This window comes from Vibrio plantisponsor, assembly GCF_013041605.1.
Taxonomy (GTDB): Bacteria; Pseudomonadota; Gammaproteobacteria; order Enterobacterales; family Vibrionaceae; genus Vibrio; species Vibrio plantisponsor.
Map to the genome: position 1 here is coordinate 1 of NZ_JABEQC010000018.1, position 57,671 is coordinate 57,671.

The 57,671-nt window shown below is 44.6% G+C and carries 52 protein-coding genes, 2 tRNA genes and 1 rRNA gene (1 of these 55 running past the window's edge); 44 read left to right on the top strand and 11 right to left on the bottom strand.

The window, feature by feature from the left end; genetic code table 11:
• Positions 1-87: 87 nt before the first annotated feature.
• The 3 genes from rrf to HKI82_RS18735 all read left to right on the top strand — a co-directional run bounded on the left by rrf (position 88) and on the right by HKI82_RS18735 (position 423).
• Positions 88-203, top strand: a 5S ribosomal RNA gene (gene rrf / locus HKI82_RS18725).
• A gap of 30 nt (positions 204-233) precedes the next feature.
• A tRNA-Asp gene (locus HKI82_RS18730) sits at positions 234-310 on the top strand.
• Positions 311-346: 36 nt separating this feature from the next.
• A tRNA-Trp gene (locus HKI82_RS18735) sits at positions 347-423 on the top strand.
• 315 nt (positions 424-738) lie between these two features.
• Here HKI82_RS18735 and HKI82_RS18740 read toward each other — a convergent pair.
• Complete coding sequence (locus HKI82_RS18740) at positions 739-3,441, bottom strand: glycoside hydrolase family 2 protein (RefSeq protein ID WP_171138852.1); 2,703 nt, start codon at positions 3,439-3,441, stop codon at positions 739-741.
• 353 nt (positions 3,442-3,794) lie between these two features.
• Here HKI82_RS18740 and HKI82_RS18745 point away from each other — a divergent pair, with 353 nt between their 5' ends.
• The 3 genes from HKI82_RS18745 to nfsA all read left to right on the top strand — a co-directional run bounded on the left by HKI82_RS18745 (position 3,795) and on the right by nfsA (position 5,904).
• Entirely contained in the window at positions 3,795-4,715 is a 921-nt protein-coding gene (locus tag HKI82_RS18745; protein ID WP_171138853.1) for a dienelactone hydrolase family protein, read from the top strand.
• A 122-nt stretch (positions 4,716-4,837) separates the two neighbouring features.
• Complete coding sequence (locus HKI82_RS18750) at positions 4,838-5,170, top strand: DUF1904 domain-containing protein (RefSeq protein WP_171138854.1); 333 nt, start codon at positions 4,838-4,840, stop codon at positions 5,168-5,170.
• An 11-nt stretch (positions 5,171-5,181) separates the two neighbouring features.
• Positions 5,182-5,904: an oxygen-insensitive NADPH nitroreductase gene (nfsA, locus tag HKI82_RS18755; RefSeq protein ID WP_102942935.1), complete on the top strand. Its 723-nt coding sequence runs from the start codon at positions 5,182-5,184 to the stop codon at positions 5,902-5,904.
• Positions 5,905-5,973: 69 nt separating this feature from the next.
• On the opposite strand, the gene HKI82_RS18760 is transcribed toward nfsA, so the two are convergent.
• The 3 genes from HKI82_RS18760 to rdgC form a co-directional block, all read right to left on the bottom strand.
• Positions 5,974-6,228: a YfhL family 4Fe-4S dicluster ferredoxin gene (locus HKI82_RS18760; protein WP_102942934.1), complete on the bottom strand. Its 255-nt coding sequence runs from the start codon at positions 6,226-6,228 to the stop codon at positions 5,974-5,976.
• 2 nt (positions 6,229-6,230) lie between these two features.
• Entirely contained in the window at positions 6,231-7,631 is a 1,401-nt protein-coding gene (trhP, locus tag HKI82_RS18765) for a prephenate-dependent tRNA uridine(34) hydroxylase TrhP (RefSeq protein ID WP_102942933.1), read from the bottom strand.
• Positions 7,632-8,045: 414 nt separating this feature from the next.
• Complete coding sequence (gene rdgC / locus HKI82_RS18770) at positions 8,046-8,960, bottom strand: recombination-associated protein RdgC (protein ID WP_102942932.1); 915 nt, start codon at positions 8,958-8,960, stop codon at positions 8,046-8,048.
• Between the two features lie 215 nt (positions 8,961-9,175).
• Between rdgC and phoB the strand changes: the two genes are divergently transcribed.
• The 3 genes from phoB (at position 9,176) to HKI82_RS18785 (ending at position 12,183) form a co-directional block, all read left to right on the top strand.
• Entirely contained in the window at positions 9,176-9,865 is a 690-nt protein-coding gene (gene phoB, locus HKI82_RS18775; RefSeq protein ID WP_042489603.1) for a phosphate regulon transcriptional regulator PhoB, read from the top strand.
• A 66-nt stretch (positions 9,866-9,931) separates the two neighbouring features.
• The gene (gene phoR, locus HKI82_RS18780; RefSeq protein WP_171138855.1) at positions 9,932-11,230 is read left to right on the top strand and encodes a phosphate regulon sensor histidine kinase PhoR; all 1,299 of its coding nucleotides are present in this window, start codon (positions 9,932-9,934) and stop codon (positions 11,228-11,230) included.
• 35 nt (positions 11,231-11,265) lie between these two features.
• Positions 11,266-12,183 carry a PstS family phosphate ABC transporter substrate-binding protein gene (locus HKI82_RS18785; protein ID WP_240956756.1) on the top strand — a complete coding sequence of 306 codons (918 nt, stop codon included), beginning with the start codon at positions 11,266-11,268 and terminating at the stop codon, positions 12,181-12,183.
• Positions 12,184-12,234: 51 nt separating this feature from the next.
• Here the strand turns inward: HKI82_RS18785 and ppx are convergent, their stop codons facing one another.
• Positions 12,235-13,734, bottom strand: coding sequence for an exopolyphosphatase (gene ppx / locus HKI82_RS18790; protein WP_171138857.1), 1,500 nt, complete (start codon positions 13,732-13,734; stop codon positions 12,235-12,237).
• 10 nt (positions 13,735-13,744) lie between these two features.
• Complete coding sequence (gene ppk1, locus HKI82_RS18795; protein WP_102942928.1) at positions 13,745-15,835, bottom strand: polyphosphate kinase 1; 2,091 nt, start codon at positions 15,833-15,835, stop codon at positions 13,745-13,747.
• 216 nt (positions 15,836-16,051) lie between these two features.
• On the opposite strand from ppk1, the gene HKI82_RS18800 reads away from it, so the two are divergent.
• Genes HKI82_RS18800 through phoU form a run of 4 tightly spaced genes read left to right on the top strand, consistent with a single transcriptional unit; the run spans position 16,052 to position 21,525 of the window.
• Positions 16,052-18,280 (top strand): ABC transporter permease subunit, encoded by a 2,229-nt coding sequence (locus HKI82_RS18800; protein ID WP_171138858.1) that lies wholly within the window; start codon positions 16,052-16,054, stop codon positions 18,278-18,280.
• A gap of 16 nt (positions 18,281-18,296) precedes the next feature.
• Positions 18,297-19,955 carry a phosphate ABC transporter permease PstA gene (pstA, locus tag HKI82_RS18805; protein WP_171138859.1) on the top strand — a complete coding sequence of 553 codons (1,659 nt, stop codon included), beginning with the start codon at positions 18,297-18,299 and terminating at the stop codon, positions 19,953-19,955.
• A 2-nt stretch (positions 19,956-19,957) separates the two neighbouring features.
• Positions 19,958-20,776, top strand: coding sequence for a phosphate ABC transporter ATP-binding protein PstB (gene pstB, locus HKI82_RS18810; protein WP_102942925.1), 819 nt, complete (start codon positions 19,958-19,960; stop codon positions 20,774-20,776).
• Between the two features lie 50 nt (positions 20,777-20,826).
• A complete protein-coding gene (gene phoU / locus HKI82_RS18815; protein WP_102942924.1) occupies positions 20,827-21,525 on the top strand; it encodes a phosphate signaling complex protein PhoU in 699 nt (232 codons plus the stop codon).
• Between the two features lie 22 nt (positions 21,526-21,547).
• Here phoU and HKI82_RS18820 read toward each other — a convergent pair whose 3' ends face one another.
• Positions 21,548-22,297, bottom strand: a complete 750-nt coding sequence (locus HKI82_RS18820; RefSeq protein WP_171138860.1) for a copper homeostasis protein CutC — start codon at positions 22,295-22,297, stop codon at positions 21,548-21,550.
• Between HKI82_RS18820 and HKI82_RS18825 the strand changes: the two genes are divergently transcribed.
• Entirely contained in the window at positions 22,296-22,460 is a 165-nt protein-coding gene (locus HKI82_RS18825; protein ID WP_171138861.1) for a hypothetical protein, read from the top strand. The genes HKI82_RS18820 and HKI82_RS18825 overlap by 2 nt on opposite strands.
• Positions 22,461-22,582: 122 nt before the next feature.
• Here HKI82_RS18825 and HKI82_RS18830 read toward each other — a convergent pair whose 3' ends face one another.
• Positions 22,583-23,194 (bottom strand): peroxiredoxin C, encoded by a 612-nt coding sequence (locus tag HKI82_RS18830; protein WP_042489622.1) that lies wholly within the window; start codon positions 23,192-23,194, stop codon positions 22,583-22,585.
• Between the two features lie 198 nt (positions 23,195-23,392).
• Here HKI82_RS18830 and HKI82_RS18835 point away from each other — a divergent pair, with 198 nt between their 5' ends.
• From HKI82_RS18835 to aceA, 3 genes are all read left to right on the top strand, one after another.
• Positions 23,393-24,298: a hydrogen peroxide-inducible genes activator gene (locus HKI82_RS18835; protein WP_102942923.1), complete on the top strand. Its 906-nt coding sequence runs from the start codon at positions 23,393-23,395 to the stop codon at positions 24,296-24,298.
• A 671-nt stretch (positions 24,299-24,969) separates the two neighbouring features.
• Positions 24,970-26,607: a malate synthase A gene (gene aceB, locus HKI82_RS18840; protein WP_102942922.1), complete on the top strand. Its 1,638-nt coding sequence runs from the start codon at positions 24,970-24,972 to the stop codon at positions 26,605-26,607.
• A gap of 111 nt (positions 26,608-26,718) precedes the next feature.
• On the top strand, positions 26,719-28,023 hold the full coding sequence (gene aceA / locus HKI82_RS18845) for an isocitrate lyase (protein WP_171138862.1): 1,305 nt from the start codon (positions 26,719-26,721) through the stop codon (positions 28,021-28,023).
• Positions 28,024-28,135: 112 nt separating this feature from the next.
• On the opposite strand, the gene HKI82_RS18850 is transcribed toward aceA, so the two are convergent.
• Positions 28,136-28,585, bottom strand: coding sequence for a CBS domain-containing protein (locus tag HKI82_RS18850; RefSeq protein WP_102942920.1), 450 nt, complete (start codon positions 28,583-28,585; stop codon positions 28,136-28,138).
• Between the two features lie 253 nt (positions 28,586-28,838).
• On the opposite strand from HKI82_RS18850, the gene queA reads away from it, so the two are divergent.
• The 5 genes from queA to secF all read left to right on the top strand — a co-directional run bounded on the left by queA (position 28,839) and on the right by secF (position 34,483).
• Complete coding sequence (gene queA / locus HKI82_RS18855; RefSeq protein WP_042489643.1) at positions 28,839-29,891, top strand: tRNA preQ1(34) S-adenosylmethionine ribosyltransferase-isomerase QueA; 1,053 nt, start codon at positions 28,839-28,841, stop codon at positions 29,889-29,891.
• A gap of 144 nt (positions 29,892-30,035) precedes the next feature.
• On the top strand, positions 30,036-31,175 hold the full coding sequence (gene tgt, locus HKI82_RS18860) for a tRNA guanosine(34) transglycosylase Tgt (protein ID WP_171138863.1): 1,140 nt from the start codon (positions 30,036-30,038) through the stop codon (positions 31,173-31,175).
• Positions 31,176-31,314: 139 nt separating this feature from the next.
• Positions 31,315-31,647 (top strand): preprotein translocase subunit YajC, encoded by a 333-nt coding sequence (gene yajC, locus HKI82_RS18865; protein ID WP_042489647.1) that lies wholly within the window; start codon positions 31,315-31,317, stop codon positions 31,645-31,647.
• 20 nt (positions 31,648-31,667) lie between these two features.
• Positions 31,668-33,521: a protein translocase subunit SecD gene (gene secD / locus HKI82_RS18870; RefSeq protein ID WP_171138864.1), complete on the top strand. Its 1,854-nt coding sequence runs from the start codon at positions 31,668-31,670 to the stop codon at positions 33,519-33,521.
• 14 nt (positions 33,522-33,535) lie between these two features.
• Positions 33,536-34,483, top strand: a complete 948-nt coding sequence (gene secF, locus HKI82_RS18875) for a protein translocase subunit SecF (RefSeq protein WP_102942917.1) — start codon at positions 33,536-33,538, stop codon at positions 34,481-34,483.
• Between the two features lie 121 nt (positions 34,484-34,604).
• Here secF and suhB read toward each other — a convergent pair whose 3' ends face one another.
• Positions 34,605-35,408 (bottom strand): inositol-1-monophosphatase, encoded by an 804-nt coding sequence (suhB, locus tag HKI82_RS18880; protein ID WP_171138865.1) that lies wholly within the window; start codon positions 35,406-35,408, stop codon positions 34,605-34,607.
• A gap of 180 nt (positions 35,409-35,588) precedes the next feature.
• Between suhB and trmJ the strand changes: the two genes are divergently transcribed.
• From trmJ to HKI82_RS18980, 20 genes are all read left to right on the top strand, one after another.
• On the top strand, positions 35,589-36,320 hold the full coding sequence (gene trmJ / locus HKI82_RS18885) for a tRNA (cytosine(32)/uridine(32)-2'-O)-methyltransferase TrmJ (protein WP_171138866.1): 732 nt from the start codon (positions 35,589-35,591) through the stop codon (positions 36,318-36,320).
• A 113-nt stretch (positions 36,321-36,433) separates the two neighbouring features.
• Complete coding sequence (gene iscR / locus HKI82_RS18890) at positions 36,434-36,955, top strand: Fe-S cluster assembly transcriptional regulator IscR (RefSeq protein WP_171138867.1); 522 nt, start codon at positions 36,434-36,436, stop codon at positions 36,953-36,955.
• Positions 36,956-36,981: 26 nt separating this feature from the next.
• Positions 36,982-38,196 carry an IscS subfamily cysteine desulfurase gene (locus HKI82_RS18895; protein ID WP_171138868.1) on the top strand — a complete coding sequence of 405 codons (1,215 nt, stop codon included), beginning with the start codon at positions 36,982-36,984 and terminating at the stop codon, positions 38,194-38,196.
• 36 nt (positions 38,197-38,232) lie between these two features.
• Positions 38,233-38,616, top strand: a complete 384-nt coding sequence (iscU, locus tag HKI82_RS18900; RefSeq protein WP_102942912.1) for a Fe-S cluster assembly scaffold IscU — start codon at positions 38,233-38,235, stop codon at positions 38,614-38,616.
• A 67-nt stretch (positions 38,617-38,683) separates the two neighbouring features.
• Entirely contained in the window at positions 38,684-39,007 is a 324-nt protein-coding gene (gene iscA, locus HKI82_RS18905) for an iron-sulfur cluster assembly protein IscA (RefSeq protein WP_102942911.1), read from the top strand.
• Positions 39,008-39,071: 64 nt separating this feature from the next.
• Entirely contained in the window at positions 39,072-39,587 is a 516-nt protein-coding gene (hscB, locus tag HKI82_RS18910; RefSeq protein ID WP_171138869.1) for a co-chaperone HscB, read from the top strand.
• A 21-nt stretch (positions 39,588-39,608) separates the two neighbouring features.
• A complete protein-coding gene (gene hscA / locus HKI82_RS18915; protein ID WP_171138870.1) occupies positions 39,609-41,462 on the top strand; it encodes a Fe-S protein assembly chaperone HscA in 1,854 nt (617 codons plus the stop codon).
• Between the two features lie 14 nt (positions 41,463-41,476).
• A complete protein-coding gene (gene fdx / locus HKI82_RS18920) occupies positions 41,477-41,815 on the top strand; it encodes an ISC system 2Fe-2S type ferredoxin (RefSeq protein WP_102942908.1) in 339 nt (112 codons plus the stop codon).
• Positions 41,816-41,866: 51 nt separating this feature from the next.
• Positions 41,867-42,061: a Fe-S cluster assembly protein IscX gene (gene iscX / locus HKI82_RS18925; protein WP_102942907.1), complete on the top strand. Its 195-nt coding sequence runs from the start codon at positions 41,867-41,869 to the stop codon at positions 42,059-42,061.
• Positions 42,062-42,224: 163 nt separating this feature from the next.
• Positions 42,225-43,517 carry an aminopeptidase PepB gene (pepB, locus tag HKI82_RS18930; RefSeq protein WP_171138871.1) on the top strand — a complete coding sequence of 431 codons (1,293 nt, stop codon included), beginning with the start codon at positions 42,225-42,227 and terminating at the stop codon, positions 43,515-43,517.
• Positions 43,518-43,590: 73 nt separating this feature from the next.
• Positions 43,591-44,031: a nucleoside-diphosphate kinase gene (ndk, locus tag HKI82_RS18935; protein WP_042489669.1), complete on the top strand. Its 441-nt coding sequence runs from the start codon at positions 43,591-43,593 to the stop codon at positions 44,029-44,031.
• A gap of 250 nt (positions 44,032-44,281) precedes the next feature.
• The gene (gene rlmN, locus HKI82_RS18940; protein WP_102942905.1) at positions 44,282-45,403 is read left to right on the top strand and encodes a dual-specificity RNA methyltransferase RlmN; all 1,122 of its coding nucleotides are present in this window, start codon (positions 44,282-44,284) and stop codon (positions 45,401-45,403) included.
• Positions 45,404-45,720: 317 nt separating this feature from the next.
• Positions 45,721-46,713: a cytoskeleton protein RodZ gene (gene rodZ, locus HKI82_RS18945; RefSeq protein WP_171138872.1), complete on the top strand. Its 993-nt coding sequence runs from the start codon at positions 45,721-45,723 to the stop codon at positions 46,711-46,713.
• An 8-nt stretch (positions 46,714-46,721) separates the two neighbouring features.
• Positions 46,722-47,846 (top strand): flavodoxin-dependent (E)-4-hydroxy-3-methylbut-2-enyl-diphosphate synthase, encoded by a 1,125-nt coding sequence (gene ispG, locus HKI82_RS18950; protein WP_102942903.1) that lies wholly within the window; start codon positions 46,722-46,724, stop codon positions 47,844-47,846.
• Positions 47,847-47,871: 25 nt separating this feature from the next.
• A complete protein-coding gene (hisS, locus tag HKI82_RS18955; protein ID WP_102942939.1) occupies positions 47,872-49,140 on the top strand; it encodes a histidine--tRNA ligase in 1,269 nt (422 codons plus the stop codon).
• A 64-nt stretch (positions 49,141-49,204) separates the two neighbouring features.
• Positions 49,205-49,819: a YfgM family protein gene (locus HKI82_RS18960; RefSeq protein WP_102986525.1), complete on the top strand. Its 615-nt coding sequence runs from the start codon at positions 49,205-49,207 to the stop codon at positions 49,817-49,819.
• 12 nt (positions 49,820-49,831) lie between these two features.
• A complete protein-coding gene (bamB, locus tag HKI82_RS18965) occupies positions 49,832-50,992 on the top strand; it encodes an outer membrane protein assembly factor BamB (protein ID WP_171138873.1) in 1,161 nt (386 codons plus the stop codon).
• A 311-nt stretch (positions 50,993-51,303) separates the two neighbouring features.
• Positions 51,304-52,788 (top strand): ribosome biogenesis GTPase Der, encoded by a 1,485-nt coding sequence (gene der, locus HKI82_RS18970; RefSeq protein WP_102942900.1) that lies wholly within the window; start codon positions 51,304-51,306, stop codon positions 52,786-52,788.
• A 103-nt stretch (positions 52,789-52,891) separates the two neighbouring features.
• Positions 52,892-53,764 carry an alanine--tRNA ligase gene (locus HKI82_RS18975; protein ID WP_102942899.1) on the top strand — a complete coding sequence of 291 codons (873 nt, stop codon included), beginning with the start codon at positions 52,892-52,894 and terminating at the stop codon, positions 53,762-53,764.
• 257 nt (positions 53,765-54,021) lie between these two features.
• Complete coding sequence (locus HKI82_RS18980; protein ID WP_102942898.1) at positions 54,022-54,243, top strand: zinc ribbon domain-containing protein; 222 nt, start codon at positions 54,022-54,024, stop codon at positions 54,241-54,243.
• Between the two features lie 112 nt (positions 54,244-54,355).
• Here HKI82_RS18980 and xseA read toward each other — a convergent pair whose 3' ends face one another.
• Positions 54,356-55,687 (bottom strand): exodeoxyribonuclease VII large subunit, encoded by a 1,332-nt coding sequence (gene xseA, locus HKI82_RS18985; protein WP_102942897.1) that lies wholly within the window; start codon positions 55,685-55,687, stop codon positions 54,356-54,358.
• A 230-nt stretch (positions 55,688-55,917) separates the two neighbouring features.
• On the opposite strand from xseA, the gene guaB reads away from it, so the two are divergent.
• Positions 55,918-57,381: an IMP dehydrogenase gene (gene guaB, locus HKI82_RS18990; protein WP_102942896.1), complete on the top strand. Its 1,464-nt coding sequence runs from the start codon at positions 55,918-55,920 to the stop codon at positions 57,379-57,381.
• Positions 57,382-57,554: 173 nt separating this feature from the next.
• On the top strand, positions 57,555-57,671 hold the beginning of the coding sequence (gene guaA / locus HKI82_RS18995) for a glutamine-hydrolyzing GMP synthase (protein ID WP_102942895.1). 1,437 nt of this gene lie beyond the right edge of the window; 117 of the gene's 1,554 nt are visible here — the first part of the coding sequence; the start codon lies at positions 57,555-57,557; its stop codon lies beyond the right edge, outside the window.

Below are 57,671 nucleotides of genomic sequence, written 5' to 3' on the forward strand. Positions count from 1 at the left end.
CACCCAAGGGGTTTTGTGGGCTCAAATAAGAACATAAACTTGATTGTGTATAAGAACTGAAAACAGCTTTCCGAATTAAAGAATTTGCTTGGCGACCATAGCGATTTGGACCCACCTGATTCCATGCCGAACTCAGAAGTGAAACGAATTAGCGCCGATGGTAGTGTGGGGTCTCCCCATGTGAGAGTAGGACATCGCCAGGCTTTTATTTAGCACCAAGCGCTAACCAATGCGGAGCGGTAGTTCAGTTGGTTAGAATACCGGCCTGTCACGCCGGGGGTCGCGGGTTCGAGTCCCGTCCGCTCCGCCACTTATTCTGAGAGTCGTCTCACTAAAAACGAACTGCAGGGGTGTAGCTCCAATTGGCAGAGCAGCGGATTCCAAATCCGCGTGTTGGGAGTTCGAATCTCTCCACCCCTGCCATTATTAGAAGCCTCAGTCGAAAGACTGGGGCTTTTTTACATCAGTCGTTTACATAGTTGCTGTAATGCTCAATTGGCAGAGCAGCGGATTCCGCCAACACCAAAAATCAGCGCGTGCTGGGAGTTCGAATCTCTCCACCCCTGCCATTATTAGAAGCCTCAGTCGAAAGACTGGGGCTTTTTTACATCTGTCGTCTGGCTAGTTGCTGCAATGCTCAATTGGCAGAGCAGCGGATTCCGCCAATGCCAAAAACAAAGGCCACATAGCTTATTGCTGTGTGGCCTTGTTATTTTATCAGCGCTAATCAACTAACACTTATTCAGCGGTTTCTCCGCATTCTGATTGTTGAGCTTCAACGCCTTTTAGACGCAAAGTCATGTCCTCTAATGCTGTTATTTTTTGCTGCTTAGCTAGAGCAAATTGAGAAGCTTTTTCACGCAGTTCTTTTTCGTCAACAAGCCATTCTCGCTGCTCTTTTGCCAGTAGTTGATGAGTGCTTGGTTTTGAATGCAGAACCAGTTCATCAGGAATCAATGAATGTACGCCTTCTATGCTAGGTTTGGCTTGTATACGTATTTCTCCTGCTTGTAACGAGGTGCGGATCATTGCAGGTGCTGTTCCCCATTCGACTAATCTTGGATTCGAACTCATGCGCTCTGCCGAAATCAATTCCGCTTCACCCAGTACCGTGAAAGTAATACTGTTTCTTGCTAAGCGTTTGATGTTGCCGCTCTCGTCAGTCACTTCGGCGACTATCGTGACTAACTGGGAACCATCTGCGACGATAGGAGTGCTTTCATCCAATAAGCGTAGGCGAATACGTGTCGGGCGTCTTGCCGGATACTTAACTTCACGACAAACCACCTCGCCGTCAACCAATCCTTCGGCAACAAGGCAAGCCTCCTCAAACAAGTCTGCTCGGTGTTTATCTTTTACCGTCATAAAGTCATAAGCGTTTTTAAATACGGCGGGTTTAAATGGTAAGCCTGTGGTGGTGTTTTTGACTGACATTGTTCCCACTTCAACACCACAGAAAGTTAATCTAACTTGGTCTGCATTACTGCACACGATGACGTCTGAAGGAGAAATAGGCGTCATTTCATGCAGAATGGCAATGTGATAGCCGCTTTCAGCAATAGGGTGTTCCACAAGAGGGGTACGTTGGCTGCAGAACAGTTCATAAGCGTATTTGGGCTGACGGAATGCATCCATGATACCGCCCCAGAACTGTTCCGGATGATAACCTCGTTGATGGTCAAAGCCATGCCATAGAGTACCGCCTACATGCTGTCTTGGCGTTTGATAAAGGGTGTTAATACTGGTCGCATATTGATGGCTGCCATCTCCAGAACCGAGAGCATAGTGCATGGCTTGGATAATTTGAGCTTGTTCTCCCCAACTGCGATGTACGCGGCTGCTTGAATTATGAGAGTTCCAGTCATCCACATTGTCTCCCCATTCACGGGTAAAGCTGGCCTTGCCTTTGAATAGGTCAAACTTAATATCGCCTGCTGAGAGTTTGTTACTTCTCATTTGATTCGGATGGGCATAAACCATATCGGAAAACTGTTGGGCTTCAAGGTAGCTATCTAGAGGCACGATAGCGCCATACGGTTGCTCTTCATGGACGATTTGATAGATATCTTTGAGGAAACTCTCCGGTTGGTGAGTTTCATTAAGAGCAGGTTCGAAAGCCATAACCGATGGATGATTACGATCTCGACGGATCTTCTGTCTGATATTCGATTTTGCTTTTGACACAAACTGCGGTGCATCATTCCAGAATTGCCAACCGATGGAAGGAATAAGAAGCAGCATGCCAAGTTCATCAGCCGCATCCATGAAAGCTGGAGACTGAGGATAGTGCGCTGTTCTGATGACTCGCATGCCTGCATCTCTGAGCTTTTTCACATCATACCAATGTAAGCTGTTGCTCAGAGCTGTACCAACATATGCGTGATACTGGTGACGGTTAACACCAATAAGTTTATCTTCAAATGCTTGTCCGTTGATATATAGGCCATCTTCGCCACGCAATTCGATAGTTCGAATACCAATTCTGATACGGACTTCATCCACTTTTTCTCCCGCCGGATTGAAGAGCGAACACTCTAACCAGTAAAGATGCGGAGAGTCAGGGTGCCAGAGCTGTGGATTCTCAACCGTAATCGACTGTTCTACATGTAGGTTCTGATGGCTTGTTAGCACAATATCTGTGTTGGCGGTTGTAATTTCGCTTCCTTGAGAATCAACTAAGCGGGTGTGCAGAGTCAGGGGGCAATCTTGTACATCTGTATTTGCTAAATGGGATTTGATATTTACAGTGGCGCTTTGTGGCGAAACCTTTTCGAAGTGCACAAATATGCCACCGCCAGCAACTTCATCGACTTGATTGGCATGGGTAAAGTAGGTTTGCGCTGTGGTATACAGCCAAACATGTCGGTACATACCACCGACATAGGTAAAATCGAGCTCGGACTGATTTTTACCCGCAGGGAAACTGGAATCATCGCTATTGTCGGCCATTACGCAGATCAGGTTGCTTGAGCCAACGTTCACATATTCGGTGATATCTAAAACCATACCGAGAAAACCTTCGTAATTTTCTCTTACTTTCTGCCCATTGATCCAAATCTGAGATTTGCCCTGAATCGCTTCGAAGTTGATGAAAATACGTTTGTTAGAGAAACATTCGGACAGGTCAAAGTGTTTGCGATACCAGACTTCTCCCTGATAGTTAATACTTCCGCTGGCATCCTCTGGGAGCAACTCTACACAATGAGGAGCATTGATGATTTCCCACTGGCTGTCATCTAAAGACAGTTCCCCCCCTTGAGGATGTGAGCTTTTAAAGAATCGCCAACCAGTACCAAAATTAAACAAATCTCTCGGAGATGATTCAGTGTGAAAGAAACCAGCCGTAGAGAATTGTTGATGGCTGGCACTCATCGTAGGTTTATTGGTTAATGAGCGATGCGATTGGCAAGGTTTGTATTCTGAGGAGCAGAGTTTGGTCATTGATGAAGCCCTAGAGAACGAAAGAGAACAACGCTTATCCACTAAATTACTTTGAAGCGAGGTAAATAGTTCTTAACGGAGCGCTGAAGAAAAAGAAACGGTATTTTATTAATCTTTGACCAATGGACTTAAGGTGCACTGGATGTTATTTCGATGCATTTCATAAAAATAGAGGCTCTTTAATTTTGCTATAGCAGCCAGAGAAAATGGCGAGTTGGAAGAGGTCGTCTGAAATGCGATATCGCGTTTTTAATTGTTACAAATTTGATAAATTTTGTTCTCTTAAGTCGCAGAGCATGGTCTAAGATTTGTTAAGTAAAGACGAATGATTCGTAATGAACTAAGGACATTTCATGACAGAACGTATTGATACCCTAGCAAGCCAAAACCAACAAACAAGGGAAATACCGCAAGAAGCATTTGACTGGTACGACGAATATGCTCATGGTCTGATCGACCGTAGAGAGTTTATGAGACGACTCTCTGGGCTCGCAGTATTGGGTTTTAGCATGACAGTACTCACTTCTGCATTACTACCTAACTACGCTTTGGCAGAACAGGTATCTTTTAACGATGCAAAGATCAAAGCCACTTACGTGGAATTTGATTCTCCAAAAGGACATGGCAAAGGGCGAGGCTATTTGGTTATGCCTCGTGAGCTGACAGGAACTGCGCCAGTAGTTTTGGTTGTGCATGAAAACCGAGGTTTGAATCCTTACATTGAAGATGTTGCAAGACGTCTGGCGATGAATGGTTATATCGCATTTGCGCCTGATGCGTTATTCCCTCTCGGTGGTTATCCGGGCAATGACGACGATGGTCGAGCGATGCAAAGCAGTATGGATAAAGCCAAGATTGAAGAAGACTTTATTGCTGCCGCAATGTTTATTAAATCCCATGCCAATAGCTCTGGCAAATTGGGTGCTGTCGGATTCTGTTTTGGTGGCTATGTGGTGAATATGCTTGCTGCCACGATGCCAGACGCTCTGGATGCCGGAGTGCCTTTTTACGGGACGCCTGCAGCTGAAAGCATTCGTTCCAATGTCAAAGGGCCGTTGTTATTGCAGTTTGCAGAACTTGACCAGCGAGTGAATGCTACATGGCCTGATTATGAAAAAGTGCTGATGGCAAACAAAGTTCCATATACTGCGCACGTATATAAAGGCGTTAATCACGGCTTCCATAACGACTCTACGGGCCGTTATAACGAAGAAGCAGCGGAGTTGGCTTGGGAACGCACTTTGACCTTTTTCGATGAACATTTAAACGCATAGTAAATGAAACCAAGCGGCTCTTGTATTGAATGTTAAGACCTGAACTTTGATGCAAGAGCCATTACTTGTTGTCGCTCCCAATTTTTGAAGCTGTTATGATGTTCAAAAAGAAGGAGTAAGTTATGCCACATTTTCGTTTCCGCGCTGTAGAACCTCAAACGGTGCAAAACTTGTCAAAACCTCTCACGGATTCACTTCAGTCTTTGATGAATTCTCCTCGTGAAGATTTCACTTTCGAATATATCTACACCACTTTCTATGCAGAAGGTGAGGTAGCTGCTGCATACCCATTCGTGGAAGTACTGTGGTTTGATCGTGGGCAGGAAGTACAAGATAAGGTGGCAGCGATTGTGACCGAACAAGTGAAAGGCATTGTTGGTCAGGATTCAAATGTTGCAGTCATCTTCACCGCTCTAAGTCCTGCTGGCTACTACGATAATGCTCAGCATTATTAAGGGGTAAGTTGATGAATTCCGTTATTGATACGATTTTAAACCATCGCTCGATACGTGCTTTTAAAGATACTCCGATTACTCAACAACAGTTAGACACCATCATTAAGTCTGGTATTGCGGCTTCCAGCTCAAGCTTGCTTCAAGTGGTTTCGATTATTCGCGTAACCGATAAAGAGAAGCGCCAGAAGCTGGCAGAGCTATCTGGTAACCAACATTACGTTGCTCAGGCTGCTGAATTTCTGGTGTTCTGTATCGACTATCAACGTCACTATGAGATGAACCCAAATGTGAAACCTGAGTTTATGGAGTTAACGCTGATAGGGGCGGTAGACTCGGGTATCATGGCGCAGAACTGCTTGTTGGCTGCCGAATCAATGGGGCTGGGCGGTGTCTACATCGGTGGTCTACGTAATTCACCAAAACAAGTGGATGAGCTACTGGGATTACCGAAATACAGCGCAGTGCTGTTTGGTATGTGTCTGGGCCACCCAGACCAAGATCCTCAGCTGAAACCGCGTTTAGGGGCGGATGTGATTGTTCACGAGAACACTTACCAGCCTTTGAACAAAGATGCGGTTGCTGAGTACGATCAGACGATGATTGAATACTATCAAAGTCGTTCGAGCAATGTGAAACAGCAAGGTTGGTCGGATCAAATCACTGCTAAGCTGAGTCAGGAATCGAGACCGTATATGCTTGGTTATCTGAATGACAAAGGTCTAGCTCAGAAATAATTGAGATTAGAACGCAACAAAAAGCCCAGTCACTTGACTGGGCTTCGTTTTAAAGTGTTTAGAGAGCGATTACGCTAATCCCTGAATAATCACAAACTTCTCAAGCAACTCTTCTTCCGTCTCTACATGCTCCGGATCCGTCACAATACAGTTGGTGATCGGGCATACAGATTGACATGTCGGATTCTCGTAGTGTCCTTTACACTCTGTACAGAGGTTTGGATTGATCTCATAGATGTTGTCACCCATAGAGATGGCTCCGTTAGGACACTCAGGTTCACACATGTCACAGTTAGTGCATTTCTTTGTGATCAATAACGCCATGGTTACTTGCCTACTGGGTTACGAGTATCTTGTCCAGCATTCAGGTTACGCATCAGTAGCGCGTAGTTAAGATCCATGTCTTGAGGCACTGGGATATAAACAAAGTGACCGTTGCCTTTTGCGTCATCAACCGCTTCAGCTTTACGGTTTTCCATTGCTTCAAGAGTGAATACAACGTTACCTTTTGGTGTCATCAGTTCTAGGCTGTCACCAAGCATGAATTTGTTCTTAACTTCTACTTCAGCCATATCGCCACGGCGCTTACCGGTAAACTCACCAACGAACTGTTGAGCATCAGACACTGAGTAGCCGTAGTCGTAGTTTTGGTATGCATCGTGAGTGTGACGACGTAGGAAGCCTTCTGTGTAGCCACGGTGAGCTAGGCTTTCCAGAGTATTCATCAAGCTCTCATCAAATGGTTTACCTGCAACAGCGTCATCGATCGCTTTACGGTATACCTGAGCAGTACGAGCACAGTAGTAGAAAGACTTAGTACGACCTTCGATCTTCAATGAGTGAACGCCCATCTTAGTCAAACGCTCTACGTGTTGAACTGCACGCAGGTCTTTCGAGTTCATGATGTAAGTGCCGTGCTCATCTTCGTAAGCCGCCATTTTTTCTTCTGGACGGTGAGCTTCAGACAGAAGTACAACTTCATCAGAAGGTTTGCCCAAACCGAGAGTGTTGTCAGGACGCTCTTCCTGAACTTCAATTGCTTGTGCAGCATTTGGATCAAATTCTTCTACGATTTGACCGGCTTCGTCTTCTTTACCTTTTTCTACTTTGTATTCCCAACGACAAGCGTTAGTACAAGTACCTTGGTTCGGGTCACGTTTGTTGATGTAACCTGAAAGTAGGCAGCGGCCAGAATAAGCCATGCAAAGAGCGCCGTGTACGAAAATCTCAATTTCCATTTCAGGGCACTGTTCGCGAATTTCTTCAATTTCTTCTAGAGATAGTTCACGAGAAAGAATGACACGCTCAACGCCTTGCGTTGACCAGAATTTAACTGTTGCCCAGTTAACCGCGTTTGCTTGAACAGAAAGGTGAATAGCCATTTCTGGGAACGCTTCACGAACCATCATGATAAGACCTGGATCAGACATGATTAGAGCATCTGGGCCCATATCGATCACAGGTTTAAGGTCACGGATGAAGGTTTTTAGCTTTGAGTTATGCGGTTGAATGTTGCATACCACGTAGAATTTTTTACCTAGAGCATGGGCTTCGTTAATACCGATCTGTAGGTTTTCGTGGTTGAACTCATTGTTACGTACGCGCAGGCTGTAACGAGGTTGGCCAGCATAAACAGCATCAGCACCGTATGCGAATGCGTAACGCATGTTCTTAAGGCTACCCGCTGGAGATAATAGCTCTGGTACAAAAGTATTTTCAGTTGTCATTGTTTGTTTCTCAATCTGATCACAAGTCAGGCCAATACCACCTGATGGTATTGGAAGGGGCGCAAATTTTACGTCAAAACGTGAGCTGTGCCTAGTGAAGATTAAGAATATCCCTTCCTACTTGAAGCTGCAGCGGTGTTGGCTACGTTCGTTCACCCCAATCACATAGTTAGCTATGCTCATGGGGATTCACTCACTTGCCGCCTACCTGCAATTTCAAGTAGTTTTGGTATAGAAGGGGAAGAAAAGTAGGGAAAAACTGAGTTGATTAAGCATTAGTATCGTAGTGAATAGGCATCGAACACAAACACGCATAAACTATCCATGAAGCTCCGCTGAGCCATCCATGGCTCAGAGGGTTTGTTTATCGATGCCTATCCAATGATCTGACAGCTTTCTAAACTGAATCAGAAATTAAGCGTCAGCTTTTGGAAGACCGCCAAGCACTTCAAATAGGTTTGGTAAGAATGCTGAGAATTCACCGCATAGCAGAGAGAAGTCAGCATCTAGACGTGCGGCTTGATCTTCACGAGGAATATCTTCGTTTTGATCTTTAAGCTCGTCGCTGTACTGAATGCGTTTAATGCTGCAATCTTCAGCCAACACAAAGCTCAAACGATCTTGCCAGCTTAGGGCGAGTTTAGTGACCACTTTATTCGCCTGAATATGGCTAAGGATTTCATCACTGGTCAGCTCTTGCTTCTTACAACGAATTACTGCGCCGTCATCTAAGAACGATTTCAGTTCGGCTTCATCAAGTAACTGGAAACCCTGCGGCAAGTTACCGTCTTTCACCCACTCAGTCAGAGTTGTTTCTACTGCAACTTCAGGAATAGCCGGTACTACAGGCAGGCTGCCCATACTCTTACGCAGTAGTGCCAGCACATCTTCCGCTTTCTTATAGCTGCTTGCGTCAACCAGAATCAGACCTTCTTTTGGCATGATCAGAACGTAAGTTAGATGGCTGCGGCTAAAGGCTCGAGGAAGAAGATCAACAATGATGTCATCTTTGATGTTGTCTTTTTCTGTTTTCTTCAGCGGGCGACCTTCTTCCGCTTCCATCAATGCGACTTTCTCGTTAAGGGAGTCTTTAATCACTGAAGCGGGTAGCATTTTTTCTTCTTTCTTGGCGCAGATGAGAATGCGGTCTTCGCTAACGTGAGTCATCATGTCGCCGTGCTTGCCCAGTGCGTGAACCCAGCCAAATTTCTGTTTGTCTTGGCTGCCACATGGCGTGAAACGGAACTCTGCCAGTTGTTTTTCTAGCTGATCGGCGTTGAAATTGACTTCGCGATTAACACGATAAGCCATACAGTTTTTAAACCACATATCTTTTCTTTTCCTTGTTCGAAAGGCCAACATGATAGGGGATTTCCCCGTCAATGTCTTAGGCGAAACACAAAAATTATCAACTTATGCCAAGTAATATAAAACCATGAACAAGATAAGAAACTTATATTAAAAATTGTTTGCAATAGTCACAAAAGTGTCATATTCATTTTTCATAATGCAAAGCGTTGATTAAATATAAAGGTTATTCAAATATGTCTAGAAGGATTCTAGTTGTTGAAGACGAAGCGCCAATCCGAGAGATGCTTTGCTTTGTTCTTGAACAGAAAGGCTACCAAGCAGTGGAAGCAGAAGATTACGACACTGCGGTAGAGAAGTTAGCTGAACCCTTCCCTGATCTTGTTCTACTTGATTGGATGCTACCTGGTGGTAGTGGCATTAACTTTATCAAACACATGAAGCGTGAAGAGCTGACTCGTAATATTCCGGTTGTTATGCTGACTGCTCGTGGTGAAGAAGAAGATAAAGTTCGCGGCTTAGAAGTGGGTGCTGATGACTACATCACCAAACCTTTCTCACCTAAAGAACTTGTTGCTCGCTTGAAGGCGGTGATCCGCCGAGTTACACCAACTGCATTGGAAGAGTTGATCGATGTGCAAGGTCTGAAGTTAGACCCAGTTTCACACCGAGTGACAGCCAACGATGTCCCGTTAGATATGGGGCCAACTGAGTTTAAAATGTTGCACTTCTTTATGACTCACCAAGAGCGTGTGTACAGTCGTGAGCAACTATTGAATAACGTTTGGGGCACCAATGTGTACGTAGAAGATCGTACCGTTGATGTACACATTCGTCGATTGCGCAAAGCCCTTGAAGATGCTGGGCACGATAAGTTGATTCAAACGGTTCGTGGTGCTGGCTACCGCTTCTCAACGAAAGCGTAAAGAGCTAGGCTTATAAGCGCCAGCCTTGAAAAATAAAAGGCTTAAAAGGATCAAGTTCGAGAGATTATGGTTGAACGATTGACTTGGAAAAAGCTGGCTTGGGAGCTGGCTTTTTTTTACCTTCCATGGATAGTGGTTGGATGGATTTTTGGATACATGCCGTGGTTGCTACTAGCAGCAACGGCGATTCAGCTTGTCTGGCATCTGCATAACCAATTGCGTTTATCGGCATGGCTATGGGATGAGAAACGCCTGACGCCACCTTCTGGTTCTGGCAACTGGGAGTCTTTGTTTAACGGTATTTACCGACTACAACAACGCCAACGCAAAAAACGCAAAGAGCTGACTAACCTGATTCGCCGTTTCCGCAATGGTGCGGAATCACTACCCGATGCGGTGGTGGTTTTTCGTAGCGAAGGCAACATCGTATGGTGTAACCGCTTAGCTCAACATCTGCTCGGCTTTCGCTGGCCTGATGATTCTGGTCAGCCAATTTCTAATTTGATTCGTACGCCGGATTTCATCAAGTATCTGCAAAAAGATGATTTTTCCGAGCCGCTGGAAATGCGCTCACCACTCAACGTAGAACGTATGCTCGAACTGCGTATCGTGCCTTATACCGAAGGTGAGCATTTGATGGTGGTTCGTGACGTCACTCAGATTAAGCAACTTGAAGGTATGCGTCGCAACTTCTTCGCTAACGTTTCTCATGAGCTGCGAACTCCGATGACAGTGCTTCAAGGCTATTTGGAAATGACAGAGGACCCAGATGTCCTGTCTGGGCCGATGTGGGGCAAGGCACATGGTGTGATGACCGAGCAGCTTAACCGCATGAACAGTTTGGTCAATCAGCTTCTGACTCTGTCGAAAATCGAGGCTGCACCGATGCACGAGCTTGAAGAAGTGGTTAACGTACCTAGCATGCTGGAAATTCTGGAAAAAGAAGCCATCAGTCTCAGTGGTAGTGACGAACACAAACTCACTTTTGAAGTGGATAAAAATCTTAAAGTGCTGGCGGACGAAGATCAGTTGCGCAGCGCTATCTCTAACCTTGTTTACAATGCGGTGAAATACACGCCTCCGGGTGCTGAGATTTATGTCCGTTGGTATCAAAGTCCGCAAGGAGCTTGTCTGGAAGTCGAAGATAAGGGCGATGGTATTGAGCCTCAGCACTTACATCGTTTAACAGAGCGTTTTTACCGCGTAGATAAAGCGCGTTCTCGTGATACCGGTGGCAGTGGTCTGGGTTTGGCTATTGTAAAACACGCACTATCACATCATGATTCGCACCTTGATATCGAAAGTGAAGTAGGCAAGGGAAGTAAGTTCTCTTTTGTTCTGCCAAAACGTTTGGTCGTACGATGATAAAACTCAGTCAGTGTTGTATAGCTGCATCCTTAATGCTTACTCAGATGGCTTATGCGGTTGAGGAGCTACAGGACTATTCCAAAACATCCGGTGTTGCTGGCAGTTTGCTGTCGGTAGGCTCAGACACGCTTGCGGGTATGACAACACTGTGGGTCGAAGAGTTTCAAACACTTTATCCGAACGTCGATTCTCAGGTGCAGGCATCCGGTTCTGCCACTGCTCCACCTGCGTTAACGGAAGGTACTGCGCAATTTGGTCCAATGAGCCGCCCAATGCGCATGAGAGAGATTGAAGCTTTTGAGCGAGCTTTTGGTTATAAACCCACTGAATTGCGTGTCGCTATCGATGCTATTGGCGTTTTTGTCCATCGTGATAATCCGATTGAAGGACTTAACTTCAGCCAGCTAGACAGCATTTTCTCGGAAACACTCCGTTGCGGAGCCACTAAGTCTTCTAAAACTTGGCAAGATCTGGGTTTGAGCTATGACTGGGCAAAACGTGGCATACAGATGTTTGGACGCAACTCAGTATCTGGTACTTACGGCTACTTTAAACAGAATGCGCTTTGCGGCGGTGATTTCAAACGCAATGTGAACGAACAACCGGGATCGGCTTCGGTGGTTCAGTCGGTGGCATCATCAATTAATACCATTGGTTACTCGGGCGTTGGCTATCAGGTGTCGGGCGTGAAACTTCTGCCGATTGCCAAATCCGGTAGCGATTACGTCATGCCAACCCATGAGAATATCCTATCCGGTCAGTATCCACTTTCACGTTATCTGTTTGTTTATGTGAATAAAAATCCGCTGCGTGATTTAACGCCGATTCAACGAGAATTCATCCGCTTTATCTTCTCCAAACAAGGGCAAAGCTTAGTAGCAAAAGACGGTTATGTGCCGATTTCCGCTGAAATCGCCAGTCAAGAGCTGCAAAAAGTAGGGATTGAGTAACGGACAAAAAAGCCTCGTCGAAATGCGAGGCTTTTTAATGAACGGGTAAAATTAGAACTTCAGATCCCAACCGACGGCACGCCAGTACTCTTGTTCTGTGAGTAAATCGGCATGCAGCAGTTTGTTGTTTTCCAGCCAGTCTTTATCAACACAGCTTAAAGTCCATTCATCATCTTTGGCGCTTAAGGTGAGTTCTGGTAGTGGATCATCATTACGTTGTCCGTTGACTAAAATAGCCAGACGTAAAACGCGGATCAGACCAGTAATGTGTTTCTTCTTAAACAGAGAGAAGTCGGTCATTTCATTGAGCTTTAACGCTTTGCGTTGGAAACGAACCAAGGTTGAAAGTACCAGTTGTTGTTCACTGTTAAAGCCCGGCATGTTGGTATGACGCAGGATATAAGCCGAGTGACGATGGAATGCTTGTAAGCTGATGCTCAAGCCCACTTCATGTAGCAAAGCGCTCCATTCCAGTAGGTCAAACAGTTCGCTGCCTGCTTTTAAGCCAAGTTCAGAAGAGACATTGTCGAGAAAATCGCGTGCGTAGCCTTTTACCTGAGCGGCATGTTCGAGGTCTACTAAGTGTTTAGCCGCAAGATTTTCGGTGGTACGCAGACGAATATCAGAATACTTGAAGCGATCTTCCATTTCGTAAAGCAGACCTTCACGTAATGCACCGTCGGAAAAGTGCATCTCTTTGATATGAAGATCTTTAAATATCGCAGACAGAATCGCCACACCCGCAGCAAATACCGGTTTGCGATCATCTGTCAGAGTCGGCAAATCAATATCATCAATCTTGTTCCATTCGCACAGCTTTTCGATCAACTTGTTTAATCGATCGGGTGTGATAATACCGTCTTCGTCGCCCAAACCGATCAGAACTTCGTGAATCGCTTTGATGGTACCTGAAGAACCAAACGCACTTTGCCAGCCTTTCTTACGATACTTAGAAGCCATAGACTCCAGTTTTTGCTCGGCGGCTAAGATAGCTTGTGCAAAGTTTTTCTTCGACAGTTTGCCATTGGCAAAATGCTGGTGGGTGTAACTCACGCAACCCATCTGTTTACTGTTGACCAGCTCAGCTTCAAAACCTTTACCGATGATCATCTCGGTACTGCCACCGCCAATATCCACCACCAGCATCGAATCAGACTGAGGTTGAGTGTGAGCAACACCGAGGTAAATCAGACGAGCTTCTTCACTACCGGGAATGATCTCGATAGGAAAAGGCATCACTTCACGAGCACGCTGGATAAAAATGTGTGCGTTGTTGGCGCGGCGAAGTGTGTGGGTAGCTGCAATGCGAACATTCTCAGGTTCAAAGCCCTGAATTCGTTCCGCGAACATGGCTAAACACTCAAGACCGCGTTCAATTGACGGATTGTCAAGATTACCGAGAGAATCCAACCCAGATGCCAAACGAACCCGCTGCTTATGACGGCTGATAAGTTGCAAATCTTGATCGACGACTTTAGCAACGACCATATGGAAACTGTTTGAGCCTAAATCAATGGCGGCAATTTCACGGCTTGAAATGGGTTGGTTCATAGGCGGTAACTTACTCTTGATGGGCTATAGCCCCTTGTTTACGTGTCTGTTTTTCTACATTTTTAAGATAGTCATAAATCGCTATTTGAGAACGTATTTTTTTACGATTACCACGTTTCACATAGCTGTTGCTCATCTCTTTATCTATAACACGCGCTTTTACCGTATCTGTAAACTGAATGTTTAAAATATCGATGATTTTTTTCTTCAAACGCTCATCACGAATAGGTGCGGTAACTTCGATACGGTAATCGATGTTACGTGTCATCCAGTCAGCAGAAGAGATATAAATTTGTGGGTCGCCATCATTGTGGGTCATAAACACACGCGGGTGTTCCAAGAAACGGTCAACGATACTGATCACTTCAATATTGTCACTTACTCCTTCAACACCCGGAACCAGTGAACACATGCCTCGGATGATCATTCTGATTTTTACTCCGGCTGCACTGGCGCCATAAAGTTTGTTAATCAGACCTTTATCGACAAGGTTGTTGAGCTTAATGGTGATAGCCGCTTTTTTACCTGCTTTGGCATTCGCGATTTCGCTGTCTATCAAACGGTATAAACGGGTTCGTGAGTTTCGCGGTGAGACAATCAAATGGTTAAACTTAACCGGACGGAATGGGTTTTCAATGTAGTTGAAAACGCTGCGAACTTCCGTTGTCAGCTCCTCATCGGCGGTCAGCAGAGAGAAGTCGGTATAAATACGAGCTGTTTTCTCGTGGAAGTTACCTGTACCGATATGCGCGTAACGGACAAAGTTGTCGTCTTCTTTGCGCGTAATAAGCAACAACTTGGCGTGAATCTTCATCCCTGGGGCACCAAAGATAACGTGCACGCCAGCTTCGGTCAGAATTCGAGACCATTCAATATTGGCTTCTTCGTCAAAACGCGCTTGCAGTTCAACCACCACAACCACTCGTTTCCCGTTATGAACCGCGTCGATTAAGGAGTTCATCAAGCGTGAATCTTTTGCTACGCGATAAACGTTAATTTTTATGCTGATGACTTTCGGGTCAAAAGACGCTTGTCGTACCAATTCAGTAATGTGGTCAAAGCTGTGATACGGATAGTGAAGCAAAATGTCTTTGGCTTTGATTGCTTCAAACGAGTTAGGGTAACCATCAAAATCAGCGCAACTTAGCGGCGGTAACGGTCTGTTTTCCAAGTAATCACGGCCGAAGTTTGGAAAACCAATGAAGTCTTTAAAGTTGTGGTAGCGGCTGCCCGGCAACAAGCTGTCATAGTGGGAGATTTTTAGCTTTTCACATAAGAATCGCAGCATGGCTTCCGGCATTTCACGCTCATACACAAAGCGAACGGGCATCGCCGTCAAGCGCTGGCTCAAACCTTCGGACATTTGCTCCAACAAACTGTATTCCACCTCGTGGCCTAAATCGTATTCGGCATCACGAGTCATTTTCATTGAGTAGCCTGCGATACTGTCGTAATCGAAAAAGCCTTGGAAAATACTCTCAAGACAGTAACGAATAATGTTATCCAGCAAGATGATGGTTTTACGACGTTTGCCTTTTTGCTCTGGCACCATGACAAAGCGTGGCAGATGATCGGTCGGGATTTCGATCAGCGCATATTGGCTGTGTTCACCTTTTTTCAGCTCAACAGTGATATAGGCGTACTCGTCTTTGAGGAATTGAAGAACGTCAATGTCGTCACGCATCAGCAGGGGAGTGATATGAGGCAGTACTTCTTTCTGGAAATACTTGGTTATCCAACGTTGCTGAGCTTCATCAAGTTGGGTCTCATTAACCAGAAAAATACGTCGCCTTGCCATTTCTAAGATCAGATCACTATAGAGTTGATCAAAATCCTGGTTGAGTTTGTAGGCTTTGGTTTGCATTTGCGAGAGCAGATGCTTGGATTCGTCGCTGCCACCACGTTCGCGGTTGATGAGGATCAGGCGTTTTACGTCAGCAAATCGTACTTTGTAAAACTCATCTAAGTTATTGGAAAAAATGCCTAAAAATCGAATTCGTTCGATAAGGGGTACGGTTTTATCTGCGGCTTCCTGCAATACGCGTTCGTTAAATGAAAGCCAACTTAATTCCTTGTCGATATACAGCTTATCCGTACTCATGATACACCTACTGACTAGTTCTTTGACGTTGATAACTGTGGTCGTTAACTATGGTAGCTAACTCATGCAAAATATTGCTCCAATGTGACATTTTTATTGCAGTGAGTATTTTTGTTCTTAGAGTTGTTTTATTTTCAGTTGTTTAATGCGCTTTGTAATATAATTGTCACCTAAACGACATACTATGACATTCTGGCAAATTGGGTAGATTTTTAAATGGTTCAAAGCACATTTTCATTGAAAGAACGAGATCAGAAACGATTAATCAAAGATCGTTTGGTTCGTCTTGCAGTGACATGCGGTGGCGTCAGTGTGCTCGGGGCTTTGGTACTGATCTTTATCTACCTTGGTATGGTCGTTCTTCCTCTGTTTTCAGATTCAAAGTTGGAACCTAATTTTGCCAGTCAGCCTATTTCAGCTTCTGCACCTCAGTATCTGGCGATTGATGAATATGGCGAGCGTGGTTTTATTGTTCGTTCAAACGAAAGCGACAAAGATGCGAGCGCCGAATTTTGGTTGCTCAATCACGAGAAAAGTTCTCCGATCTGGATTGAGCACCTCAACATAAAACCGACTGTGTTTGCTACAGCAACGCGAGATTCTGGCTGGTTTGCTATGGCGGATAGCGAACGTAATGTAGTTGTGGTTCGTCCCCAATTTCTTTATTCAATGACCAAACAAGGGCGAGGTTTTACGCCTGAACTTGAACGCCTGTCATTGCATAAAAACTTTAAGCTTTCTCCTCAAGGGTCAACGGTTAAGCAATTCAGCTTTGCGGTCACTGACGAGGAAACGGTGTTTGCCAGCTATCTTGATGACAGCTCTGTGTTGGTTCGTTGGGTGGATACTACTGCGCAAAATCAACAAGGAGAATTTCGCTTCCCGACTCAGTTTGGCAAAGTCGACCAATTGGTACTCACGCCGGATGCGAAGACCTTGTACATTCGCTCAGGCACAGACCTTGTGGTGGCGCTTCGTGATGGGGTACGTTTTCACATTCGTGAAGTTGTTGATTTGAGCCTTGGTGATAGTAAACACCAAGTAACGGCCATTACGCTTCTGTCCGGTGCTCATTCTCTGTTGGTTTCCCACAGTGACGGTTTGGTCTCGCAGTGGTTTGATGTTTTGCATTCAACAGATTCACAAAAGGGCGAGCGTAAGCTTACGCATATTCGCGAGTTTAAGTTGGCATCGGAAATGACCATGCTGCTGCCCGATACCTATCGCAAAGGTTTCTACAGTTTTTATAAAAACGGTTCGGTTCAAAGTCACTACACCACCAGTGAAAAGCTGGTGATCTTTGAACGAGCCTATTCCAAAGCACCGACATTGGCTGCGATGTCAGACAACGAACGTTATTTGGCGACTTATTCTGACGGCATTATCAGTGTCGCTAAGGTGGATAACGGCTATCCGGAAGTATCATTTTCATCGTTGTGGCAGAAAGTGTGGTACGAGAGTTACCCAGAGCCTCAGTACGTATGGCAATCGACATCCGGTGGTGATGATTTTGAAGCTAAATTTAGTTTGGTGCCGATTGCATTTGGTACATTGAAAGCAGCGTTTTATGCGATGTTGTTTGCTGTGCCAATTGCTGTTTTAGGGGCTATTTATACTGCGTATTTTATGGCGCCGAAAATGCGCCGCGTCGTTAAGCCAACCATTGAATTGATGGAAGCTTTGCCGACGGTGATCATCGGTTTCTTAGCAGGATTATGGTTTGCTCCGATCGTTGAGACGAATCTGGCATCTATCACTGCATTGTTTGTTCTATTACCTGTCGCTATCTTTACTGTCGGGCTGGTTTGGTCATGGTTGCCGCGTTCAATAATGCGTAAAGCTCATGGCTGGCACTCTTTAATATTGATCCCTCTGCTGATTGGTTTTGTCGCTTTGATTTTATCGTTTACCAGTGAAATCGAGATGTGGTTGTTTGATGGTGATGTACGTTTGCTATTAGCGTCACACGGTATCGATTTCGACCAGAGAAATGCGCTGGTGGTTGGTTTTGCTATGGGCTTTGCGGTGATCCCGACCATATTTACCATTGCGGAAGATGCCATTTTCTCGGTGCCGAAACACCTGTCTGACGGTTCGTTAGCTTTAGGCGCAACGGCATGGCAGACGTTAATGAATGTGGTGTTGTTAACCGCGAGTCCTGGTATTTTCTCAGCCATTATGATGGGCTTAGGTCGAGCCGTGGGTGAAACGATGATCGTCTTGATGGCGACAGGTAACACGCCAATTATGGATTGGAATATTCTGGAAGGCATGCGTACTTTGTCCGCAACCATAGCGGTGGAGCTTCCGGAATCCGAAGTAGGCAGTTCGCATTTTAGAATTCTGTTCTTGGCTGCATTGCTTTTATTTGTGTTTACATTTGCAGTGAACTCGATCGCTGAGTGGGTTCGTCAGCGTCTTCGTGCTCGTTATCGTTCACTATAGCGGGTTGGATAGCTAAATGTCGTTATTGAAATGGTTTAAATCGGGCTCTCCTTGGATATGGCTTACCGGCGGTGCGGTGAGCCTAAGTTTGATCTCGGTTCTTGGATTATTGCTGTTGATCGGCTGGAAAGGGTTAACCTATTTCTGGCCTGCACCTCTGTATCAATGGCACAACTTATCAGAGCCCAACAAAGTGATCGTCGGTCAGCTATACGCCTCTGAACGTGTTCCTGTCAGCCATTTGAAAGAGATGAACATCACTCTGTCTGCCGAAGCTTCGGAAGAGGGAACCGCAGAGCGCTTAAGCATTAAAGTTGCGAACCGAGACCTCTATCAGGCGGATTTCATTTCACTGCTGGCAGACAACGTTTCTGCACCTGAAAAGCCGACGGGTTGGGCGGTGATTGAGCGTACCCGTGACGGACAGTTCTTTGGTAAGCCTGTCGGGTTTGAGAAAGCCGATGGTGAGAGCAGTTCTTATATTTCAACGCTTCTTGAGCGAGGATTGCAAGAAGTGACGACGCTGCGTGAGCAGATCGATACAGTGATTGAACAAGAGATTCGGGTTGTCAGCAGTGCTTCAGAAAAGTTGAGACTGGAGAGAAGACGTTTAGAGCTCAACGGTAAGTTAACCGATGAATATCTGGCTGCCTATCAACAGCAAAAGCAAGTGCTGGATGAAAAACGAAAACAAGCAGAAGAGTATCTGGATTTACTGAGAACTCAGCTAGGTCAGCAAACTTTGATTGTTGAAGACATGGCCGGAACTCGGGTACGAATTCCTGTGAGTCATATCTTGGATATCTGGTATCCGAATGATATGAATGCTTTGGAAAAATTGACCCAGTGGTCGAAACAGGTCTGGGCGTTTTTATCTGAAAATCCACGTGAATCTAACTCCGAAGGCGGTGTGTTCCCAGCAATCTTTGGCACTGTCTTTCTGGTGTTGCTGATGTCGGTAATTGTGATGCCTCTTGGCGTCGTTGCTGCGGTTTATTTGCATGAATACGCCAAAGACAATACCTTTACCCGCATTATTCGCGTAGCAGTCATCAACTTAGCCGGTGTACCGTCTATTGTTTATGGCGTGTTTGGTTTAGGCTTTTTTGTTTACACCATAGGTTCATCTATCGATAGCGTGTTCTACGCAGAGCGTTTACCAGCACCTACCTTTGGTACGCCGGGTTTGTTATGGTCAGCGTTGACATTGGCAGTGTTAACACTGCCTGTGGTGATAGTGACCACTGAAGAAGGGTTAACCCGTATTCCGAATTCGGTTCGCCACGGCTCATTAGCATTGGGCGCAACACAGTTTGAAACCATTTGGCGAATTGTTCTGCCTATGGCTAGCCCTGCTATGATTACAGGACTGATATTAGCGATAGCCCGTGCTGCGGGAGAGGTTGCGCCATTAATGCTGGTGGGGGTAGTAAAAATTGCTTCAAGCTTGCCAGTAGATGCCGAGTTCCCTTATGTTCATCTGGAACGTAAGTTTATGCATTTAGGTTTTCATATTTACGATGTGGGTTTCCAGACTACCAACATCGAAACCGCGCGACCGTTGGTGTACGCGACATCATTTTTACTCGTAACGGTCATTGTGGCTTTGAACTTAACAGCCATTAGCATTCGTAATAATTTGCGCGAGAAATATCGTACTTTAGGACAAGATTAAGCATGTTTTCTGTTAATCAAACTTTGGGCTATCAAGCTCCGTTGGATGTCAACAATCTAACTGACCAGCAAACCTCAATTTCAATTGAAGGTTTGAGCCTTTTCTATGGTCAGACAAAAGCGTTGAGCGATATCTCCATGCGCATTCCTAAAGGACAAGTGACGGCGTTTATCGGTCCTTCTGGTTGTGGTAAGTCGACCTTGCTGCGTTGTATCAACCGTATGAACGATCTTGTGGAAGCCTGCCGCGTAGAAGGTGAAATCAAGCTGCATGGCAAAAACGTTTATCATCCGGATGTGGATGTTGCCACTCTCAGACGCCGAGTGGGTATGGTGTTTCAGCGCCCGAACCCGTTTCCTAAATCTATTTACGAAAACGTGGTTTACGGTCTACGTTTACAGGGAATAAAGAACAGTCGCACCTTAGATGATGCGGTGGAGCGCTCACTGCGCGCAGCGGCACTTTGGGATGAAGTAAAACATCGTCTGCATGAAAATGCGTTTGGTTTATCCGGTGGTCAGCAACAGCGTTTGGTGATTGCACGTGCCATTGCTATTGAACCTGAAGTGCTATTGCTGGATGAACCGACATCAGCTCTTGACCCAATTTCAACTTTGACGATCGAAGAGCTGATCCATGAGCTGAAAACCAAATATACGGTAGTGATTGTTACCCATAACATGCAACAAGCAGCAAGGGTGAGTGACCATACCGCCTTTATTCATATGGGAAAATTGATCGAGTACTCAGATACGGACTCTATTTTTACTTCGCCATTGAAAAAGAAAACCGAAGACTACATTACTGGTCGATACGGTTAAGTGAACATCAGCACTTTTTACAGCAGAACTCTGCGAATTAAGGATCCATCATGCAGTTAGGTCGCCATATCTCAGGTCAATTCAATGTTGAGCTTGAATCCATTCGTACTCATGTATTAACCATGGGCGGGTTGGTTGAGCAACAGCTTTCATTCGCGATGCAAGCGGTGAATAAGCAGGATATTGAGCTTGCAAGAAAAGTGGTGCGTGATGATCACAAAGTGAATGCGATGGAAGTGTCGATTGATGAAGCATGTACTCGCATTATCGCTAAGCGTCAGCCTGCGGCAAAAGATCTGCGTTTGATTATGGCGATCATCAAAACCATTACCGATCTTGAACGTATCGGTGATGTTGCAACGAAGATGGCTTATGTGGCGATTGAAAGCCCTTCTTCAAAAGAGACTCAGTTTCAGGTCTCCTTAGAGCCTTTATGTCGCAGTGCTGTGGCGATGTTACATAAAGTGCTGGATGCTTTTGCCCGTATGGATTTGGAAGCCGCAGCAGAGGTTTATAAGCTAGATGACAAGCTAGATAAAGAGTATGAAGCTGTGATTCGTCAGTTGATGACTTATATGATGGAAGACCCAAAAAACATCCCGCATATTCTGCAAGTGATGTGGTCTGCGCGTGCAATTGAGCGTGTTGGCGACCGTTGCCAAAACATCTGTGAATACATCATTTACTTTGTTAAAGGCAAAGACGTTCGCCACTTGGGCGAACAGTCTATCGATGATGCTTTGCGCTAGATTCTCTTTCTAAATCTCAGCACTAAAACGATTTTACAATTTCCGCGACTTTGCGAATGGCTTCTGGATTCGTCACAGGGACGATGAAGTCATCGAGGTTTTGATTGCCCATTTTGGCGCTGTTTGCCACCAACGTCATGTGACTTGCTCGCGTTGATTTTCCGGATAAGTGCACTTCTTTAACCAAGGTTTGAGTGACAATGGTTTCCACGTTGTCACTTGATACACCTGCTCCCGCCATAATGGATAAGCGTCCATCTGCAAGTTGTACCATGTCTGTGATGACATCTGCCCCCGCTAATGCATTGCTGGCGAGACCTGAAGTTAGTACTCGCTCACAGCCGAGTTCAATGATGTCTTCTAATGCTTGGCGATAGTCTTGGCATTGATCTATCGCGCGATGAAAAGTCACACCTAATCCATTCAGTTTGGCGTGATTGACGATTCTGGCGCATTTCTGAATATCAACTTTTCCTTCAGCGGTAAGAATGCCAAACACGATACCTTGTAAGCCCGCTTCAGCCGCCGAATCAATGTCATACAACATGGATTCCATATCGTCTTCATCGTAAAGGAAATCGCCTTGGCGAGGGCGGATCATGGCATAAACAGGAATAGACGAAATTCTCGCAGCTTGCTTCATCATGCCAAAACTTGGTGTGAGTCCACCTAAAGCCAAAGAAGAGCAAAGTTCGATGCGGTTGGCACCGCCTTCGATCGCTAAATGTAGAGATTCTAGATTGTCGATACACACTTCGATGTTGTAGTTCATGATGGGCTCGCAGCTGTTTTATGTGGGGATAAGTGTATACCAAACAGCAGTAAATTCATTGCTTGCAATCGGTAAAGTTGTCATTGGTATCGATAAACGAACCGGATGTGCCATGGATGGTTGGGCGTGTTCGTGTTCGATGCCAATTAACGGCTATAAATAAAAAAGCTCAAAGCGGATGCTTTGAGCTTTTACAAGACTTTACTTCTTAACTGATTGGCGGTGCGTTATCGCTTTATATATTGTCCAACCATTAACCCGAGTTGAGCGCGGGCTAAGAAGTGATTACTTTTTGCCTAAATCGTCTGAGTGCTCAGATAGGAATGCTGCAACGCCTTTAGGAGATGCGTCCATACCTGCTTTGCCTTCTTCCCATTGTGCTGGGCAAACTTCACCGTGTTTTTGGTGGAAGTTTAGTGCGTCAACCATACGTAGCATTTCGTCGATGTTACGGCCTAGTGGTAGGTCGTTAACAACTTGGTGACGTACTAGACCGTCTTCGTCGATTAGGAAAGAACCACGGAAAGCAACGCCAGCTTCTGGGTGCTCAACATCGTAAGCTTTTACGATTTCGTGCTTGACGTCAGCAACTAGAGGGTATTTAACTTGACCGATACCGCCATCAGCGATAGCAGTGTTACGCCATGCGTTGTGAGAGAATTGAGAATCGATAGAAACACCGATCACTTCAACGCCTTTAGCTTGGAAGTCTTCAAAACGCTTGTCGAATGCGATCAATTCAGATGGGCAAACGAAAGTGAAATCTAGAGGGTAGAAGAATACAACTGCTTTCTTACCTTTAGTGAATTCTTTGAAGTTGAATGTATCAACGATTTCACCGTTACCAAGTACCGCAGCAGCAGTAAAATCAGGGGCTTGACGACCTACTAGTACCATTTTTTTGCTCCTAAGCATTAAATTATGATAAGCCGACTCTCATTGTTGTCGGCTTAGTCCATGTATGTACGAGACAAACTATAGTACATTTTCTTAAATAGAAAAAAGCGAATTAAATAGATTAACTTAATCGAAAAAAGCGATAATAGCCCACATCATAAATCACTGAACCGAAATACCTCAAAGATAATAATTACTATGAATAAATGGCCAAGCTTAAAGCAGCTTCATTACTTAGTGACACTGCATGAAACCCGCCACTTCAGCGAGGCGGCATTACGTTGTTTTGTGAGTCAATCTACCTTGAGCAAAGGCATTCAAAACCTTGAAGAGTTAATTGGTTGCCCGCTGTATGAAAAGAAAGATAAAAAAAGTCCGCTGGTTTTTACCCTTGCCGGAGAGCAGGTGGTAAAGAGAGGGCGAGAGTTACTCGCTAAAGGACAGGATTTAGTCGAAGTCGGTAAACTGTGTCAAACCGATGCGATGGAAGGGCAACTGAGGCTGGGTTGTATCCCGACAATTGCGCCGTTTCTACTGGTGGACTTGGTGCAAGAGGTGAATTTACGTTATCCGAAGTTACACCTATTGTTGCGCGAAGATACTACGGCGAATCTGCTTCAGAGCCTGAGAAATGGAGAGTTAGATGTTCTGATCTTGGCTCTGCCAATGGATATTGGAAATCTCGAAAGTCGTATTGTTGGCCGAGATGCTTTTCGTATGGTGATCAGCCGTAATCAAGCGGATGCTATTCGAGTTCCCATCAAATACGCAGACTTACCTGATGAATCTGTATTCTTGTTAGAGAACGAACACTGTTTAACGGAACACGCGGTTTCTGCCTGTAAGCTAACAGAGAAAGAGAAGATTAATCCATTTACAGCAACGAGTTTACATACTTTAGTACAGATGGTTGCCAATGGATTAGGGACGACGTTTATCCCACAAATGGCGATTGAACACGGTCTTTTAGAAAACCAGAATCTCGTGGTCATCGATCCTCCTGGTCAGCAGGCCTACAGGGAAATTGGATTAATATGGCGTCCAAGTTCATCTCGCAGTCATACGTTTAACCTCCTTGCGGATTTGCTTTCAGAGATGTTGTAGCGCTTAGTCGCGTGTCCTGCCGGTTCAGGTCTCTGTTTTTTACACACTTTGGACATCTTATTCGCTCTCTGCTGAGTAGAAACTTCAATTGGTTCGCAAATATAGACGATCATCTTATAGTTAAAATGCACTGTTAATGGTGCATTTTTTAGTTAGTTATACTTTTCGAATCGCTTTTTCTGTGAAATTTCACAAGACTAAAAATTATGAAGCTTTCATAAAATTGTAAAAATTCACAAAGTTAATTTTACAGTTTTTGTCTTGCTCGATGTTTGAAGAAAAATGGCTTTCTCCGTCTAAGCTACCACCACTTCTGCACTCTTTGATCTTCAAAGCGGCTTTGCTGTTGTTTAAAGCGATTTTACACTTCGATTTTTACTGTAATTATATTACGTAATTAATTACATTTTTGTTGTTTGCGAGGTGCTTAAAATATCAACCGAATAAAACTTTGAATTTTGCCTGTATGCATTTTTTGGCTTTTACTAAACCCCTTTGTAAGTTAGTGTTTATTTAGGTTTTGTAGACCTATGTCTAGTGTTAAATACGTTGCAGTCTGATGTTGTTTGAGGGATTGTATAGGCATGGAAAGCAAGGAATGCTCAGGAAATTAAAATTTAATTTGTAGTTTTAAAGTTACAAATGAAATTTTGAATAAAAAGGAAGAAGATATGTTCGCTCAAACGTCAGATTCGAATATCGCTCTCGAGAGAGATGCTAGTTTTTGTTCCCGATTAAAAATCACTGGAGAGCTCAATTCAGAGCACGAAGCGATTTTTCCTAGCGAAGCGCAAGCTTTCTTATCGGAACTGTGTGTTCGATATGCAGCAAAAGTCGATGAGTTACTTGCAGAGCGTGAACGTAAACAGCAAACAATCGATAACGGTCAGTTGCCGGACTTCCTAAGTGAAACCAAAGATATTCGCGAAGGAAGCTGGAAAATCCTCGGCATTCCGAATGATCTTCAGGATCGCCGCGTTGAAATTACGGGGCCAACCGATCGCAAAATGGTGATCAATGCACTGAATGCAAACGTAAAAGTATTCATGGCTGACTTCGAAGATTCTATGTCTCCGGCTTGGGATAAGGTTTTGGATGGGCAAATCAATTTGCGAGACGCAGTGAATGGCACCATCAGCTATACCAATCCAGACAACGGTAAAAACTATCAACTTAAGGAAGACCCAGCGGTACTGATTTGTCGCGTTCGAGGTCTGCATCTGCGTGAAAAGCATGTCACCTTTGACGGACAGATTATTCCGGGAGCGTTGTTAGATTTTGCTTTGTATTTCTTCAACAACTACAAAGCTCTGTTGAAAAAAGGCAGTGGTCCTTATTTCTACCTGCCAAAGTTGCAAGCGTACCAAGAAGCTAAGTGGTGGAGCGATGTCTTCCATTTCACTGAAGACTACTTTGGTTTAGAAACAGGCACCATCAAAGCCACGGTACTTATTGAAACACTGCCTGCGGTTTTCCAGATGGATGAAATTCTGTTTGCACTGAAAGAACACATTGTTGGCCTCAACTGCGGTCGATGGGATTACATCTTCAGCTATATCAAAACTCTGAAAAAACATGCTGACCGTGTACTGCCTGACCGCCAAGTTGTGACTATGGATAAACCATTCCTGAACGCCTACTCACGCTTGCTGATTTATACCTGTCATAAGCGTGGAGCATTTGCGATGGGCGGTATGGCGGCATTCATTCCAGCTAAAGATCCGCAAGTGAATGCACAGGTTCAGGACAAAATTCGCAATGACAAGTTGTTAGAAGCGAACAACGGTCATGATGGTACATGGGTTGCTCACCCTGGGCTTGCTGACACAGCAATGGATGTTTTCAACCAAGTACTAGGTGAACGCAGCAATCAGTTGGATGTGAGCCGTATGTCTGATGCGCCTATCACAGCCGAAGAACTATTGGCGCCATGTGACGGTGTAAGAAGTGAAGAGGGAATGAGACACAACATTCGCGTTGCGCTGCAATACATCGAAGCTTGGATCTCCGGCAATGGTTGTGTACCGATTTACGGACTGATGGAAGATGCCGCGACAGCAGAAATCTCGCGCACATCAATTTGGCAGTGGATACAACATGGAAAGTCGCTGGATAACGGTCAGATCGTAACCAAAGAGTTGTTCCGTCAGTATCTTGCCGAAGAAATTGAGGTGGTGAAATCAGAACTGGGTGAAGAACGTTTTAACTCTGGCAGATTTAGCGAAGCCGCTGAGTTGATGGAGAAACTCACCACCAGTGATGAACTGACCAATTTCCTAACCGTACCGGGTTACGAATATTTAGATTAAGCAAAACCTTATAACCAATAACAACATTAACGTGAAACAAAAATAGTCAGATCAAAATCAGCGAATGCAGTACTGATTGCGAAAGGACGCTCATATCAAGAGGGATAGATTATGACACTGACACGCCGCCAACAAATTGAAGCGTTAGAAAAAGATTGGGCAACGAATCCTCGTTGGAACAACGTAAAACGCACATACACAGCTGAAGAAGTGGTGAACCTACGTGGTTCAATTATACCAGCGAATACGATTGCACAACGTGGTGCAGAAAAACTGTGGTCACTGGTTAATGGCAGTGCCAAGAAAGGTTATGTTAACTGTTTAGGTGCGTTAACCGGCGGTCAGGCTGTACAGCAAGCAAAAGCGGGTATTGAAGCTATTTACCTATCAGGTTGGCAGGTTGCTGCGGATAACAACACGGCATCAACAATGTATCCAGACCAATCACTTTACCCAGTAGACTCAGTACCGAGCGTGGTTAAGCGAATCAATAACTCTTTCCGCCGTGCGGACCAGATTCAATGGTCAAATGGTGTAACTCCAGAAGAGGGCGTTGATTACTTCCTACCGATTGTTGCGGATGCGGAAGCGGGTTTTGGTGGCGTACTCAATGCTTATGAATTGATGAAGTCTATGATTGAAGCGGGTGCGGCAGGGGTTCACTTTGAAGACCAACTTGCATCAGTGAAAAAATGTGGTCACATGGGCGGGAAGGTTCTGGTACCTACTCAAGAAGCTGTACAAAAACTGATTGCTGCACGTTTAGCGGCTGACGTTGCGGGCACAACGACTCTGGTTATCGCACGTACTGATGCGAATGCGGCAGACCTGCTTACTTCAGATTGCGACCCATACGATGCTGACTTTATTGTCGGCGAGAGAACCAGTGAAGGTTTCTATCGTGTACGTGCTGGCATTGATCAAGCGATTGCTCGTGGTCTTGCGTATGCACCTTATGCTGACCTTGTTTGGTGTGAAACAGCGAAGCCGGATCTGGATGAAGCGCGTAAGTTTGCTGAAGCAATTCTTGCTGAGTACCCAGATCAACTACTGGCTTATAACTGTTCGCCATCATTTAACTGGGAGAAGAACCTAGACGCAGAAACCATTGCTAAGTTCCAGCAAGAGCTTTCTGACATGGGTTACAAGTACCAGTTCATTACATTGGCGGGTATTCATAACATGTGGTTTAACATGTTTGAGTTGTCACACGCTTACGCTCAAGGTGAAGGTATGCGTCACTATGTTGAAATGGTTCAACGTCCTGAGTTTGCTGCGGCTGAAAAAGGCTACACCTTTGTTGCTCACCAGCAAGAAGTGGGAACAGGCTATTTCGATAAGATGACCAACACTATCCAAGGCGGAAATTCATCGGTTACTGCCCTTACTGGTTCCACTGAAGAAGACCAGTTTTAAAACCATTGATAATAACTTTTTCTGTGCATGAACTTTGAGCGGCTTTTGCCGCTCTTTTTTTGTTTATCTTTCAGAAATGAGGAGAATGATGGCTGATTAAGCGAAAAGATCGCTATAGATCATCTTCGATTTCTTCGGGTTCAACTTCTTCTTGTAACTCAAGCAGGCTGATGGCTATGGAAACAAAATCGCTATCGGTAATAATTCCGACTAATTCGCCTTTAGCGATGACGGGCAGGCATCCCACTTTGTGTTTCTGCATGTACATGGCACTTTCTTTTAACCCTGCTTGCGGCGAAACCGACATCACTTGCGTATGCATGATTTCATAGAGCGGAGAGTCGTCCGTGTACGAAGTGGTACTTGAGGCTTTTTGCAGACTCGATTCTTGTGCGGCCAGTATGTCTCTTTGTGTGACAACACCAAGCAACCTTTTACTTGCGTCGACAATCGGAATGTGTCGAATATCTAACGCTTCCATCATGTGTTTGGCATCAGAGAGTGTGTTTGAACGCAGTAACGTATGTGGATTACGAGTCATCATGTCTTCGACTTTAATCATATCCAACTCCTATCTCTTCAGGCTTGTAATAACGCGTTGGTTCTTGGTTAAAGCATAGTTTTTCTACGGACAAATATCTGAGAGCTTGACCACTTTTATCTCGAATTGAGCGAATTCATTGTTGATTACAAACTATTGCAGATTCATTGGCGGTTAGTGGTGCACAATCCTGTATCTTGGTGTGGCTTAGGTATATACTACCGCGCCGCGAAAAGATTCATCGCTAAACCCTGAAGAGAACGAATATACAGTCATGCAAGTTTCAGATTTCCATTTTGAACTTCCAGACGAGCTGATCGCTCGTTATCCAAAAGCAGACCGTACAGCCAGCCGTTTGCTGCAGTTGAACGGTAATACCGGTGCATTAACCGATAGCACCTTTAAAAATGTGCTCGACCTGGTAGAACCGGGTGATCTTTTAGTGTTTAACAATACCCGTGTTATTCCTGCTCGTATGTTTGGCCGTAAAGCCTCGGGGGGCAAACTCGAAGTATTGGTTGAGCGTATGCTTGATGAGCACACGATTCTTGCTCACGTTCGATCTTCTAAGCCGCCAAAACCGAATACAGAATTGTATCTGGGTGAAAATGATGAATACCATGCAGTGATGGTTGCGCGTCATGATGCGCTGTTTGAAATTCGCTTTACGGACGAAAAAGCCGTATTAGAAATTTTAAATGACATCGGTCATATGCCATTGCCGCCTTACATCGATCGCCCAGATGAAGATGCAGATAAAGAACGTTACCAAACGGTTTATAACCAAAAACCGGGTGCGGTAGCTGCACCGACTGCTGGCTTGCACTTCGATGAAACCTTGCTTGAGCAAATCAAAGCGAAAGGTGTTGAGTTTGCTTATGTCACTTTGCATGTAGGAGCTGGGACATTCCAACCAGTTCGTGTAGACAATATCAACGATCACCACATGCACGCAGAATACGTAGAAGTACCTCAAGAAGTGGTGGATGCGATTGCTGCAACCAAAGCTCGTGGCGGTCGTATTATCGCTGTGGGTACAACCTCTGTACGCTCTTTAGAGAGTGCTGCGCAAGACGCATTAAGCAAAGGTACAGAATTGGTTCCTTTCTTTGGTGACACTGAGATTTTTATTTTCCCTGGTTATCAATATCAGTTAGTGGATTGTTTGATTACCAATTTCCATCTACCTGAATCAACGCTAATTATGTTAGTAAGTGCATTCGCGAGTTACGAACATACTATGGCGGCCTATGAGCATGCAGTGAAAGAACAATACCGTTTCTTTAGTTACGGTGATGCTATGTTCATAACCAAGAGAACTATTTGAAGCGAAAAGCGTCATACTCTTGATTTATATTTGAAGCTATCTGGACACTTTTCCGGATAGCTGTTTGTACCTAGGCTAGTGTTAATTTAATGCTGGGTGTAGGTATCAATCCGTCAGACTGTTTCTCTGACATTTGGAGGCTTTGTGAAACTACAATTCAATCTAAAAAAGAAAAATGGCAATGCGCGTCGCGGTCAACTGACTTTTGAACGTGGCACAGTGCAAACGCCTGCATTCATGCCTGTTGGTACTTACGGTACGGTAAAAGGTATGACACCGGAAGAAGTGGCTGATACTGGTGCACAAATTCTACTGGGTAACACTTTCCACCTTTGGTTACGCCCTGGTCAAGAAGTGATGAAAATGCATGGTGACTTGCATGATTTCATGAACTGGCAAGGTCCAATCCTAACGGATTCAGGCGGTTTCCAAGTATTCAGCCTTGGTGATATTCGTAAAATCACTGAGGAAGGTGTGCATTTCCGTAACCCAGTAAACGGTGACAAGATTTTCATGGACGCTGAGAAGTCTATGGAAATCCAAAAAGACCTTGGTTCAGACATCGTGATGATCTTCGATGAATGTACTCCATACCCTGCAACGCATGATGAAGCGAAGAAATCAATGGAGATGTCTCTTCGTTGGGCGCAACGTTCTCGCGATCATTTTGACAAGCTTGAAAACCCGAATAATTTGTTCGGTATCGTTCAAGGCAGCGTATACGAAGATTTGCGTGATGTTTCAGTTAAAGGTCTGACTGAAATTGGTTTCGATGGCTATGCTGTTGGTGGTCTTGCGGTTGGTGAACCAAAAGAAGACATGCACCGTATGCTTGAGCACACATGTCCACAACTACCGGAAGACAAACCTCGTTACTTAATGGGCGTTGGCAAACCAGAAGATTTAGTGGAAGGTGTACGTCGCGGTATCGATATGTTCGACTGTGTAATGCCAACACGTAACGCACGTAACGGTCACCTGTTCGTTACTGGCGGTGTAATTAAGATTCGTAACGCGGTTCATAAAACGGATACTTCGCCGTTAGATCCGCATTGTGATTGTTACACTTGCAAAAATTACTCGAAATCGTATCTTCACCATTTAGATCGTTGTAATGAAATTTTAGGCGCTCGCCTGAATACCATTCATAACCTACGCTACTACCAACGTTTGATGGAAAGTATCCGTACTGCGATTGATGAAGACCGTTTCGATCAATTTGTAGAAGAGTTCTACGCACGTCGTAACCGTGAAGTACCACCTCTACAAAAAGAGAAAGCTTAATGTTGATGCCAGCATGTGTGCTGGCATTAACGTAATTTCGTGCGCTAAGTTGGATTTATCTCTATTCCTGACTTGAATTCAACGTTGCGCAACCCAATAGATTTCAAACTAGACAAAACAACTTAGAGGACGTTTCTCAATGAGTCTAATTTCTGTAGCACACGCGGCTCCTGCTGGTACTCCAGCTGGTGGTGGTTTTGAAATGCTAATCATGCTTGGCATGTTCGCGGTAATCTTCTACTTCATGATTTACCGCCCACAATCAAAGCGTGTAAAAGAGCATAAAAACCTAATGGCTTCTATGGCTAAAGGTGATGAAGTGCTTACCAGTGGTGGATTAGTAGGTCGCATTACTAAAATTGCAGAAGACAACGATTATGTGTCTATTGCTCTTAATGAGAACAACGAAATCGTTCTTAAAAAAGACTTCATTACAGCAGTATTACCAAAAGGTACGCTGAAATCTCTATAAACAGCTAGAGGATCTTCTCTGTGCTAAACCGTTATCCGTTATGGAAGTACTTGATGGTGGTATTTGTTATTGCCGTCTCTGCTTTGTATGCACTTCCAAATATTTACGGTGAAGATCCAGCTATTCAAATTACAGGGGCGCGTGGCGCCTCTGTAGATCTGTCAACGCTGGATTCTGTCACTAAAGCGCTCGATAAAGCGCAGCTTTCTCATAAATCCATTGGTCTTGAAAATGGATCTATCCTTGTTCGATTTAATGACACAGATACTCAAATCAGCGCGCGCGATGTCGTAAGTGAAGCTCTGGGTAAAGACACGATTGTGGCATTAAACCTAGCAGCATCAACTCCTGATTGGCTTGAAGCAATAGGTGCAGCACCTATGAAGCTTGGTCTCGACCTTCGTGGTGGTGTTCACTTCCTGATGGAAGTAGACATGGATGCCGCGATGGAAAAACTGGTCAGTCAGCAAGAAGAAGCATTCCGCAGTGAACTGCGAGAAGACAAAATTCGCTACCGTGCAATTCGTCCTCTTAAAGATTCAGTAGAAGTGGTGTTACGTGATGCTGAGCAACTTGCTCAAGCAAAAGCCTCTTTAGAAACAAAACACCGCGATATGACATTCATTGCTTCTGATGAAAACAATCAATTCGTTCTTAAAGCGCAATTCTCTGAAACTCGTCTACAAGAAATTCGTAACTACGCTGTTGAGCAAAACATCAGCATCCTACGTAACCGTGTAAACGAACTGGGTGTTGCTGAACCATTGGTACAACGTCAAGGTGCAACTCGAATCGTTGTTGAACTGCCAGGTGTTCAGGACACTGCTCGTGCGAAAGAGATTCTTGGTGCAACTGCGACGCTTGAATTCCGTGAAGTGGATGACAAAGCAGATTTAGCAGCAGCGGCTGCGGGTCGTGTACCTGCTGGTAGTGAAGTTAAGTTTGACCGTGATGGTCGTCCTGCTGTTCTGAAGAAGCGTGTGATTCTTGGTGGTTCAAGCATCACGGATGCAAGCTCAAGCACTGATGAATATGGTCGTCCTCAGGTAAACATCTCACTGGATAGTGAAGGTGGCGCTAAGATGTCAGCGTTCTCTAAAAAGAACATTGGCAAGCTGATGGCTACGGTGTTTGCTGAATACAAAGACAGCGGTCGTAAATCTCCAGAAGGTAAAGTTATCTTAGTTAAGCACGAAGAAGTGGTTAACCAAGCAACGATCCAATCAGCTCTAGGCCGTAGCTTCCGTATTACGGGTATCGATTCAGCGGCTGAAGCTCATAACCTAGCTCTTCTATTACGCGCTGGTGCTCTGATTGCACCAATCTCGATTGTAGAAGAACGCACCATTGGTCCATCTATGGGTCAACAGAATATCGATATGGGTATTCAAGCGTGTATCTGGGGTATGGTTGCAGTAATGCTGTTTACTCTTCTTTACTACCGTAAGTTTGGTCTGATTGCCAACGTAGCACTGTTTGCCAACCTTGTGTTGATCATCGGCGTGATGTCTATGATTCCAGGTGCAACGATGACTCTGCCAGGTATCGCGGGTATCGTATTAACCGTCGGTATGGCGGTGGATGCCAACGTACTGATCTTTGAACGTATTCGTGAAGAGCTGCGTGACGGGCGTAACCCTCAGCAAGCGATTCACCAAGGTTATGCGAACGCGTTCAGTACTATCGCCGATGCGAACATCACAACCTTAATTACTGCAATCATTCTGTTTGCTGTGGGTACGGGTGCGATTAAAGGTTTCGCGGTGACTCTGTCTATCGGTATTCTCACTTCAATGTTTACTGCAATTATCGGCACTCGTTGTATCGTCAACTTGCTGTACGGTGGTAAACGCATTAACAAATTGTCGATCTAAGGGTAGGAATTGGTATGTTTCAAATTCTGAAAACAGATAAATCGATCGACTTTATGCGTTGGTCGAAGTTCGCGTTCATTTTCTCGATACTCATGATCGGTGCTTCGATTTTCACACTATCGACAAAATGGCTGAACTGGGGCTTAGACTTCACTGGCGGTACATTGATTGAGGTTGGTTTTGAACAACCAGTAAACCTTGAAGAAATCCGTGTTGCGCTAGAAGCAAAAGGCTTTGGTGATGCAACGGTACAGAACTTTGGTTCTGCGAGAGATGTGATGGTTCGTCTTCGTCCACGTGAAAATGTGGCAAGTGAGGCTCTGGGTAACCAAATCTTAAGCGCAATTAAAGACGGTACCGGTGAATCGGTTGAAATGCGTCGTATCGAGTTCGTTGGTCCTAACGTAGGTGACGAACTAACAGAAGCGGGTGGTTTAGCGATTTTAGTATCGCTACTGTGTATTCTTCTATACGTTTCTATGCGATTCGAGTGGCGTTTAGCGGCGGGTGCGGTATTAGCACTGGCGCACGACGTGATTATTACACTTGGTATTTTCTCGCTAGTGCAAGTAGAAGTGGACTTAACCATCGTTGCGGCATTGCTAACGGTAGTCGGTTACTCGCTCAACGATACCATCGTTGTATTCGACCGTATCCGTGAGAACTTCCGCAAGATGCGTAAAGGCGAACCTACTGAAATCATGAATGACTCGATCACTCAAACATTAAGTCGTACCTTGATTACTTCAGGTACCACATTGTTTGTAGTTATCGCTCTGTTTGTTCAGGGCGGGCCTATGATTCACGGTTTCGCAATGGCACTTCTACTCGGTATCACAGTCGGTACTTACTCTTCAATCTATGTGGCTTCAGCCCTAGCGTTGAAATTAGGTATTACTCGTGAGCACTTACTGACTCCACAAGTGGAGAAAGAAGGTGCCGAGTTCGACGAGATGCCATAAGAAGAAATGAAAAAGCCACTGAGTTCAGTGGCTTTTCTTTTGTCTCTTCAGCGACAGTCAGACACAAAAAAGCCCCAACCGTTAGGATGGGGCTTTCTATTTATCAGCTGTGACGGAGCTGTTATTTCAGAATCGCACTGTTACCGTTTTCACGGATGTGGTTCAGAATAGCTTTCACACCGCGTGGGCTAGAGCCAACGATGTTGCCTGATTTCATGTAATCAGTACCGCCAGCGAAATCTGTCAGGATAGCGCCTGCTTCACGAGCAATCAGTTCACCTGCTGCTAGATCCCAAGGTTTCAAACCAAGTTCAAAGTAACCGTCAACACGGTTAGATGCTAGGTAACATAGATCAAGAGCTGCAGAGCCAGTACGACGGAAGTCTGAACATTCAACAAATAGAGACGTCATAATCTTCATGTAAGATTCTGAGTGCTGCTTTTGCTTGAATGGAAAACCTGTTGCTAGAACAGCACCTTGCAGGTCTTTAATTTGTTTGATACGGATACGAGCGTTGTTTAGCTGTGCGCCTGAGCCACGTTGAGCTGTGAATAGCTCGTTTAGCATTGGGTTGTAAACACAAGCCACTTCAGTTTTGCCTTTAATACGAACAGCAATTGAAACGCAGAAGTGAGGTAAACCTTTTACAAAGTTTGTAGTGCCATCCAGTGGGTCGATAATCCATTGTACATCCTGATCTTTACCTTCGATCAGACCGCCTTCTTCGGCAATGATGCAGTGCTCTGGGTAAGAGCTTTTAATCGTAGAAACGATAATGTTTTCAGCTTCTTTGTCTACGTTAGTGACAAAGTCGTTCATGCCTTTTTGAGTGGCTTCGATTTTCTCAGGAGTTTCTAGAGATTTAGCAATATGATTGCCTGCCTTTCGCGCAGCGCGAATAGCAATGTTTAGCATAGGATGCATACGGATTTCCCAACGGATGTTAAAGAACGAAAAAAGCGGTGCGCAGTATACCAAATGTTTACCAAAAGGGAAGTGGTTATTTTTTATTCATTCGGTTCGAGGGAAAGTGAAGCTTCTGACCATTTTACTCAGGTTTATGTTAATATTCTGCGGTTATAAATTGAGTAGCGTAAAAACATCATGTTAAGCAATGTTAAAGTGGTTTTAGTGGGAACCTCTCATTCTGGCAATATCGGCTCTGCTGCACGTGCTATGAAGGTAATGGGTCTCAGCGAAATGGTCTTGGTTGATCCTCAGTGTGAGGTGGATGCTCAGGCTGTCGCGTTGGCTGCTGGCGCAAGCGAAATCGCACTCAATGCTCGAATTGTTAGTAGTTTAGAAGAAGCTGTAGAAGATTGTAGTCTGGTCGTTGGCTCCAGTGCTCGTTCAAGAACGCTTGAATGGCCAATGCTTGATCCTCGAGAATGCGGTGAGAAATTTGCTGTTGAAGGGCAAAAACATCCGGTTGCTTTAGTCTTTGGACGTGAACGTACAGGGCTAACCAATGAAGAACTGCAAACTTGCCACTACCACGTCTGCATCCCTGCAAATCCTGAATACAGCTCTCTGAACTTAGCTATGGCGGTTCAAACACTGTGTTATGAAATCCGCGTTGCACATTTAAATCAGGTTCAATCTCAATACTCGTCTCAGGCTGAAGAGGAATACCCTCGTCATAAAGAACTGGAAATGTTCTATGAACACCTTGAAAAAGTGATGATTGAAACCCAATTCATCTCAGAGGCACAACCGGGCCAAGTGATGAATAAACTTCGTCGCCTTTTTAATCGTGCGCGTCCAGAAGCTCAAGAACTCAACATCTTACGTGGTGTTCTGACTGCTGTTGGGAAAAGTTTGCAGAATAAAAAATAACCACTTTTAATTAATGGTTAAATACCTGACTGTTTTAGTCAAATAAATACTTGACCATATTAGTCAGGTATGTGAAACTTCTAACCACATAATCAATGTGGATACGGTGTGATATGAGACTTACATCTAAAGGAAGATATGCGGTAACAGCCATGTTAGATGTGGCTCTGCATTCGCAACAAAGCCCAGTACCATTGGCAGATATTTCTGAACGCCAAGGCATCTCGCTTTCATATTTAGAGCAACTGTTTTCGAAATTACGTAAAGCAGGTTTAGTTGCTAGCGTTCGTGGTCCGGGCGGTGGTTATCGCTTAGGTATGAATGGCCACTCGATTTCAATTGGTACAGTGATTGCCGCAGTTGATGAATCCGTTGATGCGACCAAGTGTCATGGCAAAGGCGATTGCCAAGGTGGTACTCGCTGCTTAACACATACACTGTGGCGCGACCTAAGCTCACGCATCAGTGACTTCCTTAACAACATCACTCTTGGTGAGCTGATGGTTGATAACGAAGTGCTAGAGATTTCTGATCGTCAAGATATTGGTCTTGCGATTAACCACGGGATTGCACACAAAAATTCGAACACAGTCACCATTGGTGCGGCACCCGTAGGTATTAATGTTCGTTCTTAAGAACGACGTTTACATTGGAGTAGAAAATGAAACTGCCTATTTATTTAGACTATTCAGCAACTTGCCCAGTTGATCCACGTGTTGCTGAAAAGATGGTTCAGTACATGACGATGGATGGTACTTTCGGTAACCCTGCATCTCGTTCTCATCGTTATGGCTGGCAGGCAGAAGAAGCCGTTGATACTGCTCGTGAGCAAATTGCAGATCTATTGAATGCAGACCCTCGTGAAATTATCTTCACTTCAGGCGCAACAGAGTCTAACAACCTAGCGATTAAAGGTGTTGCACACTTTTATCAAAAACAAGGTAAGCACATCATTACCTGCAAAACTGAGCACAAAGCTGTACTAGACACTACTCGTCAGCTAGAGCGTGAAGGTTTTGAAGTGACATACCTTGAGCCAGAATCAAACGGCTTAATTGATCTAAATAAATTAGAAACAGCAATGCGTGATGACACCATTCTTGTTTCTATCATGCATGTGAACAATGAGATCGGTGTTATCCAAGATATCACTGCAATCGGTGAACTTTGCCGTTCACGTAAAATTGTTTTCCATGTAGACGCAGCGCAATCAGCAGGCAAACTGCCAATCGACGTTCAAGAGATGAAAGTTGATCTTATCTCTATGTCAGCGCACAAAATTTACGGTCCTAAAGGTATTGGTGCTTTATACGTACGTCGTAAACCACGTATTCGTCTTGAAGCGCAAATGCACGGTGGCGGCCATGAGCGTGGTTTCCGCTCTGGTACACTTCCTACTCACCAAATCGTGGGTATGGGTGAAGCATTCCGAATTGCAAAAGAAGAGATGCAACAAGATTTCGACCACGCTAAAAAACTGCGTGATCGTCTACTAGCTGGCATCAAAGATATGGAAGCAGTTTCGATCAACGGTGACCTAGAACAGCGTTTACCGAACAACCTAAACGTGAGCTTTGCTTTCGTTGAAGGTGAATCACTGCTTATGTCTCTGAAAGACCTTGCGGTATCTTCAGGCAGTGCATGTACATCAGCAAGCCTTGAACCATCGTACGTACTACGTGCTCTTGGTCTTAATGATGAATTGGCTCACAGCTCAATTCGTTTCTCATTCGGTCGTTTTACGACAGAAGAAGATATTGATTATGCGATTGAATTGATTCGTGTAGCTGTCAACAAATTACGCGACATGTCCCCACTATGGGATATGTACAAGGAAGGGGTAGATTTGAACACTGTTGAGTGGGCTCATCATTAATCTTTCCAGCGATTTAGAGGATTCGAGGTAACTATCATGGCATATAGTGAAAAAGTAATTGATCATTACGAGAACCCACGTAACGTAGGTTCATTTGACAAGGAAGATCCATCAGTAGGTAGCGGCATGGTTGGTGCTCCTGCATGTGGTGACGTAATGCGTCTACAAATCAAAGTATCTCCTGAAGGCATCATTGAAGATGCAAAATTCAAGACTTACGGTTGTGGTAGCGCAATCGCATCAAGCTCGCTTGTAACTGAATGGGTTAAAGGTAAATCAATTGACGAAGCAGCAGCGATCAAAAACGCTGAAATTGCTGAAGAATTAGAGCTACCACCAGTGAAAGTTCACTGCTCAATCTTGGCAGAAGATGCAATCAAAGCCGCTGTTGCGGATTACAAGAAAAAACATCAACAATAATAAGTGTTTTGGGGAGTAACCCATTGTTACTCCCACTTTAATTAACAGAAGACCCAAAGGTAGCAGTATGGCCATTACTCTAACTGAAACAGCAGCACACCGAGTTAAAACCTTTTTGGACAACAGAGGAAAAGGTATCGGCTTACGTCTAGGCGTAAGAACGACTGGGTGTTCAGGTATGGCATACGTACTAGAATTCGTTGATGATCTTGAAGATGGTGACCAAGTCTTCGAAGATAACGGTGTAAAAGTTATCATTGATGCGAAAAGCTTGGTTTACTTAGACGGCACAGAGCTGGACTATAAAAAAGAAGGCTTGAATGAGGGCTTTGAATTCAACAACCCAAATGTCAAAGGCGAATGTGGTTGTGGTGAAAGCTTCAACGTCTAAGAGTTCTCTGAATTTAGGGTGAGCATTTGCTCATCCTAAATCGAATTAAAGGACCGATATCTACATGAATTATTTCGAATTATTTGGGCTACCAACTCAGTTTCAACTGGATGGTAGCCTTCTTTCTTCTCAGTTCCGTGAGTTGCAAAAGCGTTTTCATCCAGATAACTTTGCCACGGCTTCTGAGCGTGACCGACTGATGTCGGTACAAAAAACGGCAGAGATTAACGATGCCAATCAAATGTTAAAAAGCCCAATCTCTCGCGCAGAATACCTGTTGTCACTTAACGGTGTTGAACTCCGTGGTGAGCAGCAAACTCTTCAAGATCCAATGTTCCTGATGGAACAGATGGAACTGCGTGAAGAACTTGAAGCAATTACCGACAACTCTGATGCGGAAAGTGCGCTGTTCGACTTTGATAGTAAAGTCGAGAAAATGTATAAACAGCACTTAATCCAAGTAGAGCAAGAGCTAAACAGTGAGCAGTGGAATAGCGCAGCAGACACTGTTCGTAAGCTCAAATTTATTGCCAAATTAAAAAATGAAATAGAGCGAGTCGAAGACAAACTCCTCGGCTAATTCTAAAAAAAGGACCCATAGATGGCATTACTTCAAATTGCAGAACCGGGTCAAAGTTCTGCACCGCACCAGCATAAACTGGCTGCAGGCATTGATTTAGGAACCACCAACTCGTTAGTGGCTTCAGTGAGAAGCGGCACGGCAACCACTTTAGTTGATGAGCAAGGACGAAGCATCCTGCCTTCCGTTGTGTCTTATTCCCAAGAAGAAAAAGTGGTCGGCTATGACGCTCATGACAACGCGCAAGCAGATCCTGCTAATACTATTATTTCGGTAAAGAGACTTGTCGGTCGTTCACTGACTGATATTCAGTCTCGTTACCCAAATCTTCCGTATCAATTTAAAGCCAGTGAAAACGGTTTGCCGATCATGCAAACTCCTCACGGTGACAAAAACCCAATTCAAGTGTCAGCAGACATTCTGAGAACGCTAGGCCAAAGAGCTGAAAACACATTAGGCGGCGAATTGGCAGGCGTGGTTATCACTGTTCCTGCTTACTTTGATGATGCTCAACGAGTCGCTACCAAAGATGCAGCCGCGCTTGCCGGATTGCACGTATTACGTCTGCTTAATGAACCAACGGCCGCTGCTATCGCTTATGGTCTGGATTCAGGTCAGGAAGGTGTAATTGCTGTTTATGACTTAGGTGGCGGTACGTTTGATATTTCTATTCTGCGTCTGTCAAAAGGCGTATTTGAAGTGCTCGCAACAGGTGGTGATTCAGCATTGGGTGGCGATGATTTCGACCATCTGATAGCCGAATACCTGCAACAGCAAATGGGTATTGAAGGCCAGTTAAGTTCAAGTAAACACCGTGAGTTATTAAACGCAGCAACGGCTGCGAAAATTGCTCTGTCAGATAGCGATCAAGTAGAAATTAATGTCCTTGATTGGTCTGGCGTGCTTACCAAACAACAGTTCAATGAACTGATCCAGCCACTAGTGAAGAAGACGCTGATGTCTTGCCGCCGCGCGCTTAAAGATGCGCAGATATCGGCAGATGAGGTGTTGGAAGTGGTCATGGTTGGTGGCTCTACTCGTACTCCCTACGTGCGTGAGCAAGTGGGTGAGTTCTTTGGACGTACACCATTAACCAGTATCAACCCTGATGAAGTGGTTGCTATTGGTGCGGCGATTCAAGCAGATGTTTTAGCAGGCAACAAGCCAGATTCTGAAATGCTGCTGTTGGATGTGATCCCGCTATCTCTGGGTATTGAAACCATGGGTGGCTTAGTGGAAAAAATTATTCCACGCAACACCACGATTCCGGTAGCAAGAGCGCAAGAGTTCACTACCTTCAAAGATGGTCAAACAGCGATGAGTGTTCACGTTGTTCAGGGTGAGCGTGAATTAGTGGATGACTGTCGTTCACTGGCGCGTTTCTCTCTCAAAGGTATTCCGCCAATGGCCGCAGGTGCTGCACATGTTCGCGTGACTTATCAAGTGGATGCGGATGGTCTGCTATCTGTGACAGCAATGGAAAAGAGCACTGGTGTCCAAGCCGAAATTCAGGTTAAACCGTCTTACGGTTTAAGCGATGACGAAGTGGCTCAAATGCTGCGTGATTCTATGGCTTATGCTAAAGAAGATATGCAAGCGAGAAGCCTGATGGAGCAGCGTGTTGAAGCGGATCGCGTCATCGAAGGTCTGATTGCAGCAATGCAGGCGGATGGTGACGAGTTACTGAGCGAAGATGAGAAACAGCTTCTAGTTAAAGCGATTGAGTCACTGATCGAATTACGCAACGGTGATGATGCGGACGCTATTGAGCAAGGAATAAAAGATACCGATAAAGCGAGCCAAGATTTTGCGTCGCGCCGTATGGATAAATCTATTCGCGCCGCACTGGCTGGTCATTCAGTTGACGAGATTTAAAGAGAAGACAAAAAATGCCTAAGATTATTGTTTTACCCCATGAAACACTTTGCCCGGAAGGTGCGGTATTAGAAGCTCAACCTGGCGAAACGATTCTTGATGTGGCGTTGAAAAACGGTATCGGAATTGAGCATGCGTGTGAGAAATCCTGTGCATGTACAACTTGTCACTGCATTGTCCGTGAAGGTTTTGACTCGCTAGAAGAGAGTGATGAACTCGAAGATGACATGCTGGATAAAGCATGGGGCTTAGAGCCTGAATCTCGTTTGAGCTGTCAGGCAAGAGTCGCGGACGAAGATTTGGTTGTTGAAATTCCAAAATACACTTTGAATCACGCATCTGAAGATCACTAATTATCACTCTGGCTTGATTCAAGCCAGAGAACATGACACTGGAATAACATTATGAAATGGACAGATTCACGCGATATCGCCATTGAGCTTTGCGAAAAATATCCTGATATTGAACCGCAAAATGTACGTTTTACCGATTTACATCAGTGGATATTGGACCTTGAAGATTTTGACGATGAGCCTAACCGCTCAAACGAGAAAATTCTTGAAGCGATCATTATGTGCTGGATGGATGAGCGGGATTAATTGCGCTAACCTAGCCTCGCTAAGTTAACAGTTTTAAGAAAAAAGCGGGCCTAGTAGCCCGTTTTTTTATCAAGTTGATATTTTTAACTGACAAAATGCTAACATCCCCGAGTTATTGAAGAGATGTGGCGAAGAGACGCCATTACTAAGACAAGGAGAAACCATGTCTACACAAATGTCTGTATTTATTAGCCTGGAAGCTGCCCAGCCTCAGTGGGGAGAAAAGGCGTTATTATCATTTTCTGAGCAAGGTGCAACAATTCACCTTACTCAATCTCACGATTTAGGTGCGATTCAACGCGCTGCTCGTAAACTGGATACTCAAGGTTTGCGTTCTGTATCTCTAGAAGGCGAAGGTTGGGATCTAGAATCTATCTGGGCTTTCTATCAAGGCTACCGTGAAGCGAAGAAGAGAAACACGGTTGAGTGGAAACCTCTAGAGCAAGAAGCACAAGCAGAACTAGCAGCTCGTATTAAAACCACAGATTGGGTTCGCGACATTATTAACAAGAGTGCCGAAGAAGTGGCACCTCGTCAGCTTGCGACTATGGCAGCTGAGTTCGTGAAATCTCTGGCTCCTGAGCAAGTTTCTTACCGTATCGTAAAAGACAAAGATCTTTTAGCAGAAGGTTGGGAAGGCATTTTCGCTGTTGGCCGTGGTTCAGACCGCACCTCAGCAATGCTACAACTCGACTTTAACCCAACCGGCAAAGAAGACGCACCCGTGTTCGCATGTTTGGTTGGTAAAGGTATTACTTTCGATTCTGGTGGTTACAGCCTAAAACCATCTGGCATGATGTCTGCGATGAAAGCCGATATGGGCGGTGCAGGCATGATTACTGGCGCGCTGGCACTGTCTATTCTTCGCGGTTTAAATAAGCGCGTGAAATTGATTCTGTGCTGTGCTGAAAACATGGTTTCAGGCCGTGCTCTTAAGTTGGGTGATATCATCACTTACAAGAACGGTAAAACTGTAGAAATCATGAATACTGACGCGGAAGGTCGCTTGGTATTGGCTGACGGTCTGATGTACGCCAGTGAGCAAAAACCAGAGCTGATCATTGACTGCGCAACGCTAACTGGTGCAGCAAAAAATGCATTAGGTAATGACTTCCATGCACTGATGAGCTTTGATGACGAGTTGTCTCACCAAGCTCTGACTGCTGCTAAAGAAGAACATGAAGGTCTATGGCCACTTCCGCTGATGGATTTCCATCGTGAAATGTTGCCTTCACCTTTCGCAGATCTATCTAACATTAGCTCTGGTGATTACTCACCTGGCGCAAGTACTGCGGCTGCATTCTTGTCTTACTTTGTTGAAGACCACAAGAAAGGCTGGCTACACTTTGACTGTGCGGGTACTTACCGTAAGTCTCCAAGTGATAAATGGGCTGCAGGCGCAACGGGCATGGGCGTAAGAACCATCTCTCGCGTACTGATGGATCAAGCAAAGTAATTGGTGTAATTCAAAGGTGGCCTAAGAGCCGCCTTTTTAAAATAAAACGACAAGTAAAGTAAAAGGACATCTTATGGCCCTAGAAAGAACATTTTCTATCATTAAGCCTGACGCCGTTGAACGTGATTTAATCGGTGAGATTTATCATCGTATTGAAAAGGCTGGACTACGCATTATCGCAGCGAAAATGCTTCGTCTGACTGATGAACAAGCAAGCGGATTTTACGCGGAACACGAAGGAAAACCATTCTTTGAACCGCTAAAAGAGTTTATGACTTCTGGCCCAATTATGGTTCAAGTTCTTGAAGGTGAAGATGCTATTACGCGTTACCGTGAGCTAATGGGTAAGACCAATCCTGAAGAAGCAGCATGTGGCACTATCCGTGCTGACTACGCACTCAGCATGCGCCATAACTCAGTACACGGCAGTGATAGTCCTGAGTCTGCTGCACGCGAAATTGAATTCTTTTTCCCTGAATCAGAAATCTGCCCTCGCTCAGAAGCTGTAGTTTAATTTTAAGGAGCTCCCGAAAGGGAGCTTTTTTGTACCCGTCAGATACCTCTCGCAACACTGAAATCTCCGTTTTTTAGCAACTTCACTCAGTACTTATCGCCTGTTTGCTATTTTTTTAATTTGCTGTTTATTTTTTATTCAAAGGCTTGTAAATACCCCAGTAAACTCATGGTATTGCAGCCCTTGTCGTTATTGCCTAAAGGCTGTACAATTCGCGCCCTTAATTATAGTTCCATCTTTGAGAGGCTACATGACCACACAAAAAGTCAATTTACTTGATTTTGATCGCAAGGCTATGCGTTCATTTTTCGCTGATGAACTGGGTGAAAAAGCATTCCGCGCCGATCAGGTGATGAAGTGGATTTACCATTTTGGTTGTGACGACTTCGAAAAGATGACCAATATTAATAAGCAGCTGCGCGAAAAGCTGATTCAAAAGTGTGAAATTCGTGCACCTTACGTTTCCGAAGCTCAACACTCCAGTGATGGCACCATCAAGTGGGCGATGAAAGTGGGTGATCAGGACGTAGAAACGGTTTATATCCCTGAAGATGATCGTGCAACGCTTTGTGTCTCTTCTCAGGTAGGTTGTGCGCTGGAATGTAAATTCTGTTCAACCGCTCAGCAAGGGTTTAACCGTAACTTACGTGTATCTGAAATTATTGGTCAGGTATGGCGTGCAGCGCGTGAAATTGGTTTAGAAAAAGAAACAGGCCGTCGTCCTATTACTAACGTAGTAATGATGGGCATGGGCGAGCCACTTCTGAATATGAAGAACTTGATTCCAGCGTTAGAAATCATGCTGGATGACCTAGGTTTTGGTTTATCAAAGCGCCGTGTAACGGTTTCGACTTCTGGTGTGGTATCCGGTTTAGACCAAATGACTGGTCAAATCGATGTTGCTTTAGCGATTTCACTTCATGCACCGAACGATAAGCTGCGCAGTGAAATTATGCCAATCAATGACCGTTGGGATATTCAAGATTTCCTAGCATCTGTTCGTCGCTATATTGCTTCATCAAATGCAAACCGTGGCAAAGTAACGGTTGAGTATGTGCTTCTCGATCATGTGAACGATGGTACAGAGCATGCTCACGAACTGGCGCAACTAATGAAAGACACACCTTGTAAGATCAACTTGATTCCGTTTAACCCATATCCGGGTTCACCTTACAAGAAACCAAGTAACTCACGAATTGATCGTTTCCAGAAAACTCTGATGCAATACGAACATACCGTAACGATCCGTAAAACACGTGGTGATGATATTGATGCGGCGTGTGGTCAGTTGGTTGGTGATGTTATTGACCGTACCAAACGTACTAAAATCAAGCAGGTGGATGAACAAGCTATCCCTGTAAAACAGATTTAGTTAAAAATATCAGTAAGCCAGAGTTCGCTCTGGCTTACTTACTTTTGGAGTTAATCCAACAAATTATGTCTTTTTGATGTCAGTTTAAGCAAAAACCTTGACCTGTCTGTAATTTCTTTTCCAAATGCTTGTTGTTTACAGGCTAATATCTATTAGAATGTTTCACTATTATCAAAAGTAAATGCGAATTACTGGCGATATCCAACATAAATGAATTTTCACCTGTTGAAGTCATCGACATTGATTGCTACTAACAAATCAATAATAAAAGCGACGAAGCGATACTTGAGCACAAAAACACGAGACAGACATCGCGGATGAATACTGAACATAAAGAACAAGAAAACCCAATCGTCGAAGAAACATCAACTGTAGAACAAGAAGCAGCATTTGTAGAACCAGGAACCCTGTTAAGAGAAAAGCGCGAAGCATTAGGGTTAACACAACAACAAGTCGCTGACCGTTTGAGATTGCGTTTATCCATCGTTCAAAACCTAGAAGCCAACAACTTTGAATCAGATCTAGTCGCTACCTTTATTCGCGGCTATTTGCGTTCTTACGCCAAAGCGGTTGGATTGAAAGAATCTGAAGTTTTGCAAGCTTATGAGAAAAGCACCGCTGCTGAACCTCAAGAACAAACTATGCAAAGCTTCTCAAAGAAAACCAAGCGTGCGAAACACGATAGCCACATTATGACTATTACTTGGGTCATATTGGTGATTCTTATTGGTATGTCATCACTTTGGTGGTGGCAGAACCACAGAGACAGTGGATTCGAAGCGGACAAAGATGCTGAAGTTTCAGCGGTTTTGAGTAATGAGTCCTCGTTGCAGGATTCTCGTAACGATCAAGAATTTGCAACGGTCAGTGAATTAACAGAAGAATCAGGTGAAGAGCCTGTTGAACCATTCTCGCCTGCTGATGAAGTTCAAGCGGTAGAACAGACTGAAGAACCAGCAGTTGAAGACGTTGAGCCTGCGATTAGCGAACAAGTGCCAGTTGCAGCGGAAGAAGAACCTGCTGTTGTTGAAGAGCCAGTAGCTGAAGCACCTGTAGTTGAGCAAGCAGATGCAAGCAACTTGCTAACACTTTCTTTCTCAGCGGATTGCTGGATTCAAGTTAAAGATGCGACGGGTAAAACCTTGTCGACAGGCATTAAACAAGCTGGTCAGACACTGAATTTACGCGGACAAAAACCTCTACAAGTGATTCTTGGCGCTCCAGAGAGCGTATCAATGACATTTGCAAGTGAACCTGTAGACCTTTCTGGGTATACTTCAGGCAAAGTAGCAAGACTCACCTTACCTTAGACAATACTATGCAACACGAATCTCCGATCAAACGTCGTCCTTCTACACGTATTTATGTAGGGGATGTGCCAATTGGCGATGGTGCGCCAATTGCTGTGCAATCAATGACCAATACAAGAACGACTGACGTGGAAGCGACAGTCGCTCAGATCAAAGCTCTGGAAAATGTCGGTGCAGATATAGTACGCGTATCTGTTCCAACGATGGACGCAGCAGAAGCTTTCAAGCTCATCAAACAGCAAGTCTCTGTGCCGCTCGTTGCGGATATTCATTTTGACTATCGTATCGCATTGAAAGTGGCAGAGTACGGTGTTGACTGTTTACGTATTAACCCTGGCAACATTGGCAACGAATCTCGCATCCGTTCTGTTGTTGACTGCGCGCGTGATAAAAATATCCCGATTCGTATCGGTGTAAACGGCGGCTCATTAGAAAAAGATCTGCAAATGAAATATGGCGAGCCAACACCAGAAGCCTTGGTGGAGTCGGCGATGCGTCATGTGGATATTCTTGATCGCCTGAACTTTGATCAGTTTAAAGTCAGTGTGAAAGCATCTGATGTATTCCTTGCTGTGGATTCCTATCGCTTGCTGGCGAAGAAAATCGACCAGCCGTTGCACTTAGGTATTACTGAAGCAGGCGGTGCTCGTGCTGGTTCAGTGAAGTCTGCGGTTGGCTTAGGCATGCTGCTTGCGGAAGGTATCGGTGATACTTTACGCATCTCTTTGGCTGCCAATCCGGTTGAAGAAATTAAAGTCGGTTTCGATATTTTGAAATCACTGCGTATCCGTTCTCGCGGAATTAACTTCATCGCTTGTCCGAGCTGTTCTCGTCAAGAGTTTGATGTTATTTCTACTGTGAACGAGCTGGAACAACGATTGGAAGATATTTTGACGCCAATGGATGTTTCGATTATTGGCTGCGTAGTAAACGGCCCGGGCGAAGCGGAAGTTTCCCATTTAGGTCTGGCAGGCAGCAATAAGAAAAGCGCATTTTATGAAGACGGCGTTCGTCAAAAAGAACGTTTTGACAACGACGACCTAGTTGCTCAGCTTGAAGCGAAAATTCGCGCCAAAGCTTCAATGTTAGATGAGAAGAACCGCATCAACATTCAGCAACTTGAACAAGATTAATCTAAACGATATTACGGTAACTATTTTGGCAAAGACTATTCAAGCAATCCGAGGCATGAACGACTGTCTCCCAACTCAGTCTCCACTTTGGCAAAAAGTGGAAGGCACGGTAAAAAACGTAATTAGTGCTTACGGCTATAACGAAGTTCGTATGCCTATCGTTGAGATGACACATCTATTTAGCCGTGCGATTGGTGAAGTCACTGACGTTGTTGAAAAAGAGATGTACACCTTTGAAGACCGTAACGGTGATAGCTTAACGCTACGCCCAGAAGGTACTGCTGGTTGTGTACGTTCTGGTATCGAAAATGGTCTGTTGTACAACCAAGAACAACGCTTGTGGTACATGGGCCCAATGTTCCGTCATGAGCGCCCTCAGAAAGGTCGCTACCGTCAGTTCCACCAATGTGGTGTGGAAGTATTTGGTCTTGATGGCCCTGATGTTGATGCTGAATTGATCATGATGACGGCACGTATGTGGCGTGAGCTTGGCATTTCTGAACATGTACGCCTTGAGCTGAACTCAATCGGTTCACTTGATGCGCGTGCGAACTACCGTACCGCTTTAATTGAATATTTAGAGCAATATATGGATGTACTGGATGATGACTGTAAGCGTCGTCTATACACCAACCCTCTGCGTGTACTGGATACTAAAAACCCAGATGTTCAAGCCGTATTAGGTGATGCACCTAAGCTGTCTGATTACCTAGATGAAGAGTCAAAACAACATTTTGCAGGTTTATGTGAACTTCTTGATGTTGCAGGTATCGAATATACGGTTAACGAGCGTTTGGTTCGTGGTCTGGATTACTACAACCGTACTGTATTTGAGTGGATCACTGAAAGTCTTGGTTCACAAGGTACTGTATGTGGCGGTGGCCGCTACGATGGTCTTGTTGAGCAGTTAGGTGGAAAACCAACACCAGCTGTAGGCTTTGCTATGGGTCTAGAACGTTTAGTATTGATGATGGAAACATTAGGCAATACAGATGTTCGTCGCAGCGTTGATGTTTACATGGTGACGGCTGGCGAAGGTACTCTATCTGCGGGTATGAAGCTTGCCGAGCAAATCCGTGAGCAAGTTCCGGGCCTTCGTGTTATGACACACTTCGGCGGCGGAAACTTTAAGAAACAGTTTAAGCGTGCGGACAAAGTTGGTGCTGCGATAGCATTAGTTTTGGGTGAAGACGAAGTTGCGGGTAACACTGTGGTTGTAAAAGACCTAGCAGGCGGCGAGCAAGAAACAATTTCTCAAGCAGAGATCGCGAGCAAGCTTGCTCATCTGATCTAATAGCGCATTTTTAGAGATACATTATGCCAATGCTCGTCATTGGCATTTATAAAGAGGATAGGAAGTGGAACTCTACGATACTGAAGAACAACAAGTAGAAGCGATCAAAGATTGGTGGAAGGAAAATGGCAAAGCCGTAATGCTAGGCGCTGTCATTGGTTTAGGTGGTCTTTTTGGTTGGCGTTTTTATCAAGATAGCGTAACCGAAGCGAAAGAGGCTGCTTCAGAAGCTTATACTCAAGCGATCCTGTCTCTATCCTCGAAAGGCATTGATGCGAGCGGCGATGTTCAAAGCTTTATTGATGGCAATAAAGACACTGAGTATTCAGTGCTAGCAGCAATGCAACTTGCAAAAGTACAAATTGAAGCAGGTAATTTAGATGAAGCTTTAGCACAACTAGAGTGGGCGAAAAGCACAACTAAAGATGCAGCTTTAAAACCAGTGATTACTCTGCGTGTTGCTCGAGTTCAGGCTGAGCAAGGTGACTTTGACGCTGCATTAGCTGAGCTGAACAATATTACAGAAGAAGGTTGGGCAGGCCGAGTGGCTGAATTACGCGGTGATATTTCTCTGCGTAAGGGCGACACTGCTGCTGCTTATGCCGCTTACACTGAAGCGCAACAAGCGACGGATGCAAGCCAAACGTTGCAAATTAAACTGGACGACCTAGCCAAGTAAGGGCACAAGTTGATGAAAAAGATGTTCAACAAAGTGCTTCTGTCCTCAGCTGTGTTAGCTCTGCTAGCTGGCTGTGCTAGCGAAGAAGAAAACGTTGTGATGGCACCAGTGCCAGTGGTGAAAAGTGAATTTACGCCTCAGTCACTGTGGAGTACTTCTATCGGTGATGGCGTTGGTCATTACTTTTCTAAGCTGTCACCTGATTTTGCTTACGGCAAAGTTTTTGTTGCAAGCCGTGACGGTATTGTAAAAGCGCTTGATCCTGAAAATGGCAAAGAGATCTGGAAAGTCGATCTGGAAGAAGAGGTTTCTGCTCGTCTTTCCGGTGGTATCGTTGCTGCGTATGGCCAAATCTACATTGGCAGTGAAAACGGTGTTGTTATTGCTTTAAATGCTGAGACTGGTGAAGAGTCTTGGAAAGTGAAAGTCGAAGGTGAAGTGTTAGCTTCTCCTGTAGCAGACAACAACCTTGTTATTGTCAATACCAGTCGTGGTGCCTTAGTCGCATTAGATCAAGCGACAGGTAGCCAGAAATGGACAATCAGTACCGAAGTACCGAACTTAACGCTGCGTGGTGATAGTCAACCCGCCGCTGTTTCTGGTGGTGTGTTCTGGGGTACGCCAAGTGGTCGTCTGGCGGCTGCAATTTCTGCTCGTGGTCAGCTTATTTGGCAACAACCAGTAGGCCAACCGAAAGGTGCGACTGAAATTGACCGTTTGGTGGATGTCGATGCGTCTCCTGTGATCATTGGTGGAACGCTATACACGATTGGTTTCAACGGCCAGTTAATTGCAGTTGATCTGCGCTCTGGTAATCCTATCTGGAAACGTAATTACTCATCAGCAACCGATATGGCTACTGATGGCGGTCGCCTATTCCTAGTGACAGATAAAGATCACTTAGTTGCGGTGGATTCGCGCAGTGGTACTGAACTGTGGAGTAACGACCAGCTTGAACACCGTTTGCTGACAGCACCAAAAGTGATTGAAGGCTACGTAGTTGTTGGTGACAGCGAAGGCTATCTGCACTGGATTGATCGTAGCTCTGGTGAGTTTGTAGCTCAGCAGTTGATTGACGATAGCGGTTTTGCTGTTGGCCCAATGGCGATTGATGGTGGTTATGTTCTGGTTACTCGCGATGGCGATGTAAAGAAACTGACGATCAAAAAGTAAATTGTGATATCATTCACACACGGCTCCTAGCTGGAAACAGTTAGGAGCCGTTTTATTGAAATAAACAATGTGGTTATAGGTAATACTTATATAACCTTCCTACTTGAAGCTGCAGCGGTGTTGACTACGTTCGTTCATCCCAATCACGCATGGTATTTGTGGTCATGGGGATTCACTCACTTGCCGCTTACCTGCAACTCCAAGTAGTTTGGGTATAATTCGCGTAGGCGGATATATTGGTATAAAGCTGATTGGTTGTTTTCTCAGTCATTACCTATAACTACATATGATTAATAATTGTAGAGGTTGTTATGATACCTGTTGTTGCTCTTGTAGGGCGTCCTAACGTAGGTAAATCGACACTGTTTAACCGATTAACGCGTACGCGCGATGCTTTGGTTGCAGATTTCCCAGGCTTAACTCGTGACCGTAAATACGGTCAAGCAAAGCTAGGTGAGCACGAATTTATTGTTATCGATACCGGCGGTATTGATGGCAGTGAAGAAGGTGTTGAAACAAAAATGGCTGCACAGTCGCTTGCTGCGATTGAAGAGGCTGATGTTGTTCTGTTTATGGTTGATGGCCGTGCTGGCCTAACCGTTGCTGATGAAGCGATTGCACAACATCTTCGCCGCATTGAGAAGAACAGCATTTTAGTTGTAAACAAAGTAGATGGCATTGACGCAGACGCAGCAAGTGCAGAGTTCTGGCAACTTGGTATGGAAAACATGTACCAAATCGCGGCAGCTCACGGCCGTGGTGTTGGCGCTCTGATTGATCGTGCATTAAGTCCGATTGCTGAAGAGATGCAAGCTGAAGAAGGTCTTCTAGAAGATCTCACTGAGTTTGAAGATTCAGAAGAAGAACAGCTTGAGTACACAGAAGAAGAAGCTGAAGAAGTATACAAACGTTTGCAAGATCAGCCAATTAAACTGGCGATTATCGGTCGTCCAAACGTTGGTAAGTCAACACTGACTAACCGTATCTTAGGCGAAGAACGTGTCGTTGTTTACGATATGCCGGGAACTACGCGTGACTCTATCTACATTCCGATGACACGTGATGAGCGTGAATATGTGCTGATTGATACCGCAGGTGTCCGTCGCCGTAAGCGTGTGAACGAAACGGTAGAGAAGTTCTCTGTTGTTAAAACTCTGAAAGCTATCGAAGATGCGAACGTGGTTCTGCTTGTTGTCGATGCTCGTGAAAACATCTCAGATCAAGATTTAAGCTTACTAGGCTTTGCTCTGAATGCCGGTCGTTCTCTGGTTATCGCTGTGAACAAGTGGGATGGCTTGGACACTGACGTTAAAGAACGCGTGAAGAAAGAGTTGGATCGTCGTTTAGGCTTCGTTGATTTCGCACGAATTCACTTTATTTCTGCACTTCACGGTACTGGTGTTGGCCACTTGTTTGAATCTGTTCAAGAAGCATACAAGTCAGCGACTACTCGTGTTGGTACATCAGTTCTGACTCGTATCATGAAGATGGCGACTGAAGATCACCAGCCACCTATGGTTCGCAGCCGTCGTGTAAAACTGAAATATGCGCATGCTGGTGGTTACAACCCACCTATCATCGTTATCCACGGTAACCTTGTGAATGAATTGCCTGATTCGTACAAGCGTTATCTGATGAACTACTTCCGTAAGTCATTGGATATCATGGGGACGCCGATTCGTATTCAGTTCCAGAACAGCGAAAACCCATTTGAAGGTAAAACTAACAAAATGACGTTATCGCAAGAGCGCAAACGCAAGCGCCTGATGACCATGATGAAAGGTCGCAGAAAATAACGCTTATTAAGAGCCCAAGCAATGCTTGGGCTTTTTTCTGATATCTGTAAACCTCAGCCTTATGCTGAGAAGATTGCTAATCACAACTGTCTGATAATTTGATATGTCATATACACCTACTCAAGTCACGTTTACCCAATCCATCTATCATCTCTCAAGTGAGGTGCAGTTTGTTCGAGTTAATGAGGGATCACTATATGTTGTGACCTCTCGTACGCCTTTTCATCCTGTGAGCCATATTTGGCCGGATCACCCAGCTGATAAAGGAACACTCACTGCTGGTGAGCATAGTTACACAGTTGAAAACTGCCTTGTAGGGGCGATTAATCAGACCGATCATCAGTTGCTGGTGGGTAAAGAGATCCCCGTAAAACGAGATGAACCCGGCTGGGTCTTCGTTGTTGTTCATCAAATCAAGGCAGAAGAAAATGCTGTCAAAGTGGGTGATGCAGTGAGTTTGACTGTTGATGATATCTATCAGAATCAGCTTAGTCGCGGTCATAGTGCTGGTCACTTAGCTTATCTGGCGTTAAATAAAGTCTTAGCTGCGGGATATTGGCGTAAAGATGCTGATAGAAAAGACCCTCACGGTCACAATGATTTCAATAGTTACGCGCAAGTAACGAGCTTTGTCACAGAAGATCGTTGTTTAGACACGTATCGTCTAGGGAAAACATTGCGTAAACGTGGTTTGAATAGTGCAGATATGCTAGAAAACTTAACTAAGATTGAAGAGCAGGTAAATGCGCAACTGGCGTCATGGTTAACACTGAGATCAAAAATCGAGATCACCAGACATGGCGAAAACCTGACTGATTCACGCTACTGGCAGTGTGATTTGCAGGAAGGTGAAACAGCGATAATCCCTTGTGGTGGAACGCATTGTGACTCATTGGATAACTTTAAAGAGATACAAGTGAAGCTAGTGCAGTGTGATAGTGAACATATCGAAATGCACACTCATGTAACTTGCTAAATGAAAAATGATCCTTTTGTTAAGTTCTGATTTATTGGAATTTTAAAGATATATCTAGATTTTTAATCTGTTTAAAATCCAAATGCAGAATATGTAACTTATGCTTTCGGTGTGTGGTTATATAAATGTTCTTTTAAGGGTAGATCGCTGAACAAAACAGATAAAGCAGAAGATCGGATTGAGATCTCTTTAACGATCTTTATTATGTCAGCAGGCGTTTTAACCCAAGATTTCATATTTGAAGTTGGAGTAGTGTAATGGAAAACTTATGTCCTCAATGTGACAAAGAGCTTGTGTGGGACGGTCAGTACCACTGTTCATCATGTGAGAGCCATTTTAAAAAGGTTGGATTTTGTCCCGACTGTGAAGCTGAACTTGAGAAACTGCAAGCATGCGGAGCTGCGAACTATTTTTGCAACACCTGTAATGAACTGAAGTCAAAATCGCATATTCGTTTTGAATTTCAGAAAACAGAATAATGGGCAGTTATTTAAAGAGATAGTTAAAAATACCACTTATTGAAAGTGGTATTTTTATCGCTATGGAAGTTATAGAAAGAATAGGGAAGTGACACAAACAACGGCAAAACGGTTATTTGATGACCGAACGAATTTCACCCTCTTTCAGGCGAGTCACTATTAAGTCACCTTGCTGCACATCATTCGCATCGTGAATTACATCACCTTGAGCATTTTGAGTGATCGAATAGCCACGTGATAATGTCGCCAACGGGCTAACCGCATTCATTTTGTCTGTCAGGCGAGTAAACGTATAACGAGAAGAGACAAGATATCGTTTCATCGCATCATTCAGTTCTTTTTGCTTACTGGTTAACAGATATTGTTGATTGCGCAGTATCTTTTCCGGCGACAGCAATTGAAGCTGATGTTTTTGCTTATCAAGATGTTGCTGAGTCTTGTTAATTCGAGACTGAATTGCACGCTCTAAACGCATGCTGTATTCATCTAACTGTTGCTGCTGACGTTGTAAACGATTGGCGGGATGCTGTCTGTCTAAACGATGTTGCAGCTGTTTCAACTCCACTTTCTGCTGAGCAAAATAGTGACGCATTGCGCTGGCTATCTTGTGACGATAAGTTTGAAACGCTTGCTTCTTATGCGTGTTGTCTCTGCTGACCAATTCCGCGGCTGCGGACGGAGTCGGTGCCCGAACATCTGCAACGAAATCGGCAATAGTGACATCAATTTCATGTCCAACTGCACTGATAATCGGGATCTGACTGGCGGCAATCGTGCGGGCAACGATTTCGTTGTTAAAGCACCATAAATCTTCCAGTGAACCGCCGCCGCGACCGACGATCAACACATCACATTCTGCGCGAGAGTTGGCACAGCCAATCGCTTGAGCAATTTGAATCGCCGCGTCTTCTCCCTGAACCAGAGTAGGGTAGATGATCACAGGTAAACTCGGATCTCGACGTTTAAGTACTTGAAGAATGTCGTGCAGAGCAGCACCGGTTTTTGATGTGATGACACCCACGCATCTCGGGTGTTCTGGCAGGCTTTTCTTTAAGGTTTGTGCGAACAAGCCTTCAGAAGCCAGCTTCATTTTTAGTTGGTCAAATTCCTGCTGTAAGCGACCATCACCTTCAGGCTGCATACTTTCAATGATGATTTGATAATCACCACGGGGTTCATACAGGGATAATCGTGCTTTCACCAATACTTGTTGGCCATTCTTCGGCTTAAAGTTCACAAAGCGATTATTGCCTTTGAACATAGCGCATTTTACTTGGGCGCGAGAGTCTTTAAGCGTGAGATACCAGTGACCAGAAACAGGAGCAGAGAAATTGGAAATTTCACCAATTAACCAAACGATGCCCATTTCATTTTCTAGTAATAATCGGACTTCAGCATTAAGACGAGAAACGGTGTAGATGTTTGGATTGGTATTGGAAGGCACTAATTTTTCAACCAGACGTGAGTATGGAAATTAGCGGCAATATAATACATAGCAAGGGGCGGAATGCAAATTAAAATGAAAAAAATGTGTAGCCAAGCGATTGCGTCGGGCGTATAATCCGTCCGCAATATCTAATCCAAATGTAAATTTTCGGGATGGTTAAACATTCTATACGAAAAGAGCATTTGGATTGTTTTTATATTTACCCTCTAAATTGTGAGATATTGCAAATGCTTAGAATTGCCAAAGAAGCGCTGACATTCGACGATGTTCTACTCGTACCAGCACACTCCACCGTTCTCCCAAACACTGCCGATCTACATACGCAGCTAACTAAAAATATTACTCTAAATATTCCAATGATTTCTGCGTCTATGGACACAGTGACAGAGGCTCGTTTAGCTATCGCTCTTGCACAAGAAGGCGGTATTGGCTTTATTCATAAGAATATGTCAATCGAGCAGCAAGCAGCTGAAGTTCGTAAAGTTAAGAAATTCGAAGCAGGTGTTGTTGTTGATCCTGTCACTGTAAACCCAGAAGCAACCATTGCAGATGTTATTGAACTAACAGAAAAGCACGGTTTTGCTGGCTTCCCAGTGGTAACGGATAACAATGAACTGGTTGGTATCATTACTGGCCGTGATGTTCGTTTTGTTACTGATTTAACAAAAGAAGTTGGTTCTGTAATGACACCTAAAGAGCGTCTTGCAGCAGTGAAAGAAGGCGCAACCCGCGCTGAAGTTCAAGAAAAAATGCACGAAGCTCGTGTTGAGAAAGTACTGGTTGTGAACGACGAGTTCCAACTAACCGGTATGATCACTGCAAAAGATTTCCATAAAGCAGAACGTAAACCAAACGCATGTAAAGATGCTCGTGGTCGCCTACGTGTAGGTGCTGCAGTTGGTGCAGGCGCTGGTAACGAAGAGCGCGTTGCGGCTCTAGTTGAAGCGGGTGTTGACGTTCTACTTATCGACTCTTCACACGGTCACTCTGAAGGTGTTCTAAACCGTATCCGTGAAACTCGCGCAGCATACCCAGATTTAGACATCATTGGTGGTAACGTAGCGACTGGTGCTGGTGCTAAAGCACTTATCGATGCTGGTGTAAGTGCAGTGAAAGTGGGTATCGGCCCTGGTTCTATCTGTACAACTCGTATCGTTACTGGTGTAGGTGTTCCACAAATCACAGCGATTTCTGATGCTGCTGAAGTAGCTAACGAATACGGCATTCCAGTTATTGCTGATGGCGGTATCCGTTTCTCTGGCGACATCTGTAAAGCAATCGCGGCTGGTGCATCTTGTGTAATGGTTGGTTCAATGTTCGCTGGTACTGAAGAAGCACCGGGTGAAATCATTCTATACAATGGTCGTTCTTACAAGTCATACCGCGGTATGGGTTCTTTGGGTGCTATGTCTCAAGGTTCTTCAGATCGTTACTTCCAGTCTGATAACGCTGCTGACAAGCTTGTTCCTGAAGGTATCGAAGGACGTATCGCATATAAAGGTCGTCTGAAAGAGATCGTTCATCAACAGATGGGTGGTTTACGTTCAAGTATGGGTCTGACTGGTTCAGCTACTATTGAAGATATGCGTACTAAAGCAGAATTCGTGCGTATCTCTGGCGCTGGTATGGCAGAGTCTCACGTACACGACGTTCAAATCACTAAAGAAGCGCCAAACTACCGTTTGGGTTAACAGCGGCGTCTAGATTAATAGACGTGTTTAGCTCGATAAACGTTTGATCGTAGCGGCGAGTTTCTTAGCGGAATATATGCCTTACGTAAACGTTTGCTTTTTTACTTGATGACTTATAGAGAGGCGAGTAGACTCGCCTCCGATTCTCCATTTAGCTGATAAGATTGCTCAATATGACAAAGAACATTCATGATCAACGAATTCTGATCCTAGATTTCGGTTCTCAATACACTCAACTTGTTGCGCGTCGCGTACGTGAAATCGGTGTTTACTGTGAACTGTGGAGCTGG

Coding starts and splice junctions, on each gene's coding strand:
- rlmN (WP_102942905.1), top strand. CDS start 44,282: ATGACCACACAAAAAGTCAATTTACTTGATTTTGATCGCAAGGCTATG.
- pstB (WP_102942925.1), top strand. CDS start 19,958: ATGTTTTCTGTTAATCAAACTTTGGGCTATCAAGCTCCGTTGGATGTC.
- HKI82_RS18820 (WP_171138860.1), bottom strand. CDS start 22,297: ATGAACTACAACATCGAAGTGTGTATCGACAATCTAGAATCTCTACAT.
- phoB (WP_042489603.1), top strand. CDS start 9,176: ATGTCTAGAAGGATTCTAGTTGTTGAAGACGAAGCGCCAATCCGAGAG.
- HKI82_RS18740 (WP_171138852.1), bottom strand. CDS start 3,441: ATGACCAAACTCTGCTCCTCAGAATACAAACCTTGCCAATCGCATCGC.
- HKI82_RS18760 (WP_102942934.1), bottom strand. CDS start 6,228: ATGGCGTTATTGATCACAAAGAAATGCACTAACTGTGACATGTGTGAA.
- suhB (WP_171138865.1), bottom strand. CDS start 35,408: ATGCATCCTATGCTAAACATTGCTATTCGCGCTGCGCGAAAGGCAGGC.
- yajC (WP_042489647.1), top strand. CDS start 31,315: ATGAGTCTAATTTCTGTAGCACACGCGGCTCCTGCTGGTACTCCAGCT.
- HKI82_RS18830 (WP_042489622.1), bottom strand. CDS start 23,194: ATGGTACTAGTAGGTCGTCAAGCCCCTGATTTTACTGCTGCTGCGGTA.
- HKI82_RS18975 (WP_102942899.1), top strand. CDS start 52,892: ATGTCATATACACCTACTCAAGTCACGTTTACCCAATCCATCTATCAT.
- aceB (WP_102942922.1), top strand. CDS start 24,970: ATGTTCGCTCAAACGTCAGATTCGAATATCGCTCTCGAGAGAGATGCT.
- HKI82_RS18825 (WP_171138861.1), top strand. CDS start 22,296: ATGATGGGCTCGCAGCTGTTTTATGTGGGGATAAGTGTATACCAAACA.
- HKI82_RS18745 (WP_171138853.1), top strand. CDS start 3,795: ATGACAGAACGTATTGATACCCTAGCAAGCCAAAACCAACAAACAAGG.
- ispG (WP_102942903.1), top strand. CDS start 46,722: ATGCAACACGAATCTCCGATCAAACGTCGTCCTTCTACACGTATTTAT.
- der (WP_102942900.1), top strand. CDS start 51,304: ATGATACCTGTTGTTGCTCTTGTAGGGCGTCCTAACGTAGGTAAATCG.
- ppk1 (WP_102942928.1), bottom strand. CDS start 15,835: ATGAGTACGGATAAGCTGTATATCGACAAGGAATTAAGTTGGCTTTCA.
- trhP (WP_102942933.1), bottom strand. CDS start 7,631: ATGACAACTGAAAATACTTTTGTACCAGAGCTATTATCTCCAGCGGGT.
- HKI82_RS18850 (WP_102942920.1), bottom strand. CDS start 28,585: ATGATTAAAGTCGAAGACATGATGACTCGTAATCCACATACGTTACTG.
- fdx (WP_102942908.1), top strand. CDS start 41,477: ATGCCTAAGATTATTGTTTTACCCCATGAAACACTTTGCCCGGAAGGT.
- iscR (WP_171138867.1), top strand. CDS start 36,434: ATGAGACTTACATCTAAAGGAAGATATGCGGTAACAGCCATGTTAGAT.
- pstA (WP_171138859.1), top strand. CDS start 18,297: ATGTCGTTATTGAAATGGTTTAAATCGGGCTCTCCTTGGATATGGCTT.
- HKI82_RS18980 (WP_102942898.1), top strand. CDS start 54,022: ATGGAAAACTTATGTCCTCAATGTGACAAAGAGCTTGTGTGGGACGGT.
- phoU (WP_102942924.1), top strand. CDS start 20,827: ATGCAGTTAGGTCGCCATATCTCAGGTCAATTCAATGTTGAGCTTGAA.
- guaB (WP_102942896.1), top strand. CDS start 55,918: ATGCTTAGAATTGCCAAAGAAGCGCTGACATTCGACGATGTTCTACTC.
- HKI82_RS18800 (WP_171138858.1), top strand. CDS start 16,052: ATGGTTCAAAGCACATTTTCATTGAAAGAACGAGATCAGAAACGATTA.
- bamB (WP_171138873.1), top strand. CDS start 49,832: ATGAAAAAGATGTTCAACAAAGTGCTTCTGTCCTCAGCTGTGTTAGCT.
- ppx (WP_171138857.1), bottom strand. CDS start 13,734: ATGAACCAACCCATTTCAAGCCGTGAAATTGCCGCCATTGATTTAGGC.
- rdgC (WP_102942932.1), bottom strand. CDS start 8,960: ATGTGGTTTAAAAACTGTATGGCTTATCGTGTTAATCGCGAAGTCAAT.
- ndk (WP_042489669.1), top strand. CDS start 43,591: ATGGCCCTAGAAAGAACATTTTCTATCATTAAGCCTGACGCCGTTGAA.
- HKI82_RS18895 (WP_171138868.1), top strand. CDS start 36,982: ATGAAACTGCCTATTTATTTAGACTATTCAGCAACTTGCCCAGTTGAT.
- iscU (WP_102942912.1), top strand. CDS start 38,233: ATGGCATATAGTGAAAAAGTAATTGATCATTACGAGAACCCACGTAAC.
- phoR (WP_171138855.1), top strand. CDS start 9,932: ATGGTTGAACGATTGACTTGGAAAAAGCTGGCTTGGGAGCTGGCTTTT.
- queA (WP_042489643.1), top strand. CDS start 28,839: ATGCAAGTTTCAGATTTCCATTTTGAACTTCCAGACGAGCTGATCGCT.
- hscB (WP_171138869.1), top strand. CDS start 39,072: ATGAATTATTTCGAATTATTTGGGCTACCAACTCAGTTTCAACTGGAT.
- aceA (WP_171138862.1), top strand. CDS start 26,719: ATGACACTGACACGCCGCCAACAAATTGAAGCGTTAGAAAAAGATTGG.
- iscA (WP_102942911.1), top strand. CDS start 38,684: ATGGCCATTACTCTAACTGAAACAGCAGCACACCGAGTTAAAACCTTT.
- pepB (WP_171138871.1), top strand. CDS start 42,225: ATGTCTACACAAATGTCTGTATTTATTAGCCTGGAAGCTGCCCAGCCT.
- HKI82_RS18750 (WP_171138854.1), top strand. CDS start 4,838: ATGCCACATTTTCGTTTCCGCGCTGTAGAACCTCAAACGGTGCAAAAC.
- iscX (WP_102942907.1), top strand. CDS start 41,867: ATGAAATGGACAGATTCACGCGATATCGCCATTGAGCTTTGCGAAAAA.
- nfsA (WP_102942935.1), top strand. CDS start 5,182: ATGAATTCCGTTATTGATACGATTTTAAACCATCGCTCGATACGTGCT.
- secF (WP_102942917.1), top strand. CDS start 33,536: ATGTTTCAAATTCTGAAAACAGATAAATCGATCGACTTTATGCGTTGG.
- HKI82_RS18785 (WP_240956756.1), top strand. CDS start 11,266: ATGCTTACTCAGATGGCTTATGCGGTTGAGGAGCTACAGGACTATTCC.
- hscA (WP_171138870.1), top strand. CDS start 39,609: ATGGCATTACTTCAAATTGCAGAACCGGGTCAAAGTTCTGCACCGCAC.
- rodZ (WP_171138872.1), top strand. CDS start 45,721: ATGAATACTGAACATAAAGAACAAGAAAACCCAATCGTCGAAGAAACA.
- HKI82_RS18835 (WP_102942923.1), top strand. CDS start 23,393: ATGAATAAATGGCCAAGCTTAAAGCAGCTTCATTACTTAGTGACACTG.
- trmJ (WP_171138866.1), top strand. CDS start 35,589: ATGTTAAGCAATGTTAAAGTGGTTTTAGTGGGAACCTCTCATTCTGGC.